General features: G+C 35.8%; 45 protein-coding genes and 6 pseudogenes (1 of these 51 running past the window's edge). 9 read left to right on the forward strand and 42 right to left on the reverse strand.

What is annotated here, in order from left to right; genetic code table 11:
- Positions 1-98 precede the first annotated feature (98 nt).
- From V179_RS0108445 to V179_RS27520, 7 genes and pseudogenes are all read right to left on the reverse strand, one after another.
- Complete coding sequence (locus V179_RS0108445) at positions 99-1109, reverse strand: LacI family DNA-binding transcriptional regulator (protein WP_051404894.1); 1011 nt, start codon at positions 1107-1109, stop codon at positions 99-101.
- Positions 1110-1381: 272 nt separating this feature from the next.
- Positions 1382-1549, reverse strand: a complete 168-nt coding sequence (locus V179_RS31005; protein WP_154663998.1) for a hypothetical protein — start codon at positions 1547-1549, stop codon at positions 1382-1384.
- Positions 1550-1916: 367 nt separating this feature from the next.
- Positions 1917-2891 (reverse strand): DNA polymerase III subunit delta, encoded by a 975-nt coding sequence (gene holA, locus V179_RS0108455; RefSeq protein ID WP_051404895.1) that lies wholly within the window; start codon positions 2889-2891, stop codon positions 1917-1919.
- A gap of 456 nt (positions 2892-3347) precedes the next feature.
- Positions 3348-3845: a hypothetical protein gene (locus tag V179_RS0108465; protein ID WP_028391069.1), complete on the reverse strand. Its 498-nt coding sequence runs from the start codon at positions 3843-3845 to the stop codon at positions 3348-3350.
- Positions 3838-4119 carry a hypothetical protein gene (locus V179_RS0108470; protein WP_028391070.1) on the reverse strand — a complete coding sequence of 94 codons (282 nt, stop codon included), beginning with the start codon at positions 4117-4119 and terminating at the stop codon, positions 3838-3840. The genes V179_RS0108465 and V179_RS0108470 overlap by 8 nt, the downstream gene beginning before the upstream one ends.
- A gap of 255 nt (positions 4120-4374) precedes the next feature.
- Positions 4375-6330 carry a fructose-bisphosphatase class III gene (locus V179_RS0108475; RefSeq protein WP_028391071.1) on the reverse strand — a complete coding sequence of 652 codons (1956 nt, stop codon included), beginning with the start codon at positions 6328-6330 and terminating at the stop codon, positions 4375-4377.
- A gap of 276 nt (positions 6331-6606) precedes the next feature.
- A pseudogene (locus V179_RS27520) lies at positions 6607-6870 on the reverse strand (DUF402 domain-containing protein); the annotation flags it as partial.
- Between the two features lie 712 nt (positions 6871-7582).
- On the opposite strand from V179_RS27520, the gene V179_RS0108485 reads away from it, so the two are divergent.
- Positions 7583-8449 carry a PfkB family carbohydrate kinase gene (locus tag V179_RS0108485; protein ID WP_028391072.1) on the forward strand — a complete coding sequence of 289 codons (867 nt, stop codon included), beginning with the start codon at positions 7583-7585 and terminating at the stop codon, positions 8447-8449.
- A 376-nt stretch (positions 8450-8825) separates the two neighbouring features.
- On the opposite strand, the gene V179_RS0108490 is transcribed toward V179_RS0108485, so the two are convergent.
- The 8 genes and pseudogenes from V179_RS0108490 to V179_RS0108535 form a co-directional block, all read right to left on the reverse strand.
- On the reverse strand, positions 8826-10448 hold the full coding sequence (locus V179_RS0108490; protein WP_028391073.1) for an ABC1 kinase family protein: 1623 nt from the start codon (positions 10446-10448) through the stop codon (positions 8826-8828).
- Between the two features lie 372 nt (positions 10449-10820).
- Positions 10821-10886: pseudogene (locus V179_RS32175) on the reverse strand (GNAT family N-acetyltransferase); the annotation flags it as partial.
- Positions 10887-11044: 158 nt separating this feature from the next.
- The gene (locus V179_RS32180) at positions 11045-11188 is read right to left on the reverse strand and encodes a hypothetical protein (RefSeq protein ID WP_326929539.1); all 144 of its coding nucleotides are present in this window, start codon (positions 11186-11188) and stop codon (positions 11045-11047) included.
- Positions 11189-11514: 326 nt separating this feature from the next.
- A complete protein-coding gene (locus V179_RS0108510) occupies positions 11515-11907 on the reverse strand; it encodes a DoxX family membrane protein (protein ID WP_028391074.1) in 393 nt (130 codons plus the stop codon).
- A gap of 375 nt (positions 11908-12282) precedes the next feature.
- Complete coding sequence (locus V179_RS0108515; RefSeq protein ID WP_028391075.1) at positions 12283-12894, reverse strand: DUF7010 family protein; 612 nt, start codon at positions 12892-12894, stop codon at positions 12283-12285.
- A 117-nt stretch (positions 12895-13011) separates the two neighbouring features.
- Positions 13012-13555: pseudogene (locus tag V179_RS31625) on the reverse strand (tyrosine-type recombinase/integrase); the annotation flags it as partial.
- 216 nt (positions 13556-13771) lie between these two features.
- Positions 13772-14143, reverse strand: a complete 372-nt coding sequence (locus V179_RS0108530) for a hypothetical protein (RefSeq protein ID WP_028391077.1) — start codon at positions 14141-14143, stop codon at positions 13772-13774.
- Positions 14144-14744: 601 nt separating this feature from the next.
- Complete coding sequence (locus tag V179_RS0108535) at positions 14745-16169, reverse strand: MFS transporter (RefSeq protein ID WP_028391078.1); 1425 nt, start codon at positions 16167-16169, stop codon at positions 14745-14747.
- Positions 16170-16400: 231 nt separating this feature from the next.
- Between V179_RS0108535 and V179_RS29075 the strand changes: the two genes are divergently transcribed.
- The gene (locus tag V179_RS29075) at positions 16401-17624 is read left to right on the forward strand and encodes an AraC family transcriptional regulator (RefSeq protein WP_051404896.1); all 1224 of its coding nucleotides are present in this window, start codon (positions 16401-16403) and stop codon (positions 17622-17624) included.
- Between the two features lie 208 nt (positions 17625-17832).
- On the opposite strand, the gene V179_RS0108545 is transcribed toward V179_RS29075, so the two are convergent.
- The 3 genes from V179_RS0108545 to V179_RS0108555 form a co-directional block, all read right to left on the reverse strand.
- Complete coding sequence (locus tag V179_RS0108545) at positions 17833-18393, reverse strand: TetR/AcrR family transcriptional regulator (RefSeq protein WP_028391079.1); 561 nt, start codon at positions 18391-18393, stop codon at positions 17833-17835.
- Between the two features lie 46 nt (positions 18394-18439).
- Positions 18440-19645 (reverse strand): MFS transporter, encoded by a 1206-nt coding sequence (locus V179_RS0108550; RefSeq protein ID WP_028391080.1) that lies wholly within the window; start codon positions 19643-19645, stop codon positions 18440-18442.
- A gap of 1148 nt (positions 19646-20793) precedes the next feature.
- Positions 20794-22329 (reverse strand): DUF2975 domain-containing protein, encoded by a 1536-nt coding sequence (locus V179_RS0108555; protein WP_235178993.1) that lies wholly within the window; start codon positions 22327-22329, stop codon positions 20794-20796.
- A 597-nt stretch (positions 22330-22926) separates the two neighbouring features.
- On the opposite strand from V179_RS0108555, the gene V179_RS0108560 reads away from it, so the two are divergent.
- Positions 22927-23232, forward strand: coding sequence for a hypothetical protein (locus V179_RS0108560; protein ID WP_028391082.1), 306 nt, complete (start codon positions 22927-22929; stop codon positions 23230-23232).
- Between the two features lie 553 nt (positions 23233-23785).
- Here V179_RS0108560 and V179_RS0108565 read toward each other — a convergent pair.
- The 6 genes from V179_RS0108565 to V179_RS0108590 all read right to left on the reverse strand — a co-directional run bounded on the left by V179_RS0108565 (position 23786) and on the right by V179_RS0108590 (position 30251).
- A complete protein-coding gene (locus tag V179_RS0108565) occupies positions 23786-24790 on the reverse strand; it encodes an ABC transporter ATP-binding protein (protein WP_028391083.1) in 1005 nt (334 codons plus the stop codon).
- Positions 24783-25751, reverse strand: coding sequence for an ABC transporter ATP-binding protein (locus tag V179_RS0108570; protein WP_028391084.1), 969 nt, complete (start codon positions 25749-25751; stop codon positions 24783-24785). Before V179_RS0108570 ends, V179_RS0108565 begins: the two co-directional genes overlap by 8 nt.
- A 3-nt stretch (positions 25752-25754) precedes the next feature.
- On the reverse strand, positions 25755-26612 hold the full coding sequence (locus V179_RS0108575; protein ID WP_034300927.1) for an ABC transporter permease: 858 nt from the start codon (positions 26610-26612) through the stop codon (positions 25755-25757).
- Positions 26605-27582: an ABC transporter permease gene (locus V179_RS0108580; RefSeq protein WP_028391086.1), complete on the reverse strand. Its 978-nt coding sequence runs from the start codon at positions 27580-27582 to the stop codon at positions 26605-26607. The genes V179_RS0108575 and V179_RS0108580 overlap by 8 nt, the downstream gene beginning before the upstream one ends.
- A gap of 70 nt (positions 27583-27652) precedes the next feature.
- A complete protein-coding gene (locus V179_RS0108585; protein ID WP_028391087.1) occupies positions 27653-29437 on the reverse strand; it encodes an ABC transporter substrate-binding protein in 1785 nt (594 codons plus the stop codon).
- Between the two features lie 154 nt (positions 29438-29591).
- Positions 29592-30251 (reverse strand): YcnI family copper-binding membrane protein, encoded by a 660-nt coding sequence (locus V179_RS0108590; protein WP_028391088.1) that lies wholly within the window; start codon positions 30249-30251, stop codon positions 29592-29594.
- Positions 30252-31134: 883 nt separating this feature from the next.
- Here V179_RS0108590 and V179_RS29895 point away from each other — a divergent pair.
- Positions 31135-31540, forward strand: a pseudogene (locus tag V179_RS29895) (IS110 family transposase); the annotation flags it as partial.
- Here the strand turns inward: V179_RS29895 and V179_RS32185 are convergent.
- The 3 genes from V179_RS32185 to V179_RS0108610 are packed head-to-tail and all read right to left on the reverse strand — an operon-like array spanning position 31523 to position 33624.
- Positions 31523-32095: a right-handed parallel beta-helix repeat-containing protein gene (locus V179_RS32185; RefSeq protein ID WP_084552277.1), complete on the reverse strand. Its 573-nt coding sequence runs from the start codon at positions 32093-32095 to the stop codon at positions 31523-31525. The pseudogene V179_RS29895 and the gene V179_RS32185 overlap by 18 nt on opposite strands.
- A 58-nt stretch (positions 32096-32153) precedes the next feature.
- Positions 32154-32795 carry a response regulator gene (locus tag V179_RS0108605; RefSeq protein ID WP_028391090.1) on the reverse strand — a complete coding sequence of 214 codons (642 nt, stop codon included), beginning with the start codon at positions 32793-32795 and terminating at the stop codon, positions 32154-32156.
- On the reverse strand, positions 32785-33624 hold the full coding sequence (locus tag V179_RS0108610) for a sensor histidine kinase (RefSeq protein ID WP_028391091.1): 840 nt from the start codon (positions 33622-33624) through the stop codon (positions 32785-32787). The genes V179_RS0108605 and V179_RS0108610 overlap by 11 nt, the downstream gene beginning before the upstream one ends.
- Before the next feature lie 322 nt (positions 33625-33946).
- On the opposite strand from V179_RS0108610, the gene V179_RS0108615 reads away from it, so the two are divergent.
- The gene (locus tag V179_RS0108615) at positions 33947-35305 is read left to right on the forward strand and encodes a PepSY-associated TM helix domain-containing protein (protein WP_028391092.1); all 1359 of its coding nucleotides are present in this window, start codon (positions 33947-33949) and stop codon (positions 35303-35305) included.
- A gap of 660 nt (positions 35306-35965) precedes the next feature.
- Here the strand turns inward: V179_RS0108615 and V179_RS0108620 are convergent.
- On the reverse strand, positions 35966-37495 hold the full coding sequence (locus tag V179_RS0108620; protein ID WP_034300931.1) for an FAD-dependent oxidoreductase: 1530 nt from the start codon (positions 37493-37495) through the stop codon (positions 35966-35968).
- A gap of 226 nt (positions 37496-37721) precedes the next feature.
- Here V179_RS0108620 and V179_RS0108625 point away from each other — a divergent pair, with 226 nt between their 5' ends.
- Together V179_RS0108625 and V179_RS31010 are read left to right on the forward strand one after the other, a co-directional pair.
- Positions 37722-38564 (forward strand): SDR family oxidoreductase, encoded by an 843-nt coding sequence (locus tag V179_RS0108625; protein ID WP_028391094.1) that lies wholly within the window; start codon positions 37722-37724, stop codon positions 38562-38564.
- Between the two features lie 306 nt (positions 38565-38870).
- Positions 38871-39026, forward strand: coding sequence for a hypothetical protein (locus tag V179_RS31010; protein ID WP_154663999.1), 156 nt, complete (start codon positions 38871-38873; stop codon positions 39024-39026).
- Between the two features lie 796 nt (positions 39027-39822).
- Here the strand turns inward: V179_RS31010 and V179_RS0108640 are convergent.
- From V179_RS0108640 to V179_RS0108690, 9 genes are all read right to left on the reverse strand, one after another.
- Complete coding sequence (locus V179_RS0108640) at positions 39823-42138, reverse strand: xanthine dehydrogenase family protein molybdopterin-binding subunit (RefSeq protein ID WP_028391096.1); 2316 nt, start codon at positions 42136-42138, stop codon at positions 39823-39825.
- A 981-nt stretch (positions 42139-43119) separates the two neighbouring features.
- Positions 43120-43776 (reverse strand): NAD(P)H-binding protein, encoded by a 657-nt coding sequence (locus tag V179_RS27540; protein ID WP_034300935.1) that lies wholly within the window; start codon positions 43774-43776, stop codon positions 43120-43122.
- Positions 43777-43960: 184 nt separating this feature from the next.
- Positions 43961-44104, reverse strand: a complete 144-nt coding sequence (locus V179_RS29905) for an SDR family NAD(P)-dependent oxidoreductase (protein ID WP_326929540.1) — start codon at positions 44102-44104, stop codon at positions 43961-43963.
- Positions 44105-44882: 778 nt separating this feature from the next.
- Complete coding sequence (locus V179_RS0108660) at positions 44883-45779, reverse strand: carbohydrate kinase family protein (RefSeq protein ID WP_028391097.1); 897 nt, start codon at positions 45777-45779, stop codon at positions 44883-44885.
- Between the two features lie 248 nt (positions 45780-46027).
- Positions 46028-46450, reverse strand: coding sequence for a (deoxy)nucleoside triphosphate pyrophosphohydrolase (locus V179_RS0108665; protein ID WP_028391098.1), 423 nt, complete (start codon positions 46448-46450; stop codon positions 46028-46030).
- A 669-nt stretch (positions 46451-47119) separates the two neighbouring features.
- Positions 47120-48703: a SagB family peptide dehydrogenase gene (locus V179_RS0108670; protein ID WP_028391099.1), complete on the reverse strand. Its 1584-nt coding sequence runs from the start codon at positions 48701-48703 to the stop codon at positions 47120-47122.
- A gap of 24 nt (positions 48704-48727) precedes the next feature.
- Positions 48728-50668, reverse strand: a complete 1941-nt coding sequence (locus tag V179_RS0108675) for a TOMM precursor leader peptide-binding protein (protein ID WP_028391100.1) — start codon at positions 50666-50668, stop codon at positions 48728-48730.
- Positions 50668-52608, reverse strand: coding sequence for a putative thiazole-containing bacteriocin maturation protein (locus tag V179_RS0108680; protein ID WP_028391101.1), 1941 nt, complete (start codon positions 52606-52608; stop codon positions 50668-50670). Before V179_RS0108680 ends, V179_RS0108675 begins: the two co-directional genes overlap by 1 nt.
- Positions 52609-52781: 173 nt before the next feature.
- Entirely contained in the window at positions 52782-53018 is a 237-nt protein-coding gene (locus tag V179_RS0108690) for a heterocycloanthracin/sonorensin family bacteriocin (protein ID WP_028391102.1), read from the reverse strand.
- 317 nt (positions 53019-53335) lie between these two features.
- On the opposite strand from V179_RS0108690, the gene V179_RS0108695 reads away from it, so the two are divergent.
- A complete protein-coding gene (locus tag V179_RS0108695) occupies positions 53336-54055 on the forward strand; it encodes a class I SAM-dependent methyltransferase (protein WP_084552280.1) in 720 nt (239 codons plus the stop codon).
- A 353-nt stretch (positions 54056-54408) separates the two neighbouring features.
- Here V179_RS0108695 and V179_RS29910 read toward each other — a convergent pair.
- The 3 genes and pseudogenes from V179_RS29910 to V179_RS0108705 form a co-directional block, all read right to left on the reverse strand.
- Positions 54409-54709 (reverse strand): annotated as a pseudogene (locus V179_RS29910) (FMN-binding negative transcriptional regulator); the annotation flags it as partial.
- A gap of 29 nt (positions 54710-54738) precedes the next feature.
- Positions 54739-55257 (reverse strand): GNAT family N-acetyltransferase, encoded by a 519-nt coding sequence (locus tag V179_RS0108700; protein ID WP_028391104.1) that lies wholly within the window; start codon positions 55255-55257, stop codon positions 54739-54741.
- Positions 55258-55283: 26 nt separating this feature from the next.
- Complete coding sequence (locus tag V179_RS0108705; protein WP_028391105.1) at positions 55284-55736, reverse strand: MarR family winged helix-turn-helix transcriptional regulator; 453 nt, start codon at positions 55734-55736, stop codon at positions 55284-55286.
- 112 nt (positions 55737-55848) lie between these two features.
- Here V179_RS0108705 and V179_RS0108710 point away from each other — a divergent pair, with 112 nt between their 5' ends.
- Complete coding sequence (locus V179_RS0108710) at positions 55849-56493, forward strand: YczE/YyaS/YitT family protein (RefSeq protein WP_028391106.1); 645 nt, start codon at positions 55849-55851, stop codon at positions 56491-56493.
- A gap of 119 nt (positions 56494-56612) precedes the next feature.
- Here V179_RS0108710 and V179_RS0108715 read toward each other — a convergent pair whose 3' ends face one another.
- Together V179_RS0108715 and V179_RS27545 are read right to left on the reverse strand one after the other, a co-directional pair.
- Positions 56613-57464 (reverse strand): aldo/keto reductase, encoded by an 852-nt coding sequence (locus V179_RS0108715; protein WP_028391107.1) that lies wholly within the window; start codon positions 57462-57464, stop codon positions 56613-56615.
- A gap of 33 nt (positions 57465-57497) precedes the next feature.
- Positions 57498-57671: pseudogene (locus tag V179_RS27545) on the reverse strand (aldo/keto reductase) (it continues 759 nt past the right edge of the window).

The following is a 57671-nucleotide window of genomic DNA, read 5'->3' on the forward strand; positions in this document are numbered from 1 at the left end:
TCCTAAAATTAAAAATGTTATTTAAGCACTACGAGTTAATCGTTTAACTAGTGTTAAAAAAATAATATACCATTTTTAATCTCACCTCCTTGCCTAAATCAACGGCATCCACAAGATTTTCTTATCATGAGTGAAGGACTAAAATAGATTTCCTGCGGCTTGCCGTCGACCGTATTATTTAATTTCTTTATCATCAATTGAGCTGCTTCAAATCCTTGCTCATAAGCTGGCTGTCTAACAGCCGTTAAAGGTGGGTTTGCAATGGCAGCCCATTCTGGGTCATCAAAACCGATAATGGCCAAATCCTCAGGAATACAGATTCCTCTCTCCTGAATGTAATTATAAGCACCAAGTGTCATCTGATTATTCGAAATTAGTACAGCCTCGGGTCTGCAACTGTCACTCAATAATTCTTTCATTAAATCATATCCACTTTCTATCGTAAAATCTCCATGTTTAATAAAATGATCGTATAAAGTATGATCATGCAGCTTGATGGCTTGCTTGAATCCATTAAAGCGATCTCGGCCGGTACTTATATTTTGAGGACCAGTAATTATTCCGATTTTTCGGTAGTTATGTTTTATTAAATGCTCAGTTGCAAGCAGTGCACCTTCAAAATTGTTGGTCGAAACTGAATCAGAAATTAACGGCTCTGGGCAACGGTTCAAAAAAACAAGAGGGATATCAATTTGCCACATTTCTTTAAAATATTCCTCCGAATTACCGGAAGAAGAGACAAAAATCCCATCAATCCTTTTGCCTTGCAGTACTTTTAAATACTCGCGTTCTTTATTAATGTTAGAATCCGTATTGCATAGAAGAGCATTGTATCCTGCTTGTGCAAGACCGTCTTCAATACCTCTGACCACTAATGAGAAAAAAGGATTTGATATATCAGAAATCATCACGCCGATCAAACGAGATTCTCTAACCCGCAAACTCTTCGCCAGCGTATTAGGCACATAATTTAATTCACTCATCGCATCATAAACTTGTTTTTTTATTTCATCACTAACATATTTCGTGTTATTGATAACATTTGAAACAGTAGCCGTGGAAACTTGGGCCAGCTTTGCTACTTCTTTTATTGTCGCCTTAATTTTCACTCAGCTCCTCTCAGTAAAACGATTAACTGAATAATATAAAATATTTTCCATTTTGTCCACTGTTTTTTAGATGACATACTGTTTGTATCATAACCACTACCTCAGTAAAACGATTAACTAGATAATATAAAATATCTTCCATTTTGTCCACTGTTTTTTAGTATGACATACTGTTTGTATCATAACCACTACCTCAGTAAAACGATTAACTAGATAATATAAAATATCTTCCATTTTGTCCACTATTTTTTAGTGAATGCTGAATGGAGGTATTATATCACTAAAGCAGAATCCTTAACGAAGCTAATAGAATCCAATCTTTCTTTGTCTGATAAATAAACTTCTTTTAAGTGGTTAATAATTAAATTAAACGGCTTAATTTTTTCTTCTTTATTAAATAACCAATCTAAGAAAATTTCAGATTCTTGCTCTCTGTTCATGGCATTGTTCCTCCAAAAATGTATTCATTCATAAAAAAAGTCTTGATGAACGTAACATCAAGACTCTTCTCTATTCTTACCGAGTAAGAAATTCTAGGGCAAAAGAAAATAAGATTACCCAGGCCACTATAATTCCTAAAAATAGGGTAGAAGCTATAGGAAAAACAATCGATTCTATTTTTTGTTTTCTCTTATATTTTCGCTTTGCTTCCTGTAAAGCTTTGGTGCGCGTTACTTCTCGTTCTAAGCTTTCTTGCCTTAAAAATGCTTCTCTTCTGATACGTTTTCCAAGCGATTTAGGTTGAACTGAAGTTTTCTCAATAATTAGAATTCTCCTTAAAAAGTATTTGATGTATAAAAAATTCAATTACGCAAGTTTGGCAATGAAGGTTTCTAATGATAAATGTTTATCCACTTTTCCCGTCTTCATTTCGTAATCTAATTTGCTTAGTTGCGATAGAATATAAGTCAACTGATTAGTGTCATATTCTTGACCTTGTTCCTTAGCAATGGTTACTACATAAGGGTGTAACTTTAATGTAGTAGCCAATTGAGAAGGTTTTTTATTGTTTTTTGACATTTGCATTACTTGAAAAATAATTCTGAATTGGCGGGATAATAGATTAAGAATCTTAATCGGATCCTCTCCTTGACGAAACATATCCCCCAAAATATCAAACGCTTGATGCATGTCTTTATGTACAATACGATCAATGAGATTGAATATGTCTTGCTCCAGAGTGCGTGAAATTAACTCTTCTACCACTGTTTTTGTTATTGTACTGTGACCTGCAGTATAGGCAGCCATTTTCCTAAGTTCTTGTTCCAGCTTTAATAGATTAGAGCCAATAAAAGAAATCAAATGATGAACAGCATCTTTTGAGATTTCACTATTCAAGTCTTTTGCTTTGTTGTGGATCCAATCAACTAACTTTGATTCAGGAAGCGGTTTTGCTTCGTGCAGGTCGGCTGATTTTTTTAAAGACTTTACAACCTTCTTACGAGAATCTAATTTCTCATTTGAGACAGTAAGGATAACAATAGAATCTTCATTAGGCCGTTCGATGTACCGAATTAATACATCTAAATCATGTTCAATTTTTTGTTTGGCTTTCTCTCCTGTTAAGAAGTAGCAATCCTTTATGATAACGACCCTTTTACCCCCTAAAAAACTAAGGGTTTGAGCATCTTCTATAGCCATTTGTACAGGTGTTTCACGCATAACATGACTAGATACTCCAAATTCCATTTCTTCCTCGGCAAGAACCGATTTAATGATGGTATTTTTCTTTTCCTCAATAAGATAAGGTTCATTTCCGAAAAGCACATGAACGGTTTTCATATGAATTCCCTCCTACTAAATAGTTTTTGTAAAATCCATGACCACAAGAGCATATAAAAGCCGTGTGTGACAAATAGTGATGGTTGTCCTTGAATAGCATAAACAGCTACCTGTAAACCTTCATAGAGCCATAAATACATGGAAATTAGAGATAATCCCCGCATAAGTTTTCCTCTTTAATCAAATTTGGGCGCAAAAAAAACACTTATCCAAATTGACTAATTCTACAGACGTAGTTAATCACTTTGGATAAGTGTTTTTTTGTACCAATTTCATCTCCCGCTTGGGTGATGCCAAAAAGTTAAAAAATTTATAAGTAGATTATACAATATATTAGAATAAAATAGTAGTACAATAAAAAGCTACCAAAAATATTGATAGCTTAGTGAAATTAATTTTCTTTAACAAAATCCTCTAGCTATAAAACAGGGCTTAGCTTCTTAATATTACTTAAATTTAGATATGACTAACCATTTCATTCTTTGTTCCACATTGAAAGTCATCCTCGGGGATGTATGCGTACTCTTCATCATAACTTGAAAGTATATATTGCTTATCTCCATCTTTATTAAAGCCAATTAGGTAGAAAGCACAGTCCTCATCGTCTGAGATCATTTCTCTTTCGTCTATCTTATTTACGCGGCAAGCGCTGTTCATTCCACCAGTTTGTTCCATTACAGCATCTATCCCATGCTCTTTTAATGTAAGAGCCATGTTATGCTCTTCAGCAACCTCATCATAGACTTGAATCGGTCTAGCACATCTATCACAAGTTGTTATTCGGTTGAGTTCAGTTAAATCTAGCGGGTTAGTGTGTATTTCCCATTGCCAGTCACTAAGCTGCCCTGAAGAAAAGTTTCTACCATGGCATTCATAGCAGAGCAGTTCAGCCCAAGGCGTCCAAATCCCCTTATGTACAAGTGAAGGTCTTTCAAGCTGTTTAGATTTAATCATTGTTTTTCACCTCATTGTATTGTTTCTCTATCAATTCGGTTAATTTGGGTTGGGCAGCATTAAGCTCTTTTGTCATTACTATCCACTGTTCATGTTCAAATCTTACATGACCTTCTGATGGTTCTTCATTGAGTGATTTTGTAGGATAGACTAAAAAGTCGCTAAAGGGTCTACCCACACAATCATTACAGATTAACAATAACTCCTGAACTTTGTCCGGTATATCCTCTGTATCCGGTACCACACATCCGCATCCTTCACATTGAAATTTCATAGTATTTCCTCCTTAAAAGTTTTGATGCACGCAAAAAAACACCCATTAGTGATAAAAACTGCACAAAAACAGAATTGGCAATTAATCACTAAAGAGTGTTTGATAATAACTTCTTCCTCCCGCTTGGGTTGAAGTAGAATGGTAAATATTGAATACCTTGAGTATAGTAGACTTTCCTTTTTAATTAAACCGGTTACGGTTTAAATTTTGGTGAAATACCAGATTCATACAGACTAGCTGTTCTCTTTTTTTAACTCAATTGAGGGGAAATTTCTGATGTCCTTTCATATAACGATATTCCCTCAGACTATTTAAAATATGGATTTCCTTTAATAATTCCTCACCAACGTTCGTTTCTCTAACCGTTTTTCTCTCTAATTCTTTATCCACCAATCTTTTTACTGATAATACATCCATTCCGTTACATAGAACATCATATTTTGAATTAAAGTGTTTATGGGCGATCAATTGCATGCCGAAGGAATTGTCTAGTAGAGTGTATCCAGCTATACCTGTTGTTGATTGATAAGCTTTTGAAAAACCTCCATCGATGACAATCATTTTCCCATTTGCCTTAATTGGATTTTCACCATTAATTTCTTTAACTGGTGTATGGCCGTTTATAATATGACCTTGATCAGGACTGAGATCAAATTCAGTTAGAATTTTACGGCAAATGTCCTCATTTTCACGTAAATAGTAGTATGGGTTCTTTCTCTCTCTATGGGTTTCCTTATCCTTAATAAAGTACCTCTCAAAGGTTGTCATTTCTCTTTTTCCAAAGAGTGATGAATATTCTCCTGTCCATAAATACCAGGTCATATCTGTCGCAAGGTCATCCGTTTCTTCAGGATGTGCAAATGCATATCGTAAATAATACTCAAAAATATCAAGCAAATCATTGCCTGCATAGGTCTTATTTTCAATCACCATTTTTTCCATATTTCCTTTTTCATCTAAAGGAATACAACCATGTATTAATAGGTTTCCATTATATTTCAAATAAAGACTGCCCTTTTTCATCAGAAAATTCATATGTCTAGCCAGTTTTTCTGAATGCTGAAAAGAAAATAACAGTCTTTGGATTACTTGCTCTTCTTCCTCCAATAATTGATTAGGGTGCTCTGGATTAATCGTTGTAAAACAGGTATTTTCTAGCGGGTACTTTTTCCCATAAACCGTTATTTCATTTTTGTCATAATCGATTTTCTCAAGCAAAAGCCTCTCAGACATATCAAAGCACGGTCGTCTCTTTATGATAGGACTTTCAAGTTTGAACTGAATCATGGAAATGGCTTGATGTATTTTGGTGATTTGTAAATGTTCATGATCAGATTGTTTTTCATCTGAATGTCTCTTTGGTCTAAAGGCTGGATTATCGTCATAGTACTTTTCCGCAAGGTTCAAAAGTGGTCTAAGATTTATTCCATAAGCATCTTCAATAATATCTAAGTTATTGTAGCGAGCACATATACGAATAATATTAGCAAGACAAACCTTTGAACCAGCAAAGGCGCCTATCCATAGGACATCATGATTCCCCCACTGAATATCAACGGAATGATAATTCACGAGAGTTTCCATAATTTTATCAGGGTCAGGGCCGCGGTCATAAATATCCCCAACGACATGAAGATGATCAACAACCAATCTCTGGGTGGTATATGCAAGACCAATAATAAGCTTATCAGCCTGACAAAGTGAAATAATTTGCTGGACGATTTTTGTATAATAATCTTTCTTGTTTGTGAATTGATCTGTTTTATATAATAACTCTTCTATAATAAAAACAAACTGTTTAGGCAATGCTTTACGTAATTTCGATCGTGTATATTTGGAGGAAGCATAAGAAACGAGCTTCATCATACGCTCAATGATATCTGTGTACCATTGGTTTAATTCTTTTTTATTGCCAAAATTATTCTTAATTAATTGTATTTTTTCTTCAGGATAATAAACTAATGTCGCAAATTCATTCAATTCTTTTTCAGATAATTCATCTTTAAAAAGGTCTTTTATTTTCACTTTTACATTTCCCGAACCATTTCTTAACACATGTTGAAAGGCTTGGTACTCCCCATGTAAATCACTAACAAAATGTTCAGTCCCTTTGGGTAGATTAAGGATAGCTTTAAGATTAATAATTTCAGTAACCACTTTTTCTTCACTATCATATTTTTGCGCTAATAAATCTAAGTAATTCGAATTCAAAATTATGTATCTCCCTCCAAAATTAATTACTCATTCTCCATCTAATATATTTAATACTTACATTCGTTTTATTAATAGATTTACTAACTTTCGATGCGGAGAGCTGTTCATTACGATTTATATAATCTTCTACGTCTTCAACATATTTATTATATAGGATTATATTTGTGATAACTGAATATATTGCAACCAATGGTTCTGGTGCAAATATATTATAGTATCATCTTGAAGATTCGTACAGATTCCTAACGGAATCGAGGTTTACGCAGTAATTCCAGAGCCTAAATACTTCCCTTTATTATCTCTCCAGATGTATAAATTATACGGACGATATTTCCAGTAATATGCGATTGTATAACTACCTTTAGGAGTAGTTAATGTTGTTTGGTTCGCTATCATCGTAAAGGATTCTTGTATGATATGGAAAAGCACTACATTTTGATTTTGTACTTTTAAAAGCTTACAGCTATATTCTAAAACAAAGGAGTCGTAACGTATTTTTCTTTCAATTATTTTATTGCCACTTTGAATAGTTGGAATACTTAAATTCACCACTGTTTTAGTTTCTCCTTCCTAGCTAATGTTCCTTCCCATAACAATTGTCTTTATTAATCGTAACATAGATTTGTCCTTCCCATTATTAATCGTACATCGCTGATAAACCAATATTGTATTCTATTAAATGGCCCGATTATGGAATAAGAAAAAAACCTGCAACACAGGTTTTTTAATCAAACTTTATTAAAAATTTATCCTAGGGTAACGACATTCAAACATATGTAAATAAAGAGTTCAAATATATTATATATATCAAATATGTTCGAACTCTTTTGTTGTTGCTTTTTAAAAAATATTGATTATTTCGGAAAGCGAATCTTCAACTAACGCACCCTTTACTTTAAGTGTAATTCTTCAAAATCTTATAGTTAAAGGACCAAAAAGCTGAGGAAGAACCTTTTTTTGAAACTCCCATTACCTCATAAGACTATGTATCTGTTAAAAACATAAACGAAGCTTTTTTAGCATTAGAAAATTTTATAAGCGAAAAAAGAGAGTGTCTTATAGCGGCCATGGTAAAATAGTGGTGTGGGGACTTGGAGAGAGAATTTTGGACGAATACAAAAAGTGTGACTACAACACTGATTTACAGGTTTCGGAAAAAATATAAGTTTTTAGTATGCAACAAAGGGTAAACATCTATGTAGACTATGAATTTTTGTTTCGTGTTGTTTGTAAAGGGAGTGAAAAGAAGATGATAAAAGGTTTATTTTGCGGTTTAACAGGTCTAGACATTACGTATTACCAAAACGAATTTCCATCTGAAAACTTCAAAAGTAAAACGAACGATTATCAAACATTTATCGGTGGTCCTGCTGCCAACGCAGCCATTACTTATTCGATTTTAGGAGGGGATGCCACTCTTATTACCTGTTTGGGAAACAGTACGATCGCTAAGGCAATCAAAACCGAGTTGACAGATGATTATCATATAAAGGTAATAGACCTGGCGGAAGATGAGAATCGATTACCCAGTTTATCCAGTGTATTGGTAAACATGCAAAAAGCCACTCGAACAATCTGGAGCGGTCAACAACAGTTTTCCATTAATAATGAAACTATCTATGAAAATCTAATAATGGAAAGTTCATTTTGTTTTTCTGATTGCAATATTCCTGAAATATCCATTAACTTTCTAAAAAAATCGAGAATGTCTGAAAAACCTATCATTTTGGATCCTGGTTCTTGGAAATCACACTTTCCTGAATGCTTATCGTTGGCTGATGAAATAATCGCCTCTATCAACTGCACTCCCCCAGAAAGAGATTTAGTCACTTTTTTAAAATCTACAAGTGTACAGAACATTGCACTAACAGATGGAGAAAACGATACATTGTGGTTTTCAAACTCCAAGCATGGAAGGATTCACATTCCAAAAGTAGAGGCCATAGACACTTTAGCAGCAGGGGATATATTACACGGTGCTTATTGTTATTATCGGTATCATGAAAACGAACCATTTGTTGAAGCATTAGAAAAAGCCACATTGGTGGCATCTAGAAGTGTTCATTATGCAGGACCTCGTGAGGGTGTTTTCAAGTTTATGAATAATCGTTTTTAATTCGTTCTTTTTAAAAATTAATTTATAGAAAAAGAGGGTATGTCCCTCTACCTTAAGAGGTTTTAAAAAATTGTCCATGCAGGCGATGCTTACTTTTGCTGCTATGAATTTAAAGAAGTTGGCAACATGGACTTGGACCAGTTCAAAAATGGTATAAAAATTGACCCCAGAGGGGGCTGCTTCAAGAAAAATTTAACATTAAAATACTTTAAAATGTAAAAGGGCACCTGAATAGGGACATTCAGAATGCCTTTTGTCTATAATCTGAGATCTTCAAACGAAGATCATTTTTTTATGCTGTTTATTGAAGTAAAGCCCCCGTTAGTTTAAGTACAACTCTTCACAATCCAACTATTACTTTAACATTACTATGCATTTATCCTCTCCGTTTTTCATGCATGTACTTCATCCATTTTTTTTGCTTATAACTACAAATAATATACCCGATACTTGAGAAGGCACTTACTCCAACAGACAGCTTCCAAATAAGGGGATGTGAGGTATAGATACCTGCTGTTATCCCTGTGAATCCTAGTAGCGTTAATTGAAATAACTGCTTTTTATGATTTTCATAAATAATAAATTGAAATTGTCTTCTTTGTTCGGTTTCCTTTATATGTTCTAACGTTTGTGGTGCATTTAAAAATTCTGTAACTGAATGAAAGATCTTAAATATAGGCTGTGACTGAATCCATTGCCAAATAAATGACCATTTATTATTCCCTTGTTTATTTAACCATTCCATAAAAACAGGTTTACCTAGATCAATGAGTTCCTCCTCTGGTGCCAAATTGCGGAGGATTCCTTCAATCGTTACGAAAGAACGACCTAAAAAGACAAATCTTGTTGGAACCTGAATGGGTAGTGCTTGAATCATATCGTTCATTTCTAATTTTAATGCGATAAGATCCATTTCCTTTAATTGAGCAGGTTGGAAGGACATAAATTCAGCTAATAGCCTTTCAATCGTTCTTGATTCAGCATCAGGGAGCAAAAATCCTAAATGAGACAAGCAAACAACAGCTTTAGCATAATTTTTCGAAAGAAAGCTTTCAATCAAACTTTGAAAATTAGCAGCATCCTTATTGGTGATTTCCCCCACCATTCCGAAATCAAGTAAGATGATTTGTCCTTCCTTTGATACCAGTACGTTACCTGGATGTGGGTCAGCATGGAACGTACCAGGCTCAATCCATTGAGGAAGGAACACTTCGATGAGCCGTTGAGCCAACTCATGACGGCTCACTTCTAACTGATCTAAAGCCTCCACATTTGTGAGTCTTATTCCTTCAACCCATTCCATTACCAGTACCTTTGACGTACTAAGCTCCGAATACACAGAAGGAATTTGTACAACATCGACATCCTTAAATCGTTCTCTAAAATACAGTATGGCTTTCAGCTCTTTTGTAAAATCAAGTTCTCGTTCAATCACTTGTTTTAGTTCCTTAAACAAGACTTTAAAGTTAATAAACCCTTTTGGAACGGGAACAAAGTGATCGGCAAACCAAATGATGATCCCTAAAGTACGGAAGTCAATTTGTACAATCGAATTAATATTAGGACGTTGCACTTTAATAGCGACCTTTGTTCCATCTTTCAAAACACCCTTATATACTTCTCCAATCGATGCTGAAGCAATTGCATCTTTTTCGATTGAAAGAAAGTGATGATTAAGGGGATCCCCCCATTCCATTTCAAGAATTTCCTGAACATCACTCCAGTTAGAAGGGGGAACTTTGTCTATAAGATCTTGGATTTGGTGTATAAATGCATTGGGCAACAAGTCGGCACGAATGCTGAGCATCTGTCCGATTTTGATCAGTAAACCTTCTAATTCAAAAAGTGTTTTTCGAAACCTTTCCCCTATTTTCCCCCAAAGTTTTTCCCATTCAGCTTCAGGCTTTTTCCGAATTTTATACCAATAAATTTGAATGAAGATGGAAAAGGACAAAGATAGCACTTTTGACATCCGAACCAACTTATTCTTTGTTTTCACCACAAAACCTCTCATTTCTTTATTAGCCTGTCCAATCATATTTCTTGAGATGTCTACACCTAAAACCTTCGAAGACGTTACCTTGCAAATTGACCAGTTCCACAACCCAAATCTAACATTATGTGTCCATATAATATGAAGATACACGAAATAAAACGATCCTTGTTATATCAAGGTTTAGCGTTTTTTCGATCCTTAATTGTTGAAAATCTTAATTACTAAGTCTTGTTAAACCAATTTATACATAAGAATGTCATCTACATATAAGTCCTCTTTAAACTTTACTTCTTTAATTTTACGTCCTTCCTCAACAAATCCCATACTTTTGTACAAGCCGATAGCCCGCTGATTTGTTGATAAAACACCTAAACTTATTTTCTCTATTAATGGGTTCTGTTCCGTCCAGTTTAAAAGTTCTTTAATCAGGAGTTTACCAATACCGCTTTATTGACCATTGCCGTAAAAGAACCAGTGTGAGAAAGCCTTTTGGTATTTTTTGAGCGAAAGACAATTAAACCAACAACTTTTCCTTCAGTTTCCGCTACAATTAACGTTTCTCTTTCATTCACTAAAATTCTCTGGATCCAGTTTCTTAGTTACTCAGTTGTCTCTTCAAACTCTTCTATAACAGAAATCATAAACTCGCTTTCTGAAAGAACTTCCCTTTGAAGTTCTTTCACGGATTCTGCATCATCTAAATTTCCTGTTCTAAGTGAAACGTGAATATTATTTTTTGTCATCATGTTTACCTCCTTTACCATTACTTATCTTAAATAACAATTCCACAAATAGTAGTAGATACCTTTTTTCATTAACCTGCAAAGTCACTTTAAGTACAAAGCTTCACAATCTCTTCTAAGCTCTAACATACATATCTATTTTCTTTAAAGGAGTTACTCCACAATCTGGCCCTATAACGGAAAAAAGCGATCTTCTTTATTGAAGAATCGCGCCCTTTTCTGGAACAACTAGAATATGGATTTATTCCTAAAACCGCTTAATTCTATTTAAATTAACGTATCTAGTTGAACAAGATATTTTGAAATTAGATATACGTAAGGGCGAGTTATTGAGAAGGTTTTGATTTCCTCTCCAATATACTCATAAAGTTTTTTCTGTAGTAAAACAACAAATAACCATGAGTGAGGACAAGTATTACTGCTAAAATAAGTAACGAATGGTCTAGGAACAAATGAAGTAAGAAAATATTGGCTACAATTGGTGATAATATTGCAATGGCTAATGGGGTAAATTGGTTGATTATGAGTAAAATTCCACATATAACTTCTAAAGATTTTTCTGCAATTAACAGATATTCAAACCCGAATAATGCCATTGCTTCGGGGCTAGTTGCAATAAATGGTTCAAATCCAAAGATGACAAAATAACCGTTAATACCTGCAATCAAAAAAATGATCCCTAAAAATAATCTGCTTATTTGCATAAATATTTTAGACAATTTGCACACCCCCTATTAAAAGTCTATTACAACTCGAAAATTTATAATATTAAAAGCCCAAAAAAAGTTGGTGTGCTTATTCAAGTAAACTCCGATGTAAGTTGAATTAATTCCCAGAATAGTAACCACATCGACATCCTTTAAAATAAGATTATTGACTTATCTTGTTCAAGAATTTGGCCCTTAAGTTGAACAAGATCCCCAAGTATTACAGGCATACACTAAACAAAGCCAGTTAACATAATCACGCTTATCGGAATTGAAAAAGGATCTCCTAGTGAAGATTCTTTTAGCTACTTGTTAAATTAAAGCGTCCGATTGTTGAATAGCATGACTACGTTTTTTAAACAACTTTATTATCATGAAACAGCAATATTATTCGTTCTGTGCCATCCCAAGTAACTTTCTACCCATGGACAAAATTACAACGCTCGTTGCCCATAATATCAACATGGAGCCAAAGCCAATCAGTAACCACCATGTGTTAACCTGATGTTTCCCCAGATTAACCTCTAACGGCACAAAGAGCAATGTCACTATTGCCAGTAAGCAAAGAAGTGAACCCGTAACATAGTAAGCCTTGACTTGAAAAAGGTAAGCCAGTGGAAAAAAGTGAACGCCAACAATAATAGCCATAATTGGGAAAAACCAATCAAAATGTCCAATAGAATTGCATACAACGGCAGCAATTATAATCAACACAAATTCTATAGCAAAGACAATATTAAACCACTTGCCGACATTCTTGGAACTATAGGCACTCGTATTATTAGATAAATTTCGTGAACCTTTTATCAATGCAATTCCAGAGATAAATAAAACAGCGCCGATCATTACCGCCAAAATCAACAAATAGACGGAGCCCCATCCCTTCAAACCTCCAATACCAATATCTGCCCAGACTGTTCCAAAAAAAGCCATGAAAATAACCCCGGAGGCTGTACCACGCACATCCGATTTGGAAACAACGGTTTGCGACACACGCATTCTCCTTTCCACCAGTTTCTGTAATTTTAAAATCAGTTTCCTATGTTCATATGCCCACTGAATAGTTGCTAATATTCATTTTATCTACAATACCTTATTCCATTAACTGGCCCTTTGATACCTTTTTAACCAAATCGAGCAACGGGTATTAAAGTACACTTCCCTTTCTTTATCACCTTTCCCATGTACAATGACTGAATTCATTGCGAAATTAATATCATCACGGTTTAATTTCACAACTTCCCCAATACGGCAGCCAGTAGATTACATAAATTCAAATAACGCATTCTCCATCGAAGTATGACAGGCTTCCCTAAGATGTTCAATCTCTAGTTCTGATAGGAATTTTGGAACTCTTTTGCTAATTTCGGCTCTTTTAATTTAGCAGCAGGTTTTTTAGGAATAAATCCTTCATCATGTGTCCATTTGAATAGGGATTTAATACAACGAACCCTGTGACCTAAACTAGAAGGCTTTAATTGTTCTCCTGCCTGAATTAGGTACTCTTTTAATTTCTCAGTAGTAAGTTCATTCATATTAATATCACCGAAAATCGTAATAAGAGATTATATTGAAAACAATATGTTTTTAATGTTAGGGGGGAATATCGCTCAATTTTTTTATCTAATTGATACTTTTTCCAAGCTTCTGATAATAACATTATTCTTTCACTCTCCTATGTTATAAATCAATTAATCTAGACACTATTATGTTCAAGGAGAGCCTTTTTTATACGCAAGTTATTCAACAATCGCAGACAATACCCAATTATCGAACCGTGAGAACCCTTAATAGACAAGAAAAAAGGGCCTTTCTTTACTCAAGAAAAGCGCCCGATTGTTGAAGAAGATGTTTTCAGTTTATTTTCGACTTACAATCAATGCGTAAAATAAAATGTACCAATAATCGTTTTACCATCTTGTAAATATAATGGTATCGATACTTTGAATGATTTATTATATTCATCTAACTCACTTGGCGAAGATATACCTTCAGGCTGATAAATATATCCTAATAACCCGTTCGCACCTTCTGCCAACATTAAATCAGGTTCAACAAGCATTAATTTTTCCATATTAGGACCATAAGTTTGCCAGTTTTCATTTGTTGGATAACCATCTCTTATAATACTATCCTTAGTAGGTATAACTAAATCTGAGGTATCCTTAATTGATTGTTCCTTAATTGATTGACAGGCAACCAAGATTGATAAAAGTATTGTGGATGCAAGGGTTAGAACTTTTTTCAAAAATTCCACTTCCGTTATAGTCCAAAGCTAGCGCTTTTTAATGTATTCGTTGTAAAACACTTTACGTGTAATTAATTCGGCCTCCCCAAAAAGTATTTACCAAAAACATGATTAATGAAGTCTTTGGACTAGAATGCTGTCTAATTGAAAATTCTGTTGATCAAACAACGCTTTGCATTTCTATTGGCCGATCATTAAGATAATGATAAGTACAAAAACCGTTGCCTTTAAGAGGCAACGGTCCCTTTTTTATTAGTTTTGTTAAACAATATGATTGATTTTTAACTCATCTAGCTTATCAACAAAGTTTACTAACAGTGCATTTTTATTAGAAGCACTCATATGTACAAATTAATTTTTCTATCTAACTATTGATGATCAGATTGTACAAAGATTGCTTCATCCCGATAGAGTTGTGCTTATCATTTACTGCTTTTCATTCGTTTACATGTTGCTAAAAAATGATATTACAAATCAATATCAACACCCATTAATTGTTCATACATCCTACTTTGCTATTCTAAAATGATATTCGTTTCTCTTCTATCCTTATAAAAGTCACTCCACATATACGTTTTTGTAAAAGCTTATTACATGACTACTACGCTCCCATTTCAACCTTTGCTTTTCTTTCATTATTCTCTCTTGTCATTTTTTCATAAAACTCCTTGTTAATTGGGTACTTCTTCATGGCGATCAATGCAATGATATGAGCAATTAGCGGTGCACCAAAGTACAGTCCTAATATAGACCAGTATAGTGTTAGGGTTACTTCCATCCCTGCTGTATAATGTGCAGCTCCAAGTACAGCTCCTAATAATAAACCACTTAGAGAACTAACCATTTTATCCACAAACGAGAACGCAGTGGCAATCATGCTAGGAATGAAACGTCCGTTTTTCCAAAGCTCATAATCGGCTACATCTGCAATCATTGGAATCTGATTCGTATCAGCCATTCTCTCGGCTAGACGGAAGAAAGAGATTAATACAACCGCTAGAATAACAGAGCCCGCATCAAATGGTCGAATGACTAAAATGATGGCCGCAGCCACAATGCTGAGAATTTGTCCAATCACAAATGATTTTTTTAATCCTAAATAGACAGCTAAGCCAACACCGATAAAGGCACCCGCTAAACTAACAAAGGTTGCAGGTCCGTTGACGATTGCCTGAAATTCCGCACCACCCATGACAATTATAAAGAAGTAAGCGGTTGCTGAACTTTGAATGGAAGTTGCAATTTTCGTTGAAGACCCCGCAACTATTAGCATTTGAAGCGCTTTATTACCTTTAATAATAGAAATGAAATCTTTTATTTTAATCTGATTTTCCTTTTTAGTAATATCCTTTACTTCGTAGTAATTTTCATTATCCTTTTTCCAGATACCAGCCATTGCAAAGATCGTGAATAAAGTGGTAAACCCTGCAATCATAAAAGCAAAGTTTCTAAATGAAGCAGGATCCTCTACTCCGCCAAAATAATTTAAAATGATCATACCAAAGGAGAAAATAAGAATATCGAGTCCAGTCATGATAACCTGGTCAATCCCGCTTACTAGTGGGCGTTGCTTCGGATTATTCGTTAAAACATTTTGAGCACTCTTTGTACAAATCGTAGAACAAGTATAGCCAATGTTCCAAATCACGTAACAAACTGCAATCCATGTATACATGGCAATATTACTATCTAATTGAAGCCCCCAATAGAGCCCAATCGTAGAGATATTCATAATAATCATGCCCACAAACATATAAGGTCTGAATTTACCAAAACGAGTATTCGTTTTATCGATCATTAATCCAATCATTGGATCGATAAATGCATCAAAAATACGAGAAAATGTCATCATTCCGCCGACAATAACAGCTGACAGCCCTAAGCTATCTGTACAATAATAGATAAAAAACATGAGGTACATAAAGTATTGAGCATTTGTTGCTGAATTGTTAAAAGCAAAAGCGACAAGCTGCCATGGTTTGGCGTTATTATATTGAATTTCACTAGCAATTGAACTATTCCCCATAGGATTTCCTCCTAAAAATGTATATTAAAATCTTTAATATGGGTACATCATAATACAATAAAAGCGTTTCCACACCTACTATTGTTGGTTAATATGCAAAATTAAAGCTATAATGTTCTCGCTTACAAAATAAAAAAACCACATTTGTCATACTTATCGATATATACAAAAAATAATTTGAACGTTAAGATGGTGTGATAATGAAATGAGATTATAGATAAAGGTGAAACAATGGAGAACTTACTAAATGAATTAACAGAAAAGTGTTGGATGATCAAAAATGCTTTTAAAATGGATGTTGAAGTCATAGATGAACAATTGAGAACCATTCTACACATCTCAGATGACACAGAACCCCTCATCATGACAGAAACTAAGAAGGGGATGTATGCTCTTTTTCAAAAAGCACTGATGAAGGCAAAGAAACATAGTTTTTGTTTTCAAACAGATTCCTTTGGCCTTTCCTATTTCGCCATAGCCATTATCACCCATGAAACGCATAAAGGGATGGTCATAGTAGGTCCTTTTTTAAAAGAACAGGTAACAAATTCTTTCATTTGGCATGTAATTAAGGAAAACCATTTGGAAAATAGCTGGTTCAAATCTTTGGAAAACTATTATAAATCCATTGCCTATATTGGAGAATCACACTTAGCATTAGGAGATCTTTTAGTGAATATTTATGGACATCCTCCTATAAAATCTCAAATCATCACAATGGTAAGCAATGAGGGGGACAATCCTAAAAAGCTTCAACCACAAGAATTTGATGAAGATGATTTTGATATTAAACTAAGATATGAGATTGAGAAAAAACTTTTACACTTTATTGAGGTAGGAAATACCGAAAAGGCTCTGGAAACATTAGTAGACTTTTCGGGAGATTTCTTATACAGGGTGCCTGGAAATCCTTTAAGAGCAAAAAAAAATATTGCTTTCAGCTACAGTACCATGCTTCGTTTGGCAGCCAATAAGGGTGGAGTAGCTCCACAATATTTGCATGGAATTTCAGAAAAGTTTGCCATAAAAATTGAGGAAACCATCACCTTATCTGAACTAGATCTGTTGGAAGTGGCCATGACAGAAGAATATTGTAATGCTGTGAGAAGCTTTACGATGAAAGGACATAGTTCAGTGGTCAAACAGGTACTTATGTATATCAATCTTCATTTTAGTGAACCGATAAATCTACAATCGGTAGCAGATGAACTTGGTTTTAATAGGACCTATATAGCAAAGAAATTTAAAGATGAGATGAATATGACGGTCATTGAATATATTCAGAAGAGAAGAATCGATGAAGCAGTCTTTCTCATTGAACAGGGACAATCATCGATCACGGATATTAGCTATATGGTTGGATTTAGCAGCTATAATTATTTTTGCAAAGTATTTAAGGAAATAAAAGGAATGACGGCAACGGAGTATAAGAATGGTAGAAGAGTCAACGCATGAAAAACTCATATGTCTACTCTTTTAAAAGTGGGAGATGCATTTTTGGGTTAGAGACAATGCCAAGCCATACCATTTGTATAGTGATTGGATCTTTTATCCCACTCTCAACGGGCAGTAAAGGTCCGATTGGTTCATCTAACCATCAGTGGGGGATTCACTTTATCACAGATTAACAAAAAGGGAAACTTCCACTCATGGAAGTTTCCCTTTACCCTTGAACGCCAGCCCAGAAAATATTCCAAGTAATCTGTTGTACTTTTTCATACGCCTGACTGTTTTCATATAATAACTGAACATCGAGGCCGTCTAATAGCGTGGCATACGCAATCGCACATTCTTCAGGACTTAAACGACAGGTATGCATGGAAAAGCAAGCGGCAACCTCTTCTTTAAGAATGGCCAAATATAAACGGAATTGGGAGATGACATAGTCATAAACCTCCAATGGCGTAAAAGATGACAATACTAGCATAAATGAAGCATTAGGATTCGTTAGAAAACGATTTTTATGTTCCGTTAAAAAGTTGTACAACTGATGTTCGATAGGTTCTTCTGCATGATCCTGAAAATAGTTCTGCACAAACAATCGTTCTTCTTGTACGACATCTTGATAGACTTCCAAAAATAGTTCCTTTTTGGTTGAATAGTGATATGAAAGAGATTGCTTCCGAATTCCTGTTTCTTCCGCAATTTGGGCCATCTTCGTTCCCTCATATCCAAATTGGTTAAAATGTTTAATCGCTATCTTTTTTATCTGTTCTTTGCTCATTTTTTACCTCCATAAGTCAAACATAACATAGGCTAGAGTCGTAATTCTATGCTAATTTTCTCTTCTTTTTCATTTGTAAAATGAAAGTAGCATGAATAAAATATAGGAGTAAATATAAGACATAGGTAATGATCGCTACATAGAATACAGCCTCATAGGAAAAGGCTTCTGCCACCATACCAAGTAAAATAGAGCCTCCGCCGATTCCTAAATCATAAAAATTAAAAAAGGATCCGATCGCATTTTCATGGTCATGTTCCTCCACTAGGTTCAAGCATACAGTCTGAAGAGCAGGAAAAATGGCTCCAAATCCCATTCCATATAGGAAACCAGCCAAGAGAAACATAATCTCATTTTGAGCCACGATAAAGATAATCAAACCAGCAATGCTAATCACTCCAGCAGGGATTAAAACATAACCAGGTCCGAGGTTGTCAAACATTTTACCAGAAACCAACCGCACGAGAAGACCTGCAATTGCTACAATGAAGAAAAACCATGCGACATTTTCAAATCCTTTATCGATTGCGTATAAAGTAGTGAATGACATGATTCCACCAGAGCTTATTCCCGTCATAAAAGTAAGAATAGATGGAAATAGCACACGTTTTTCGATCAACTTAACCGTAGTGGTTGGAGCTTCTACTGTACTTAATTCATTTGCCATGTTAGGTTTTCGAGAAATGAAAAGCGTTGTCAATAGGGCTAGTAAAATGAACGCTGTACACCCCATAAATAAGCCTCCGAAATGAGAGTTTTCTAGGATACTGACCCCCATTAACGGTCCAACAGACATGGCCATCGTCTCTCCCACTCCGAAATACCCCATACCTTCTCCTCGACGATCCTCAGGAATATTTTCAGCTGCGATGGTCGTAAAATAGGTAGTAGCTAAGCCAAAACCAAAACCATGAATCACTCGGATAAGAATCATTATCCCAATACCTGACGATAGGTAGTATAATCCACTAGAAAGAGCACATATTGCGATACCGATGATTAATAAATATTTTTTATCCATTTTGGTAGCGAGAACACCTGCAAAAGGCCGAATGAGAATCGCTGAAAACACAAATATTCCTGTCACTAATCCAATTTGTGTAGGATCTCCACCAATATGTGAAACAAATAGAGGCAAGGTCGGAAGCAACATCTCGAACGCCCCAAATAATAAGGCATTGGCCAACATGACAAAAATAAAAGAACGGCTCCATAGCTTTACCTTTGAAGTTTGTTTTGTAATAACAGTCATATGAATCCCTCACATTATAAATTTTATCTCGAAGATATGGAATTCATTGTATCTGACTTAAGACAGAATGTAAATTATATTTAGAAGATTCATAGGTATTTTTAATAAAATTTACAGATAGTTTGAATAACCAAAACCAAAATCAAAATCAAGCGTTTTTTAAAATCATGATGCTATACAAAACTCCTATGGCGTTAAAACACCACCTTGTACTATGAAGGATCCATTCTGTAGCATACTACACTCACCTAATCACAATGGTGACCTTTATTTGCAGTAAATATATTGATTAAATAAGGAAGTCACACCCTTAATAAGGCGAAAATTGCTTTCAGCTTCCACATCCTTTATCAAAATTTAAAAGCTACCAATAATTTATAAAAAACAGCCAATTTTTTAGCATTTTGTGAAGTATTACACTTACACTATCCTGCCCCTATAGATTAAGTACAATCTTTCACAAACACCACACTAGCATTACAATAAGTATTCAATTTTGCTTGAGATTCTTACTCCATTAAATGGCCCGTTTGTTGAATAAAGTTTCGTTCGTTGATAACCAGAGTTGTAGTACAAGAGTGTCTAGACTTTTAAATAGGAATTCTTAAAAATGACACAGAAATTTATACAATATCAAACCCCTTTTCAAATCAAGATTTTTTCTCCTAAGTATAGATAAAAGCGGATTTACAACGTTAGGTTATCCCAATGTTAAAAGCCCAATTTCTCAGTATTATTAACGAGAAATTAGGCTTTCTTTATTTCACAATCGCGCCCTTTAATTGAATAACTAAAGTCTGACCTCACTCATAATATTACTTAATTCTTCTTCAACTAACGCCCTCTTTTGTGTAAGTATATCTTTTCACATTTAATCTAAATCAAACTCAAACTAAAAACCTGCAAGTTTAGCTTATCAAATACGTTTCATGAAGTCCTTTTTCGTTGGGCACATGAAACTGGACATATTTTAAATAATCCAGTTGCAACAATATATTATGTCTTCTAGTTTGAATACCCTCTTTTTAACTTTAGTAATGAAAATAAGCCAAAACTATGCAACTCTGTATAAAAAGCTGCATAATATCGGCTCTAAGGATTTTATACGTTTTAGAAGATTAGCTTTTCGTTATATTAACAGAGCCTTTCTAATTAAAAATTATAGGAAAAGTAAATGTAACGAAAGCTGCCCAAAGTCCGTAGAACGGCAAATACTTTGTAACGGCATCTTGAATAGTTGAAGGTCCGGATTTGTTTTGTAGAAAACGCATATAGGAGAGCATAATCCAAATTAGATTTGCCCAGATAAGTATGTTTACTCCTAAAACAGCAAGTCTATTAGGCGTAATCCCATAAGAAGAAAGTCTGAACACGATGGCTGACAAAGCCACACTGTCTATGATAAGCGCAAGAACAATTAAGGCAAAATTTATATAATCTGAAATGTTCTTTTTCTCGTCTGTGTCGCTCTCGATAATGGAAAATATGGTAACGGCCAATACACCAAGGAGTATTCCGTTGAAGGCTATCAGGAAATTTCGGTCCAAGAATGGATTTTTTCCGACCCATATAACCGTTATAAGATAGACCAACAACGTGACCAGGACAAGAGGACTAAAAATTTTAGCTATATATGGTGTAATATTCTTTGCAAGTTTAAGATTCATTGATACCAGGTATGCAGCCACAATAGCGAGAGCTGCAGCACCAAATAAAACGACATTACTAAAATAGAAGTCTTCTATATCCAAGCCAACAAAGCTAAATAACTGCATGGTTAATGCTGCTAGTACCATTCCGCTAACTGCCATGCTGGCGTAGAGAATACAATATTCCAAATTAAATTTAATATAGGCTAATCTTGTACTGCCTTTTGAATATTCATTTCCTGTAAATGCAAGCCCTACCAATACCCATAAGAATATGGGAAGGTGTAAATAAGCAAGGATAATACTGTCTTTAAAATTTAATGGCAGCATATTAAGATAAAACCCGGAAATTAGGAACAGCGCTGCAATGGAATAAATAACACTTTTTTTCGGAGTATTATTGTAAACAAAATAGGCAGCAATAAAGGGAATTATACCAAAAGCCAGGTTAATTGGAGCAATTGCTTCCTGTTCGACAAAATGGAAAATGATCCTGGTGCTTATCCCGGCCAGAATGGCTAAAATGCCCATGAATAAGAAACCTTTTTGAATCAAAGAAGATTTTTCCGTATTTGCCGTCTCCTTGAAATGCAATCTTTCATACCAAACACCAAGAACCTGAGAATCAGGATTTTGTTCCCATGCTTGTGAGAATGACTTATTAAAAGCTTTCGGGTCTTTTCTATACATTCTCTCCAGCTCATGGGGGTTAGCAATATTTTCAATAATCAAATTGTTAATGTCCATAGTTGCACAGTATTTGATTTTCTTTAAAGCTTTTACAGATAAATCAGAGAAAGCTTTATTTTTGTCAATATAGCGTAAGAGTATGAAAGCCTGATACAAAGCAAAGTAAAAAGGTATCGCCGATGCATCAAAAGCGATGAAAACGATATATTTTATAAAAGCAAACTCTGGAAGCAATTTTGCTGCAAGGTTCGCCATCTCAGGCACCAAAAAGATGCACAGAGCAAGAACTGGGACTCCTAAAAGAATAACAGCTATTATTAAAAACAACGTTGTTACTTTTTCCATAAAAAGCACCTCACTTATTTATTACGATTTTGATTTTAATATACATTTTATCGTTTTACAATAATTTTTTATTAATTAGGATAACATTTTTATTGTATATTTTTGTTTTAAGCAAAAATAAAAAGCATTCCTCATTCAAAGAAAAAAATTTATAATATAAGCCCAAAAAATATTTAAGGTTGGTGTGCTTATTCAAGTAAACTCCGATGTAAGTTGAATTAATTCCCAGAATAGAAACCACATCGACCTCCTTTAAAATTAGATTATTGACTTATCTTGTTCAAGAATTTGGCCCTATAATGGAAATAGGGCTGTTCCTTATTACAGAAACGCGCCCTTTCATAAAATAACATGACTGACGTTTTTAAATAACTTTATTGTTCCTTAAAACCTACCACTTATTGAAGTAAAGCACCCTTTACTTTAAGTACAACACTTCACAAATTATTGATATTTTAAGAAAATGGCCCCCTTCTTTTTTCCTTTTTTTTGCATATAATGTTTACATAATGAGAACATACATCTGTATTTGTTCTTGTGATGATAATATAAATATTAATATTAGCAATGATGATAATGTTTTGGGGGTGATTTAGAATGAAGAAATTGAAAAAGTTTGCTGTTGCTTTTGGGATCGCTGGAATGCTGGTTTCAGGTGTGGGAGCTGCAAATCCTGTTGAGGCTGCATGGTCCAATGTTGAACAGTCTCATTATGAAAAAGGGATTTTGATTGGGTGGGCTGATGGCAATTCTTTTGAAGTGAAAACATCTTCCGGTAAGTATATGGTTTTTAGATCATCTAATGATTGGTATAAAAAGAATTTAATCTCAGGAGAATCGTACACCTATTATTATTACACAAATAAATATGGGCAGAATATCATTAACAAAATTCAAAAGTAAATATAGAAAAAGCTTTGGGCATAAGAACCCAGAGCTTATGCTCAAAAAGTTCTCAAAATGTGTATTTTCTGCTGACAAAAAATCAATAGCGCGTTTCATTGTCCCCTTAAGTATATAAAGTGCTGTTTTTTTGAGTAATTGCCCAGTTATCAAACGCAATACGCCGTTCTATGTTATTATAATGCAGACAAAGACTGCCTTTTAACATACCCAAACCTTTAAATTCTTCGTATACGTCTGTCAAAGTTGATATTTTCCCTTGCTATTCTTCAACAATCTGTCCCTTTCATGCAAAAAGCGCATATCAGATCCTCTGAAAATGCGCCCTTTAATTGAATAACTATAAACTTAGTTCTTAATCCTAAAATCACTTAATTCTTCTTAATCTACAAGTAGTGATTTACATGAGGTCATGGTAACTCCAACCGAATACACCCTCACTGACATTAATGTTGGTAACTATATAAGAAATCTTCGTTCATCTAGATTATTTCCTTGAAGGAATTATTTGTGATTCTTTCAGTTTCTTTAATTCCTGAATTTTTTTTAATCCCTAAGAAGTTCTTTCTAATAAGTCTGCATGACAATGGCAAGCTACTTCATGGCCATTTCCTAATGATTCAACTTTAGGTGATTTGCTGTGACAAACACTTACCTGGTGAGGACACCTCGTTACAAACGAACATCCAACTGCCTCTCTTGTAGCATCCACTTCACCATCAAGAATCAACCTCTCCCTATTCTTTATAAAATAGTTTAAATCTTTGACAACCGAAACTAGGGCCTTAGTATAAGGATGGGATGGAACATGAATAATTTTTTGAGTGGGACCAATTTCTACGATTCGCCCCTGATACATTACAGCAATCCGGTCACACATATAACTTGCCGTCGATAAATCATGGGTAATGAACATCATCGTTAACCCCATCTTCTTTCTCAATTCAAGGAGAATATTTAATATCTCTGCACGTACAGAAACATCTAACATCGAGGTTGGTTCATCAGCTGCTATAAATGAAGGTTTCAAAATTATGGCTCTCGCTATAGCTATTCTTTGCCGTTGCCCTCCGCTTAACTGGTGTGGATAACGATACATATAATCTTCAGCAGGTTTTAATTTGATGGATTCAATAGCTTCTTTAACTAGTTTGACTTTTTCTTCGTATTCCAGTTTTTTTTCATGAGCGTTAAGGGGCTCCATTAATATATCGACAACCCTCATACCAGGATTTAGCGTATCATAAGGATCTTGAAAGATCATTTGCATTTTTTTTCTGATTTTATTGGTTTCTGATTCCTTTAATTTACATAGGTCAACTCCATCAAACCAAACTTCACCACTCGTTTCTTTCATTAAACGCATGACCATTCTTGCTGTTGTTGTTTTTCCACATCCACTTTCGCCAATAATCCCCAGAATTTCGCCTTTTCTAATTTCAAAATTCACATTGTTTACTGCAAATACATCTGTTTTCTTTCTTTTCAGTAGGGTTCTTGTCTTTTTAACAAACGTTTTCTTTAAATGATTTACCTTGAGCAGAACTGATTTATCCATTTTGTTCCTCCTCTAAAAAACAGGCCACATAATGTCCCGGTTTGATTTCCATAAACTCGGGTGTTTCCTGTCTGCATCGGTCAAATGCATAAGGACATCTAGTATGGAAACGGCAACAAGTAGGAATATTAACTAGGCTAGGAACACTTCCCGGAATAGATATGACTTCACGCTCCGAATTAGTAAGATCAGGGGTTGCATTTAACAAAGCTTTTGAATAAGGATGTCTTGCATCATTTAGAATTTCTTTCGTTGAAGCCCACTCTACTAAATTACCTGCATACATGATCGCTATTCTATCACAAATAGAAGTTACCATTGGTAGATCGTGAGAAATAAGGATAACTGACAAATTCATCTTCTTTTGTAAATTTTTGATCAAGGCAATAACCTGAGCCTGTGTTAGCACATCGAGACCAGTTGTGGACTCATCAGAGATAACCAATTTTGGATTACAAGCTAGTGCCATCGCTATGGCTACGCGTTGCTTCATACCTCCGCTAAATTCATGAGGGTAGCTTTTCCACCGCTCTCCATCAATTCCTACCAGTTCGAGCAACCTCTTCGTACGTTCAACGGCTTCTTTTTTATTTACATTATCATGAAGCAAGATCGCCTCGATAATTTGGTCTCCGACAGTGTAAACTGGATTTAATGCATTCATCGCACTTTGAGGAATAACCGAAATTTCTCTCCATCTTAAACCAGTAAGTTCTGAATCCGTAGCTTTTAAAAGGTTTTTTCCATTTAAGTAAACACTGCCTGCCACCACTTTTCCTGGGTATTCTATTAACCTTAAAATAGATTGGGCCACAGTCGTTTTTCCGCAGCCAGACTCCCCAATTAACCCAAGCATCTCCCCTTTATCTACAGAAAAAGAAACGTTCTCAACAGCCTTTGCAATCCCTTTATCAGTTCTAAAAAATGTGGACAGTTTTTCTACTGATAGCACAGTACTCATACATTATTGCTCCTTTCTCAGCCGAGGATTCAATATTTCTTCTAAGGAATAACCTGTAAAGGCAAAACTAATAACAAGTGTTGTTATTAATAATCCTGGCGGCAAAACCCACCAAATCCAAGCATCCGTTATAAAGGCACCTCTGGCCTGTGCATAATACAAAATTGTTCCCCAGCTCTTTGTAAATGGGTCACCTAGTCCGAGGAAGCTTAGAGAAGCCTCAATTAATATCGAATGACTTGCAGCTAAAACAAATTGTGAAAGGGCAATCGGTATCACACCGGGCAAAATGTGTCGGGTTAAGATGGCCCCTACACCTGTACCAATCGATCTAGCAGCTTCAACATAACCTTTAGTTTTTAAAGTTAATACCTGGGACCGAATGACCCTTGCCGGAGATGCCCAAGAAATAAGACTGATAACTAAAACTATATTCCAGAAACTTGGACCGATAAAGGCCGCCAATAATATCATTAGTGGAAGAAATGGGATAACTAAAACTAAATCTACTAATCTCATTAGGAATGAATCAACTTTTCCCGAAAAATAACCTGCAATAACACCGATAAGACAGCCTAAAATAATTGAGATTAAAGCGGCAATAACGCCAATTAAAAGTGACACTCTAGTACCATACAGCAGTTCACTGAATATGTCCTGACCTATATCGTTTGTACCGAGCAGGAAAACACCATTTGGCTTCATAAATGGTGAGCCAACTCTTTCTGTAGGATCAAATGGGGCAATGAATGGAGCAAAAAGAGCAATACATAAAAATATTACAAGTAAGGACACTCCAAATAATCCCAATTTATTTGAGGATAACACCCTCCAATAATGCTTCCATTTTTGTTTATCCATTATGTCTTCCCACCTTTGGATCCAGAAACGGATATATTAAATCCGCCAAAAAATTAGCGATAACTACACTGAAAGTAATTATTAAAAAGGTTGCTTGAATAAGAGGATAATCACGGCTAAGGACGGATTCGAACATCAATCGCCCTACTCCCGGATAGGCAAATACTGTCTCTATTACTGTAGCACCACCCAGTGTGAATCCAAGACTTAGCATAAATACTGTTGCGACTGGTAACAACGCATTTCTCATTGCATGCTTATATCTTATTACCTTTTCTTTCACACCCTTTGCTTTAGCAATCATAATGTAATCTTCACCTAATACATTTAACATTGAGTATCGCATGATCATAAACGTACTTGTTACAGAGATTAGTACTAGCGTCGTCAAAGGGAGAATAAGATGTTTTACAATATCAATAAATCGATCCATTCCCTTTAAATTAGACCAGGCACTTTCTGCACCGAATACCGGCAGCCAGCCTAATTGTACTGAAAAAACGGAGACTAAAATCATTCCAACCCAAAAGGAAGGCATTGCACTTAGAAACATAAACATCGTTAGAAGATTCACATCGGTTTTTGTCCCTCGTTTCCAAGCTGATATCGTACCAAAAAGAACTCCGATAATAGTAGATAATACTAATCCTAGTCCAGACAAAAGCATGGTCCAAGGAAGTCTTTCCTTTAGCAATTCAATAATCGGGCGTTTTTGCTGATAAGAAAAACCAAAATCCCCAGTAAAAATATTTTTTAAATAAGTCCCATATTGCTGAACAATGGAATCATTTAATCCATGTTTTTCTAATATCGCCTCTTTTTCTGCACTGGACATAAACCCAACATCTTCTCCAGCCAAAAATACTAGAGGATTTCCTGGCATCACCCTCGGTAATAAAAAGTTCAGTGTCACCATTAGTATTATGACTATGACATATTGCAAAAACTTTCCTGCCACGAATTTACCCATACCCTTCACCTCTCTGATGGATGAAAAAGTTCCCGCAAAAAACAAACGTTTTTACGGGAATTTGTATTTATTAAATATCAAAATCGTCTTTATCTGTTTTCTTTTTCTTTCTTAAGAAGAAGGCCAGCACAGCGATCAGTAACACTCCTATGAAAATATATACACTTGTGTTGTTCTGGGCTACTTCACTACTATCAGTCTGATTATCTTCAGCTGACTTCTCGTCATTCTTTGGTTGTTCATTAGCTGGCTGCTCAGGCTTCTCCCCCAAGACAAATGATAATTTATTTATAATCCCTTTTCCTACTTGGAACACAAATCCGTCATATACTTTTGGATTATATGCATTGACAATTTCTTGGTAATAAAGCGTAATAATCGGTGAGTCTTCCGCTACAAACGCCTGCAATTGTTTTATCAAATTTGTTCTTTCTGTTTCATCAATTGTGTTCTTAAGTTTCTCAGCAAGTGCATCAAACTCAGGATTTTTATACGCACCAATATTAACTGAACCAAGAGTTGGGTCTGAATGGAATAGATCTACTAATCTGTCAGGGAATAACTGCATTGTATTAGACCAGCTCCAAACACCTAAATCATAATCTCTACCTTTGCTAACATCAAAATCCGGCCACATTAATGAATCTACTGTAGTAGAATCCATCGCTTTTACAGTATTTTTTATTCCAACATTATGTAATGCTTCCGAAATTAATTCTGCTGTCCGAATTCTGATAGGGTTATTTGAATATACAAGTGTTGTTAAATCTATTTTCTTCCCTTGCTGATCTTCCCTGAACCCATCACCATCTGTATCCTTAAAGCCCGCATCCTCTAATATTTGTTTTGCTTTTTCCTGATCAAAAACGGGCTTCAAGTTATTGTTGTAGAAAGGAGAGGAAGGATGAATAAATCCTGGGCTTCCAACTTCCGCAAGACCTAATAGCACCGTTTTCACTAAATTTTCTTTGTCGATTGCATAATCAATCGCCTGACGGAACGCTTTCTCTGTCATCGGGTATTTTTCCGCATTAATCTGGAAGAGTGATGTACTGTATCCAGGTCCTCTAGCCACTTTTAGGGAAGGGTTGGTTTCAAATTGGTTAACAAGTTCTGGAGAAATACTTGATGAAATAACATCAATCTCACCTGATTGAAGTGCGTTAAACATGGCTGTTGAATCCTCAATAATAGGAAAAATTATTTCCTCAATCGGCGGTGCTCCTTTAAAGTAATCCTTATTGGCCTTCATTTTGTAAAATTGTCCCGATTTATGTTCTTCTAAAATGTATGGACCGCTCCCTAATGCATTCATTTCATCATCAGGCTTATCGATCGTAGACCAAATATGTTTTGGTAAAATCGGTAGATCAGCTAGAGGCTGTATCATGAAGTTAGGATCTGCTTTTGATAAAACTAAAGATAATTTAATTTCGTCGGTAACATTTATTGCGGAAATCGATTTGAGTGGATTCGTGAAGCGAGATTTAGGATATTTGATGAAATATTCCATCGTGAATTTAACATCTTCAGCTGTAAGCGGCTTTCCATCATGCCATTTTACTTCGTCATGAAGAGTAAATTCATAGGTTAAGCCGTCATCACTAACCTTGTAGTCTTTAACCAGCCAGGGAACTGGTTTATTATCTACATCCAATTGGAAAAGATTATCATAGAGTAAGTTCATTAAGTCCAAGCCAGGATAACCGGTAACATAGGTATATGGATTAAGACCATTTTCGTCTTTAGTGATTCCTACTTTTAACGAAGCTACCGTTGTTTCTGCACTTGCCGTGGAAAAATTAGAAAGAATTATTGTAAAAATTAACAGTACACTTAGTAAATTTTTATTCATTTAAGACTCCCCTTATTATTCTTATACTATAAGTTCTGATAGGTGGAAATTGCCTTCTCTTTTATAGGCTTCAGCAAGAGCAAAATGCCCGTGTGAGTGGCAAGACGGTGATAAACATGGATGGCTTTGTCCAAGACCCTGCCTTACATATTATTTAGCCTCTTTTTTTGAAGGAAATAAATAATGCTAATAATCCTACAATTAGAGCTGCAATAGAAAGGTAAAGTGGAACATTGTTAGAGCTTGTTTTTGTTTCCTCTGCATTTACTTTCTCTTCAGTAGCTTTTTGGTCATTTGAGGATGTATCAGTTGATTTTTCTAAATGTCCATGTCCATCTGATGGATCAGCTGGGTTTACTACTGTCACAGAAGCTGGTTTTTCAGCATCTGGTGCTCCAACCCATTCAACAACACTTCCATCTTGATATGTTTGATACGCTTTCCAAACAATTTCATTTGCGTCATCTGCAACTTTTCCTTGCATATTAAACTGACCAAATTCTGTTGAAGATAAACCTTTGCCTTCTGTCGTCCAGATAACACTTGTAATTTTGCCTGAAGCATCTTTTTGAACTTCATATTTCCATCCTGATTTCGGTTCAAAGCGTGTAATGTTCACTTCCGTTGGAAATTTAACTTCTATCTTCATTGTAGGAATGGTTTCATTCTCAGATGGAACCCGAACAGTAAACACTTCATATTTACCTTGTAAAGTTTCCTGTGGTTGTACGGTTACATGGGCACTTGCCACACCAGTAAAAAGAGAGATTGCACCAATCATTACTATCATTAGTGTTAATAATTTTTTCTTCATAGATGAATTCTACAGTCGCTTTTTTTAGGTTCTTCGCTACTTACATTCTCCTAATTACACCCCGATAAGATGAACAAGGATACAACTGCTGATATAGTTGTAGTATATAGTTTTTTTCTTTTTTGTCTCATGATATCCCCCTGATCTCGCATACATAAATGCGCTTACATTTTATCTTGCAAATAAGAAATTCAAATGAGAAATTCTTGAAAGTTTATTGAACTTTTTCCTGAATTTTAAAATGTTAATATTTGTTTTTCTTTATCAATTGTAAGCATCATATTTTAATCCTCTCATTCATAATAATTACTAAAGTTTTAAATGTTTTTCAGTAATAACCTGTATCTCTTCATTTTTATAATAACAAGATTATATCTTTTCCCATTGTAAAAAACGGAATAAAATGATAAAAATTGTTGGTTTTTAACAACATTACTAATTACAATACTCAATTTCCATAATCTTAGATTTTTCGCATTATGCCTCTAAGCAATCACTGACCGAAATCAGCAGTTCCTCTTGTTAAATTAACCTGCAACATTAGTTTAAGTACATTTCTTCACAATCTCCATTTGTGTAAAATAAATATTCATTTAACTTACTAATCGTTACTAAACAATCTGGCCCTTTCGTATTATAAGGTCAATCAGAAAAGAAAATATTTCTGATTGACCTTTTTTTATATCGATATATGATTGCGGTAGCTGGGGTAGAACGTTCTGGCCCTTGGGACTCGATCCCGTCCATTAAACAGTTCGCCCCCTACTTGTAGAAACATGATTGAGGCTGGTTGGGACAATAATCTCGTATAACAAGCGAAGCTATGATATTACATGGAGGAATAGGGGTTACCGGTTAATAGATTTTCAGGAGGGGATAAATGATGAATCCAGTCATTGGTCTGGATGTGGCAAAAGGTGAAAGTCAGGTTCAAGCATTCTTGGATAAAGCAGCCGTACAAAAAGAGCTTCAAAATAGCGCATACTCTTGAAGGGTTAAGTAATCTTCTAGATTTTATTAGAGAAGTAGAATATGTATCAGTAGGACGGCCTCCCATTGTGTTAGAGTCCACTGGACATTATCACACACCAATTGTCCAGTATTTTGAGGACAGAGGGTATTCATTAATTATCGTGAACCCTCTCATATCGTATCGGGCTAAGAGTTCTAGTTTGCGCAAGGTAAAGACGGATATCATTGACGCTTATCACCTCTGCGAGCTGTACTATAAAGAGGACTTAGAGCCTTATAAACAAAGAGGAATCCAACTCTTAAACCTTCGTAATATTGGTGATTTTATTATTTTCAAACTTATTCTGATTGGATTTCCATAAATCAATCCCATTGCCTTGCCAATTGCCAACAATCTTGCTATTTTGGATTTTCACGCTATTCGCTTGGTCAAGTTTAATACCGATACGTTTCGTCGCAACGGAAATTCCTTCTAATTTATGATGCGAACCAGTAATATAAATGGCTGTGTCTTCCTTTTCTTTTCCGCAATGTTCTACTTTCATATTTTTTAAAGTAACGGACTCACCGCTGATCGTAACCGTCGGCTTTGATTGACAAGAACGAAGATGAACTTCCCCCTTTCCTACCAAGTTTATTGGCTTGTTGATGACCAATGTCTCCTCATACTCCCCGCTATCTATTTCAATCGTGGCTCCTGCACTAACCTCATCAATTTTAGATTGTATAGTACCTTCTGCTTTTGCAACAGTTGGTATGAAAACTGATAAAACGAGGCAAAACATGAGATATTTCAAAATGTTCATTGCTTTAGTATCCTCGCTCTCATATGGATTCCCTTTGAGGATATTGAAGTAGAGAAGATAAAACATGCAACCGGCTGTTAAAATCTGTTAAAAATAGGTAAACTTAGTAGTATGTTCGTCCTCTCTAATCGATTAACCCTTGCCGATATGCATAATGGGCAATTTGCACACGATTTTCTAAGTGAAGTTTGCTCAATATATTTTTCAGATGGCTTTTCACCGTATGTTCAGAAATAAACAGGGTTTTCGATATTTCTCTGTTTGACAGCCCCTCTGCAACATGCTGAAGTACTTCTAATTCCCTAGCTGACAATAGATCATGTTGTAAGGTTTTTTTTGGTTTGTTTGGAGAAAATTCCATTAAGATTCGAAAGGCGATTTCTTTTGACATAGGCACTTCATCCAGCGCAAATGCCCGTAAATATTCATACCAATGCTGAGAATGTATGTTTTTTAATAAGTAGCCTTGTGCACCATGCTTTAATGCGTCAAATAGATTTGTCACATCATCTGAAACAGTAATCATGACGATTTTGACAGAAGGAAACTTCATTTTAATAATTTTTGTAGCTTCTAATCCATCCATTACAGGCATTTGAATATCCATAAGGATAATATCCGGCATCAATTCTTCAGTAAGCATAATTGCTTCTTGGCCATTTTTTGCTTCACCGACAATTTTAAAATCATTGTAATTCTCTAAAATCATGCGGATTCCTTCTCTTGCATGCAAATGATCATCAACAATTAAAATATCAATCGGCATCTATTTTTTGCTCCTTTTTAAGCAGAATAACCGTTTCATTTTCAATCCTTTGTATTGAAAATTGCCAATTCATTGCCTCTGCTCTTTTTTCTATGATTTGAAGCCCTAACCCCGTTTCCATTTGATTCCTTTCAATTGAAAACCCGACCCCTTGATCCCGTATTTCACAAGTCCAGCCATGCATAGATTCCTTTGCTAAAATCCAGACTTTATTCGTCCTAGCATGTTTGATTACATTCATAACAGCTTCTCTTATACAAGCGAACAATTCGATTTTTTCTTTTGCTGACAGAGTTTGATCTTGAATTTCCCACTGAAAATCGATATCTACTGGGTAATTATTTTCGAGTTCTGTTAAGTATTGTTGAATGTTTTTTGTCCAGCTGAACAATTCCTGTGATGGTAGTTGTTTTAAATTTTGAATAGCTTGTCTTGTATCTTCATAAATGCGCTGCAATATTTGTTTTGTTTTTTGGAAGTCAAGATCCGTTTCGAGAGCTGCCTTTTCTCCAAATCGATTAAGATTTACAGAAAGCAGGAAAAGCGATTGAGCAATCCCATCATGCAACTCCCTTGCTAAATTTTCCCTCTCAATTAATGCAGCTTTTCTTGCTTTTTCTGTTTTTAGTTCCTCTTGAATTCCTTCTAAAATGGCAAACAGCTTTATTAAAATAATGACTGTAACAGCAAATACGATAATGGGGGACAGGATATTGCCCATTTCCATCGATAAATAAGGTAGTAAATATTCATGCCTTACATATTCCCAGATTCCAATTGTTATAGTCGGAAGAAGGAGAATAAGCCATTTTATTTGTCGATACTTCAACTTTTTCCCTCTTTTCTATAAAGGATGCTTATATTTTACCATGTTGCTAGTTCACTCGAAAATCACTCTTTAGTGTAATTGTTGCGCATGTACACATCTTTATAATTAAAAACAGATCGATAAATTCACCAAAAAACGACACGTAATTGAAATGAAAGGAGTTTTTTGATACAAAATTAATTGGCGAAAGGGGCACTTTTCTACAAATTCAGTTATTGATTTGAATCGTTGCCGACTACGAATATTCCTTTCTAGTCGATCAAACAGCATGACTGTTTCAGTAAGTAAAAAACAATACGATATTTACTATGGGGGTTTAGAAATGAAAAAAAGCAATTATAATCGTTTTTGGAGATGGCATTTCTATGCAGCATTATTTATTACACCTCTGCTCATCACATTAACATTAAGTGGGATTGGCTATTTATTTTATACGAATGTAGAGAATAATGCTTATGAGCATTTATTCTTTGGAAAAAGTGACAAAACAGAACAATTAACGATAGATGAAGGCATTGAGGAAGCAGTAGAGCAATATAATGGCTATTCAGTCTCAAAGGTGATTGGATTAGACGATCCGTATAATACGCGTTTAACGATGACGAATAAAGATGGCGATCAAAAATATGTATTTTTAGATGATCATTATCAAATAATTGGCGATCAAAATGCCAAGTATACCTTTTCAAATGTCATGAGAGCCATGCATAGTTCACTTTTTGTCGGCGGAACGGTTGTCAATTACTTAGTTGAATTAGCTGCATGCTGGGCAATCTTCTTACTATTTTCTGGTATTTACATGACGTTTAAGGGAAATGCATTAAAGAAGAAACAGAAGCAAACAAAACGACAAAAGAATAGAAAATGGCATGCATTAGTTGGAACCATTATTACAATTCCAATGATTGTTATTATTTTTACCGGCTTACCTTGGTCAGCATTCATGGGGAATTTTATTTATTCGGCAGCTCAAGAGCATCCTTCGATCGGTATTCCTTTATTAAAGCAAGAGCCGCCTACTTCAGATATGAGTGAAATTCCGTGGGCAACACGAAAAAATGAGGCACCTACATCAAGTCATTCACATGCCCATCATGAAGAAATGTCAGCAACATCAAACAGTAGCAATATGGTAAGTGTTCAACAATTAATGAACGAAATTGAGATAGAGCATATTTCTAAACCATATTCAATTATCTACCCAATGAATGAAGATGGAGTATTCAAAGTATCAAAGGGGAGCAATACTGGTGTAACAGGTTTAGATGTTAGTCCTTATGATGAAATAACAACCTATTTCGATCAGTATAGCGGAAAATTAATCTCTAAAGTTGGCTACAACGAATATGGTATTTTAGCAAAATGGTTTACATGGGGGATTCCATTACATGAAGGACATTTATTCGGCTGGGCCAATAAATTGTTAAATCTAACTGTTTGCCTATCATTCCTATTCGTCATTTTTTGGGGCTTTAAAACATGGCTATCACGTAAGAAAAATAATTCGCTATCAGCTCCACCAAAAATATCAAGTGGTATTTCGATTAGCTTCATTGTCTGCATGGTGATATCAGGGTTAATTATGCCATTATTTGGAATATCACTTATTCTAGTAATTTTGATTGAAAGTATTATTTATTTTATTAATAAAAGTAATAATAAGCTAAATATTGCTAGTTAATGAATACACTTATAGGATGATCTTGTTTTAGTAGGTAGATGAGCGTTTTGTTCTTTCCAAAAAAGTATCATCACCATAAAATTTGATTATAGAAGAAGACAGGTGAACCCCTGTCTTTTTCTTTGTTAATAGCATTATGACTTAAATCTTGAACATAATTCAGTTGATTTGGGTGATTTCACCCCACATTCTTTCAGCTATAAATCCATCATCTGTTGCTTTTAAATAAAGATTGATTAAATTAATATCAATACCCTTGATAAACGAACAAAAAGTAAAGGCTTGTTTTGAAAAAAGATTGATCAAAACAAACCTTTAATATATTCAATTAGATTATTTTTTATTAACATGTTTGATCATTTTCTACTGTGTTGCTCAACAATCGCGCCCTTTAACGGAATAACTAAGATATGTCTCAATCGTAAAATTACTGAATTGTTCTTCCACTAACGCACTTGTAACTTTAAGTATACTTCTTCACAACCCCATAGTACGAAGAATAAAATCACTTTAGTTCATTGTTAAAGTATTATATCTAACAATTAAATAACTCTCCATTTATATTTATTATTGTTCCTCGTTCGTAAAATACAGAAATAGGGTTAAATGCCGATTCCTAATGCCTTCATCGTAGAAACTCTTCGGTTTTTCAGATTAATTCTAGTGTTGCACCAATTTATTTAATCCATGAACACCAGGACCATCAATCACATCACCTTCATAAGAATAACGGGAACCATGGCATGGACAATCCCATGACTTTTCAGCTTCATTCCATTGACATTCACAACCACAGTGGGTACAAGTTGTATCTACAATATATAGGTTGCCAATCTCATCCTTGTATGCACCTGCTTTTTTCCCTTTATACTTAACGACTGAACCTTCACCATTTCGCAGGTCACCTGGACCCTTTGAAACAAACTTCACCTTGCTTGTTATATGATGAAGTGCAACATCTGCATTTGTTGTTAATGCGGCTAACAAATCAGGATTAGCATCAAAGCGTGATGGGGAATAAACTTCTTTATATGGGTTATCACGATTTAGAACATAATCTGCCAACAAATGAGCAGAAGAGATCCCATTTGCCATTCCCCAATCATTAAAACCTGTTGCGACTAAAATATGCTGCTTGTCTTGTGTTATAGGCCCAATGTAGGGAACCCTATCAAGTGTAATATAGTCCTGTGCAGACCAGCGATAAGTATAATCCCTAACGCCAAACAACTTCTCGGCATAATCCTGAAGTTCATTATAATATTTAAGGGTATCAATGTCTTGCCCAGTTTTATGGCTACCTCCGGCAATGATAAGTAAATTCCCTTCGTTTAAAGGGGTGTAACGAAGGGAACGTGTTGGGGTATCAGCACTAATATACATTCCACCTGGATATTCCTGATCGGTTTTGATACCAATTATATAAGAGCGCTGCGCATACATTCTGGCAAAATAGAACCCCGGTTTATCATAAAATGGATAGTTGGTAGCAATAATCACATGATTGCAATTTATTTTGAACCCGTCTTTTGTAATAACTTTGGGACCGATTCCTTCCTCTTCCAAATCCACTGCAGTTGTATTTTGAAAAACCTTGCAACCCTGCTTTATCGCTTCATTTAAAAGCCCTCTTAAAAACTTAAGCGGGTGATATTGAGCCTGATCTGCCATCTTAATAGTATTTTTTATTTGGAGATTAAACGGGATCGTATCCTTTAAATCACCCTTGATACCTAACTTTTGATAGGCAGTCCACTCTTTCTCAATATTTTTAGCATACTTATCTGTTACAGCATAAACGTGCGCATCCTGCCTTCTGAAATCACAGTCGATTCCCTTTTCCCTTGAAGTATTCTCAACAAACGGGATAGCATTTGAACTAAACTCATAATAAAGCTTTGCCTTTTCCTCGCCAAAATATTTTATTAAGTGATCGTAAATTAAGATATGCTGTGCTGTCAGCTTAGCTGTTGTATGTGCTGTTGTGCCGTTAAGGACACTCCGAGCTTCGATGATTGCAACCTTCAACCCTTCTTTAGAGAGTAAGTAAGCCGAGGTAATTCCTGCAATTCCTGCCCCGATTATGGCCACATCCACCGTTAAATCTTCATTTAGGGTATTAAAAGTGGGTAGCTCTATATCACTCCAATAAGTTGTTGGAAATTTATAGTCAATTCCCGATGAATCCATATGCAACCCTCCCAAATTAAAATAGTACATGTGTGTTAATTTTTCCTAAGGGAAAAAATTAATTCCTTTTTACAAATAACGGAAAATGGTATTACACCTTGATGGAGTAAATCCCCCTTCACTTCCTCTATTTAATTCTTTGGGAAGGATATATTCTCCTGATGATAATCATAACCTATATCAGAATTTCATTTATTATAGGAAAATTCCAAAAGGAGTGAATATGATGGGGTTCCCACCTCAACAACAAAGTAAGCCTGGCATTGAATCAATAATGACACCCAGACCTATATTTGAAAATCCCAATTACAAACCAGCCGGTAAACTTATGAATAAAGTAGCTCTCATTACTGGTGGAGATAGTGGAATTGGGAGAGCTGTGGCTGTCACCTTTGCGAAAGAGGGTGCAGACATTGCAATCTCATACCTAAATGAACACAGCGATGCAAAAGAAACGGAGTTCTATGTTAAAAAATACGGTCGTCGTTGCATTACCATTCCAGGCGATATAGGGTATGAGCAACCTTGCCAACAAGCTGTAATGCAAACGATTCACCAATTTGGTCGTATTGACATTTTGGTGAATAATGCCGGTGTACTTTACATAAAGAACAGTCTACTAGATATAGATTCGGATCAACGAGCAAGTACTTTTCACACAAATATTTTTTCGCAGTTTATTTTGACGAAAGCTGCTCTTCCATACATGAATTCAGGGAGCTCTATAATAAATACAACATCCATTAGTGCCTATCTAGGAGATCAAGATTCAATTGACTACTCGGCATCAAAAGGAGCCATTGTTTCCTTTACACGTTCGCTATCATTGTCACTGGCATCACAAGGGATTCGAGTCAATGGTGTTTCCCCAGGGCCAATTTGGACTCCATTAATTCCATCTTCCTTACCTCCAGAGCAGATTGCCACATTTGGAGACAATGTTCCTATGAAGCGAGCCGGTCAACCGTTTGAAGTGGCACCTGCTTATGTATTCTTGGCCTCCGAAGATGCATCTTACATATCAGGGCAAATTCTGCACGTGAATGGTGGGGAAATTGTAAACGGTTAAATATTTAACAAAGATAATCTTAGTTATTATTATTCAAACATGGTATTTACCCAACACCTTTGGATGAGTCACTTCTATCTTAATGTCATAAAGTCAACATACTCTCTTCAACTAAATACTTCCGTTAGTTCAACAAAAAAACAGGATCGCCAATAGCGACCCCTCCGGATGCGATTATCTCTCTACCTATTTTCATATTCCTTTGACTCCTTGTACTTAAAATTAAATTCAAATTTTGCATAAATTTTAATTGATCTACTCATCATAATCAGGAACCATCTTAATATCAAAGGAGGTAATAGACAAATGAATAAAGACACTCAGAGTAATATGATAAATTCTCAAGTAGTAAAAAAACAGCTTCATCAACTCGAGGAACAAAACGGTACTAATGAGAAAAATAAAAAGGGTAGTACGAATGAAATTCAACCAATTGCTACTGATGAAGGACTAACACAATAGTTTCTAGTGTATAAGTAAATTTCCACCTTTTGTGGAAATTTTTAAATTGAAATGGATATTGCCTAGTTGATTCTTCGGGATCGACTAGGCTATTTATGTTTTCTTATTATAAATATTTCTTTCCTACAATAATTTATTTAATAAAACTTGAGCTCTATGATTAATCCCTTTATTACTATGTTTTGTCTTCACTATCGTAACACCTCGTTCTTCAATACTTCTCATTGATTTGCTTGTCCAGGTACCACTATCATTTACTGTAGCTTTGGAATAAAAATTGATTAAGAAATATCCTAAATCCCTATCTAACAGCAATTTCAAAAACTCCATTTTGAAAAAAGTTTGATCAAAATAGAGTTACTCTTTTTAGATAAGTATGAGATTTTTATAAAAAAGTTTGATCATTTTAATAATCTTTATTCTTTAAACGCGCACAATTGTTGAAAATCGTTATTAGACTAAAGCCCCCTTTACTTTAAGTGTAATTGTTCACAAAGTTTTAAGAATAGTAATTCACTCTCTTAAATAGTGATGAAGAAATCCCTATTCCTTCATATGTATACGCATTGTTTCCAGAACACCTCCCGAATGTATTATGGAAACAAAAAAAGCCGCATGGATACGGCGTTTCTTGTTTTCATTCAATTTTTGTTGAAGCCCAGTTTCTAATTTCCTTTACCGTGATAAAGGAAATAATGTTTATCTGCTCATTTGTCAGTATAAGAAAAATAACGGCATCACAAATGACGCTCTTCGCCCTTCAGATGGTACTCTACTTCATTCCACCGGCTATACTTTATTGCCTCTCCTTTGCTTTCCAAATCAATTCTGGAATTAAGGGAAGATTATTAAGCGAAACACCAGCGGCCACAGACAATGCATTACCGAGGGCCCCAGGCATTCCCATTAATCCTAGTTCTCCTATTCCACGGGCTCCGTATGGTGCATCAATCTGTGGATTTTCAACAAAATCAACCAAGTAATTAGGATTCTCTCCGTAGCGGAGCGGGCTATACGTCCGAAGCTGCGGATTCAAAACCCTCCCTAAATCATCAAAATAAAATGTTTCTCTACCAGCGAATGCTAGCCCCATACTCATTGCCCCCATAACCTGACCTAATGCTGCTTTTTCATTCATCACTCTGCCAGCATCCACCACCGTCGCAGCATTAACAAGTCGATAAGTATAATCTCTACGATCGAATTCTACCTCTACTCCATATGCCGCAACAGACCACTCTGGACCAGGCTTCCCGGCTCCAGTTTCAGGATCCAAATACGTTATATGACGTAATATATAATTTCCTCTGCCAATGATTTGACCACCAATAGCGTTACCATTTGGATACTTATAACCATAACCAATATCTTTAAAATGGAGCCCAATGGATGGATCATCCCTCAAAAATACCCGACTATTTGCCACTTCAAGATCTTCCTTTGGTGCTCTTAACACACTTGAAGCCACTTCTTTTAATTGGTTAATCACATCGTCTGCGGCATTTAAGGTAGCCCTACCTGCCATAAATGTTCCCCTGCTGGCAACGGTTTTCCAATGCTCTGGCATTGTCTGGGTATCGACTTCCATTCGAACATGAATTTTATCGATATCCATTTTAAGTCTCTCGGCGAGAATTTGAGCTAGAACAGTCTTAGTCCCAGTTCCAATTTCGATAATCCCTGACATTAAATTGATACTCCCATCCCGATTAAATGTTAAAATAACTCCTGAGGGAGAGTTGGCATCAATCGTTGACGTTTTCCAGCTGCAGCTTACACCTTTTACTCTAACAAAGCGTTCATCTATCTCTTTAATCGCCCCTTCGTCCCACTTGATTAAATGTTTTACTTTCTCAATACACTGTGGTAAGTCTCCTAAATTGCTTTTATTTAAAAGAACCCTTGTCGGTGTTGTATTTCCTGGCCTAATGGCATTTATATAACGGAGTTCAAGCGGATCCATTTGCAGTTTTTGTGATAGTAAGTCCAATGTTCTTTCAATCACAAAAGAAAGCTCGGAATGAGAAAACCCTCTATATGGGGATGCATACGGATGATTGGTATACATACAGTATGAATCACACCAGACATTCTCAACAATGTAGGGACCTGTGCAGTCGACTGCCCCTGATCTCGTTACATCAATGGCTTTATCGGAATAGGCACCCCCATCCCACAAATAAAGGATTTCCATAGCCTTAATTTTCCCGTTACGGTCGGCCCCAATTTTAACTGTTGCATCCAAACCAATGTGACATGGAGATGTAATAATATCCTCTTCACGGGTATTGAGAACCTTTACGGGTCGGCCGTCAACAGCCTTCGATGCTAAGTAGGCAAGTATTTCAAGCTGAACGGGTGCCTTTCCACCGTAGCCTCCTCCAACAAACGGCGTGTGAACAACAATTTTCCCTAAATCCTCACCAAAGTAATCAGCTATAAGTGTTTTGACCATAAAAGGTGCCTGAGACGAGGTTGTTATTTTGATTGTTCCATCTGGTAAAATCTCACACGTTGAACATCTTGTTTCCATTGCTGCATGGTCCGAAGGTGCAAAGGAATAACTCGCTTCTACTGTTACCTCACTGTCAGACCATCCTTTTTCCATATTGCCCTTGCGAATTTTAATAAGGTTTGCAATGTTTGTTCCCGGAACCGGGTGTGAATCTTCCTCCTTTTTGTATTCGCCTAACTTTTCATGGACAAGGGGAGCATTCTTTTGGAACGCCTGTGTAGGTGAATTTACTACTGGCAATAATTCATAGTAGACCTTAACCAGATAAGCTGCTTTCTTAGCCTGTGCTGGAGTATCAGCGACAACTAATGCAACTGGTTCTCCGTGATAACGGACCTTATCAACAGCAATCGGCGGGCGGTCACGAATGGCCTCACCTGTGAATGGAAAATGTTCTCCTGCGATAATCGCCCTAACACCTGGTATTTTTAGCGCTTCTGTCGTGTCAATCGCAGTGATCCTAGCGTGCCCATATGGACTGATGACCTTTGTACAAGAAAGCATCCCGACTGATTGGTAATCAGCCGTGTATTTCGCACGGCCTGTCACTTTATTCCTCGAGTCTTTACGAATAACACTTTTTCCAATTACATCCAAGGTATTCCCTCCTAACCCAAGACTTTCATGAAACCTTTCCATTCCCAATACATTAATATTCGTGTACATAGAGATAAATACAGCTCAACCTAACCTTTTTACATTGTTTTTCAAAAAAATATAACTTGAATTTTAGGCAATGCAATAGATTGTTTCAATTTCTTTTGCATCAAATCAAACGTATCTCTTCCGAAAAAAGCAACATTGTAAGGCCTCCAATTAGATGTTTTGTCCATTTTAGCTGGCCAGCTCAGGACACATTCATCTTATCAAGAGGTCTTTTTTCGTTCAAATCTCATTTTCAGTTATTACAGGAATGCTGCTCCGTTAGTTTGAGTGCAGTTCTTCACAATCTCCATTTTCTTGTTCAACAATCTGGCCCTTTCGTATTATAAGGTCAATCAGAAAAGAAAATATTTCTGATTGACCTTTTTTTATATCGATATATGATTGCGGTAACCGGGGTAGAACGTTCTGGCCCTTGGGACTCGATCCCGTCCATTAAACAGTTCGCCCCCTACTTGTAGAAACATGATTGAGGCTGGTTGGGACAATGATCTCGTATAACAAGCGAAGCTATGATACTACATGGAGGAATAGGGGTTACCGGTTAATAGATTTTCAGGAGGGGATAAATGATGAATCCGGTCATTGGTCTGGATGTGGCAAAAGGTGAAAGTCAGGTTCAAGCATTCTTGGATAAAAAGCAGCCGTACAAAAAGAAACACCACAAATCATATACATAAATGAATATGAGGTAAAATCTGCTACCGGCCCCATGATAACACCGCCTAACGAAACACCTAAATCAGCCATAGCAATAAATAAACCAAACTTCTCCATTTCTACAGTTGATTTATTATAGGAACGACCCGTTTAACTTATAGAAAAATCAGCAGCCTATTTGCAGCTAGATATCTCTAAAGAAAATTCCCCAGTTGATGAAGGATTCCTTCATATACATTATTAATTCATCTATATTTATTCATATTTAGCTCCAGCACATTTCCAAATCGCTTTGCCTTTTATTGTAGTAATTCCGTATTCTTTTGATTTGGCGGAATTTATTATGGCTTGAGCCAATATTTCAGTAGGTAGAGGTTTTTGAGAACGAAAAATTCGTATTTTATTAAAAAACTGGATGGTTTTCAATCCGGCAACTTCCATTGTTCTATCACTATTTTTTCGTATCAATAAAGGCGGGTTAAAGATTGCTAACTTTGGAAATCCTAAAGCCTTTACAGCCTCTTCTAACTGACCTTTCATCCTTGTATAAAAGAAGAGAGAATTAGGCGAAGAAAAACCAGAGGATACCAATACATAATTATTGACATTATTCACCTTGGCAAATTTCGCAAACTGGTATTGATAATCGTAATCCACTTTCCATTGAGCTTCTTTACTTCCCGCAGCTTTAAGGGTAGTACCCAAACATGAAAATAAAACATCGCCCTTCACTAAATACTTCCATTGTTCTGGTTTATCAAAGTCAATAACATGAATCTTTAATTTTTCATTTTGGATATCCAGATCACTCCTAACAAAAATATCTACCCGATGAAAAGAATCGTCTTTTAACAATAAATCCAACAAGTCTTTACCTGTGGCTCCCGTTGCGCCTATTAATAATGCGTGCATTTTCTCCTCCTTATGTTTTATATAGTCTCTCTGAAATTAATTTCGACGTCAAAACTATATAGGTAGTAATGAGTAACGTTTTAATCAAAGTCCCTTATTAATAAGAAACAAGTTAAAGTTGAGTTTAAGTCAAGCTAAAGACTAAATATAAAAATCCCCTCCATTATTTTTAAGAATCTTAGCATCATAAATAGCCATCTTTTGCTAAATCACTCATTTTTCCTAATCGACGTGCTGCACCATATACTTTTTGACCTTGTTGCGCTAATAGTTGTGCAGTCTGATAACCAATTCCACTACTTGCTCCTGTAATCAAAATAACTTTCATGAGTTAATTCCTCCTTCTTCAATATGGATTTCATTTTAGAAGGAAAACATGGAATATACCACGCCAACCATGCCAATTATAATTCAATTTGTGCCAAATTAATTGCAAAGAGTGGACCCTATATTGGGAAGTGATTGTCTTCAAGACATAAAAGGTTCTGTTTCTTAATTTCTTATTTCACTAAACCTGTGCCCGATAGTTAAGTGTAATCCATCACAATCTCAATTGCATTATATATAAATATTTGATTACTTTCCTCACCAATATGGACCGTTTGTTGAATAAGATAAAAATCCTGCATCAACAGGATTTTCGGGTCAAAATTTATTCAAAATCTACAAAAAGTTTCATTCTCTGATAATCAGAGTTGTTCAAGAGTGTCTAGACTATTAAGAGATAAACCTTGTTATGTTCATGTCTTTATTGTGTCACTCATCAGATGACAAGTGACACAATAAAGACATCAACCAGCCTAAAAGAAATAAAAATTCAGTATTAAATCTTATTCAAAAGTTACATAATATTATACTTAAAGAATAATTTAGCTAGATATTCAATCAAAAGTCTATATTTCAAGACATTCTTAAATTTAAAATCCTTCTATCATATATGGGATGATTAATAATATGTAGGCACTTTTATGTCAATTACACATTATCATCCTTTTGGCAGCTAAATCTATAAGGAAAGCTGCCCTTTAGTTTGAGTGCAATACTTTACCATTAGATCGTGTAGAAGAAATTTCTTCAATTATTCGCCTTTTCCTTGATCAGTACCATTACAATGAACCAAGTTTTGTCGTCGCAATTGCACCTATTTTATTGGCAAATTGAACATATTCCTTTAATTGGCTATCGTCCACTGGCACTCCCTCTTTATGAAAACGAGATAAAATAGCTGCGAAAAAAGCGTCTCCCGCACCAGTTGTATCTACAGACTTAACTTTGATTCCTGGAACATCCATTATGTTTCCATCATGTAATACACATGCTCCCGCTTCCCCCATTGTAATGAACAGAAACGGAATGTTCAGGCTAGACATTTTAACTAGACCTTCCTCCATTGTGCTTGCTTCTGTCAGGAACAGCAATTCATCCTCCGTCACCTTCACAAGATCAGCTCGTATCATAAAAGAAGAGACCCGCTCCCTGCATTCTTCTTCACTTTCCCAACGCTTTAAGCGAATGTTCGCATCAAACGCCACCAGAGTGTGATATTCTTCTGCATATGCTAACGCCTGTTCTGTCGTTTTTCTTGCTTTATCATTGAAAAGTGTACCAGAGCTAAAATAAAAGATTCTCCCAGTATGAAAAAGTTCTTGCTCTAATTCATCAACGGTTAACCATTCATCCGGAGTCTCGTTCACATATTTATGAAAATATCTGTCACCATCCTCATTAAGATGAATGTACACACTACATACCTTTTTCTCAAAGGAAGCTACACAATAGTCAATATTGATGTTTTCCTTTTTCAGTGCCTTTGCGATAAACAAGCTGTTTGCATCTGTCCCTAATTTACATAAATAATAAGAAGGAATGCCAAATCTACTTGACCTCACTGCAACATTCACTGTTGCCCCTCCTAAAAACTGTTGATAGCTTGTATTTGTTTGATCAGCGGAAATAAGATCAACAAATGCCTCACCTAAAGAAATGATTCCATCTTTGCTCAAACTACTAGTCCCACCTTTTAAACATCTATAAAATCGATGATTATAATTCTACCAGCATTTTTTAAATTCTTCATTATAATTCTGTATCAATATCGACGCGCCTATTGCAAGTGAATTTTACTGACCTATAAACCGAGTGTCTATCAAAGGGTCATAGGCATTCTTCAGAGTTTTAAATGTAACCCAACTATAGTAGCGATCAAATAGCCTAAAATAAAAAAAGCTATTCACACGTTTCAGGTGAATAGCTAAATTCTTTTTCTAAAACATTCATTGATCATAGATGTTCTAGATAATTTTTCAATCGCAGGAATATCTGCCGGTGCCCAATCCAATGATTTCAACTCATCTGGTGACAACCATTTAATTGATGTATGCTCAGTTAAAACTGGTTTTCCTTCAGTAAGCCTGCAATAAAATGTTGTTAAATGAACTATACCAAAATCATATTCATACACGGTATGCTCAATTTGGTCACCAATCTCTATTTGGCACTGCATTTCTTCAACAATTTCCCGTCGCAACGCCTCTTGTGGCGACTCACCTTCTTCTATCTTCCCGCCTGGAAACTCCCATTTTAGCGGTAAAGATTTGGATGGCCCCCTTTGTGCGCATAGGATTTTACGATTTTCAATGATGACCGCTCCGACGACATAAATGTTTTTTTTCATATGATTCTCCTGGTGCTTGAAATATTGTAATACTCACATTTTTATTTTTGGTAAAAAACGATTTCTTCTAATTCTAAACATGATGATTAATTTTTTGTCATCCTCTCAAAATGATAATGCAATCTATATTCGCCAATTTCCTTTGTACAATTAATCAAAAAATATTTCAATTGCCAGAGCTACTTTGACTTAATTTTATTTAAAGACAACTTATTTAACAACATTTTCACTTCTTCGATAATAAACTTGGCGTAACCTTTATATTTCCTCCTTCTTGTTGAATTCTTGTACAAGTTTTTCAATACCCTTGAGGCTATCTGTATTTAATTGTTCAATACCTTCCACAAAATCAAGATCAATTAAAAGTACGAGCATATGCTACAACTAGTATGTATACTTATATCGATTTTGAACAAAAGAAAAAAGCGATTGATCCGTTTAACATATTTTAAACCTTATTAAAAGTTTAAATGAATCCACACAGCCATTAAAAAACGACTCTAGGATTCATTCCTTTTCTAAATATTAAAATATGGAATCAATAAAGAAAAGCGAATCAAAGTAACTTGCTCTAGTTCTGCTCAGTTGTATTTGACATTGTGCTCTAAACAATAAAAAGACCCCCAACCAAAATGGTTGAGAGCAAAATAGAGCGTACTCTTGTCTCTCCTAGCTAAGCAAAATTCCTTTTAACCAGGAACGGGGGCGGTATGGACCCACCGGGATTTGAATCAAGCTGCTTTTTTCTTTCGATTCGATTCCATAAAGTTCATCACATTGGTTCGCATCGAATCCTAGTAATGGATGGCCCCCCATCCCTAAGGCACATGACATCAAGAGTAGACGTTGTACGAGAATACCCGCTTCCATCTGTTGAATACGATATCCTCTATATCCCAATTTCTCTTTGAGGTGATTCTTGTCTCCAACGACATGCATACAGAGCGGAACTTGATACAGATTGACATTGGGCATTGTTAATCCTAATTGTAAAAACTCCCGGTAATCTCCTTGGTTTATTTCTCGAAGTGCATGAGTGTTATTGTCATAAGAGTATGCACCATTTGGAACTCCCTCCACATTATATAAACTGCCATACAAAGAAACACGAGCACAAACATTCCCTTGTGTGTCGTCTAGATCATTCTGATATGTGAAGGAACATGTCTCTTTTAACAAAGTAGCTAGTTGTGTTTGACTCACTTTTCCCATCATAAAATCGCTATCAGGAGAATATCGCTTTCTGCAAATCGTTGCGAAATCGTACGAAAAGTATTCCGTAACTGGTAGCAAAATCGTCTCCGTTACTAAGGAAGGTTTCACACTATTATTTTTCTTTATCTTTACAAATGACTTCGTTGTTTCAAACATGGATGCTATGTTAATTTTTCTCAGCATCGGATAATCAACGATCCGATTTGAACGGTTATAAGAAACATGCTTCAACAATGGCACTTCCCGGCACAATTCTGTAGCAGAAACAATTTCTTCTCTATTAAGATTGTTGTCAACACCATCGATAGATGGATTAATAGATAATGGGATAACCGCATATACACTTTCATCCTGTTCGGATAGCCCAAGCAAATGATTAATAGACCGGTCAAGAAATTGGTAGCAGACCTTTGAAGAGAAACCCATCTGATTGGCTACTTCTAACGATTGCCCAATTAACACACCTGCATCTAACCCTTGCAGCCTGTAGGAAAAATTATTGTATTTATAGAAATTTTTCCAAAAAATTGTTGAGACAAAAACTGTGCAGAAACAGTCAGAAATAGGATAGCAATTTCCAAGACTTTTGGATAAGTAGACATCGTAATTTCCTTCTCGCACCAAAACGAGGCGATGATGTGCCACATCATAATGGTAAATTCCTGTTGGAGTGTCCGCAAGCTTTATATACACATATAATTCATTGGGATATAACGCCCCTCCAGAAGGAACAAATCTCCGTACTGACTGGGCAAAGCTCACAGCTTTTTCCTTGCTTCCCTCGTTTAAAGCGAATTGAGAGTATTGAGTAAGACCGTATACATACCATAAGAAATAACCAAGCTCTACCAAACTGGGTTTTAGATCAGCTTCTCTTCTTTGAAGTGCTAACGGTACATCTGCGTTAAGAGGAATCTCTGGTAAGCCACGGTACAGTTTATAGGGAAGTGGTGCGTCTTCCCAGTCCACCTGCCAATCCGGCGGATAGATTTTATCCGTGTCAAAATGTAAATGGTGTAGAAATGTATCTAGCTCCAATTCTTTTGTCCTCCTACTCTCCCATTATGGGAACGGATGGGGATATGGATTAAGTTGTTCAAAAGATAATGGCATCTTCTGAAATCCTAGTTGCATCGGTACATTGAGTACTCTCTTCAGCCCTTTCACACGGGTAAGGTGGTGTCCAAATGTCATTGGTAACATGCCGGGAATCAAGACCTTTACACAGAATAAGCCATTGCGTTTGATTATAGGTGTTGTTTGGTCAACCACAATAACTTCGAGGTTTAAACGGTGGAACCTATTAAGCATATCTAAAAGATCATCCTTTAAATCAGGATTTACTGGCGGCTGCTTGAATTCCTCAGCAAACGTACGTAATGGACGATGATCATCCAATAAAAAATTCAGTCGTTCTTCTGCCTCTTTAAGACCAAATAACATGCCATGGTCCTCCATGGTCTGTACTGCGAACGGATTTTTTAGCATTCTTTCATATTTCTGCCGGTTTTTCTCCAATTTTTCATCATCCCTAAACATCATTCCTGCCAGCTCATAAATTGCACTTTTTACAGCCCGCACTGGATCTGGGTTAGCACCAGCTGCACAAATGAGGTTTACACCTTTAGATTTTTTATTTTTTGCCACTGCCCAAACGCTTGGAATTTCATGTTCCATCGTAGAATTATAAAAATGAAGGTCATATCCCGCCACTTCCCGGATACGGTCGACCATTAGCTGTAATTCTTTATCGTTAGCAGAACTAAGATCAAGACGTGGAAGTGGGAGTCTGGCATACCAAGTTAATAAGAATGAATCTCGCTCAACAACCTCCATAATAGCATGGAAAATGGCTTCCTCTAAACTCCCACCTAATGCGCATCCATTGGAAGTTTCATAAACAAAGCCCTCTCCATAGCCTAAACTGTAATAGGCGAGTAACTCTGGAACCAGAATAGGACGTTCTTGTAAGAACGAATAGCCCCAGACCCAATTCATTGGGTCATCAGGATTAAATTGTTTAAACGGAAAATGAGGCTTTTCATATTGATCCTTTTCATGTAATCCGACTGTTGCAGGATTTAGTGCTTGATTTTCTAAATTATGATAACTATCCCGAACTACCTTTCTTTTGCCTCGAGGCACAATTCCGCAATATCGTTCCAAACCTTCCAAAATAGCCGTTAACTCACTCATTTCATAAGAGTTAGACCTTCCTGCTACTCCCTCATCCGCTTCAAACAATGGCATATTCATTAAAACATCAGCAAAGGGCAGCGTGAAATCTTGCATTTTTCCATTCAGGATTCCAGTACGATAATCAAGATAATCTTTGACAAGCACTGTTTTTAATTCATCCATTGAACGGCAGCGATAATCATCACCATTCAATTTAGGGCTAGATGCTAAGCTAATTTGAGCTAGTTCCGGTGAATCATCAGGTATTGAACTGCACACCGGGCACAATGGATCAGGCAAAAAAAGGTGACTTGAGTTCTTAAACGTTTTCAGGTTAGTAATGAACACTCTTTCTTCTAAGGTGCTGGGTTCTCCTTGAAGAAACTGCTGTACTTCTTTACATATCAAAGTTGCCATTTGCGATATTCCCATATGTGATGCCCATGCATCTCGCTCTATACCTTCTCCTGATCCTAAACTCATCTGAAACTGCAACATTTCTTGGCGATCAGGACTAGCTAAAATGCGCCGTATGTCAGCACAGCGAGAGCATCCCATCTTATCGGGATGTACGAATGGGCCAATGATTCCTTCGCCAAATGAAACAAAACCTCGAAGCCATGGGATACCTGTGCTCCTTAATTTTTCTTCCGCTTGTTGATGAACCGAAGGATGCCAGGCATCGTGCAGCACCAAAGCTACTTCTGTTTCTTTTGGAACCTCTTCTAAAATGCTTTGACGTGTTACGAGATAGTTGCCGGACAATTGATCTGAGACATAATCCGCCAATAAACCATGTCCGTCAATTAGAATATGGGCGGTCATCAGAATTCCTCCTCTCGTACCTGCACACCAAACACTCCTGCCAGTTCCTCTTTTAAAAATGGTTCAAATGCAAGTTCATAGACAAAAAGGCTTTTGCTGTTTCTGTTCAGAATTTGAACAGAGGATTGTAATAGTTCCAATTGTGATATTTCTTCACAAGAAGGGATTTCGAGTTTAGCTTCCTTTTCTGTCAGAAAAACAGCCAACTCCACTTCCCGATTTGTTGAATTCACCTCGTTTTGAGTATCCATAAGTGCTTGTTGCAATGCACTCCGTAAGGCCAACGTTGTATTTAAACCAGCGCTAGTGTACCATCGGCTCTTAGACCTTACCCATATCACTGGAAAACCTAGCCTTTCATTTTCCAAACCGATTGTTGGTGCACCATTTAAGGTAGTCAGGGCATTTAAATAAAACCTACAGCTAGGATCTTCTATCTTTTCCAGTTGTACATGAAAAATCGTATTCTGCTTATCAATCGTTCTGTTTTTCAATTTCTCCTCTAAATAGGCTTGTAGGCCACGACAAACTGCCTCCGCAATTGTTTCTCCTGCACCGATACCGATAAATCCTTTTACTATGTTCCCATCATCTTTATCTTCCTGATCACTGAATCCCTTGATCATTTGTGAAACATACATTTCAATACCGGTCAGTCCGGCTTCCCTTTTTGCCTCTTCGTGTGTAAACCCCGAACAGACTACTTCTGTCAAAAGGTCTGCCGGTCCGTCTGACACTGGATTAACTGCTTGAACATAGCATTGCGAAAGAGGAAGTTGTTTCAAGTTTCGTTCCTCCCAAGTATGGAAAATCCCTGTTTCTTCTGAAGTTAATTGACTGAAGTATTCCAAGAGATTTCCAGACGTTTCCTTTTTATCCCGTTCTTTCTTGAGCAATAGATCAAGATCTTCAACCAATCTAGGCGAAACACGTTTATTCTTATACATTGGATGTGTGATGAATGAAATCCAATCTCCTTTTTGCGTTTCAAGATCAAGCAGGTAAATTTGATTACTCTGCTCTGTTATTCCTGTAACATTCTTGAAAAATTCGAATACAATAATATTTGCCAAAATTGCTACCGATGTTGAAGAATAGGCTTGATTCTTTCGATCTTCTTGCAATGCAGATTGATGGATGCGGCGCCATGCAGACTCCCAGCATCCATCCGATTCCGGATGCACCAAAGGACCTGCAAGCCCCACTTGGTCTAAACAGATAGCGGGCAGAAATCTCTTACTCTGTTCTTTGCAAACCATATTTAGATTCATAAGTTCTTTTACATTTCCATCCTGAGAGACAGATAGAATCCAATCATATGGCTGCACAGCTTCCTGCAAAAAGCCTCTGCCTTCTCTTTGTTCAAATGGTACCTGTTCTACCTCTACCTCAAAGTCAGCCTTGTTGGCATTATCTACCAACTCATTAATCCTCACCAAATTTGTTGATTCTGAATCCGTCACCATGAAATGGAATTTGGGAAGTCCCGATTCAATTAATGCAGAGACCAATGAAACCAGAAAGGGACCAGATCCGACAGCAAGTATTTTAGCTTGTCGGTATTCTTGAAAACGATATCCACCTGAATCTACAAAATTCTCAATAAATTCAATTTGTGAAGCATATTTTTCGAGAACACTTGCTTTTAATCGATGTGGACGATCTTGACTTGCATCTCTGACAAAGCCATTCTTGTACAACGTTTCTCCAATCTCATACACTCTTTTTCTATATGGGACCGTTAATCCCTCTGTCATATCTCCCAATGTATGCTCCCCGTTGAACATTGGCATCAGCTTTTCAATCCACTGATAGATTGTACCGCCTTCCATTCGGAATGAGCTTACGTTATTTCTAAAATACACACCACCTTGTGGATCAGGTAGATAAAATGTATCCCTTTTTACTTTGAGACGTGAGTATGAGTTCAGTTTCTTCATTCAGCCCCTCCTTATTGCTAATCTCTCCTGTTTATGCACTACTATTTTATGTTCTGTAATTTGTCCATTATGATTAACTAAAAAAAGAAGTGTCCCTGCGGCTTGCAGGGGCACTTTCCCTTTCATAAAATAACCTGAATTTTTTTGAAGAACTACCACCAATCTCCAAACTGCTAAATAAAGAAGCCAAAACAGCTGAAACCAAAACAACCGCCACAACGAAAACCAAAACCGCCACAACCGCCACAACGAAAACCGCCACAACCACCGCAGCGACCACAACCGCCACAACCACAACGACGGATATCGTTAAACTGGAACGGATCTTGGCGGAAATCTACAGGCATTAACTCACCAACTTGATAATTACCCATATCCAACAGTTGTAGATCATTATGAAAATTATACATTTTATTCTCTCCTTAATATTTAATAATCAGGCTAAGTACCTGAAAAGAAAGCTGAACAAAGATAAATTGTGTTTTTTATATTTGAGAACATCAGATACTACATGTGCTCTCTTCAACAAATTATGATTTTTTTAGGTGATTGTTACTGAAATAAGAGCCTATTTAATTTTTACTAAAATCTACCACAACCTTAAGCTTACCAGACAACCTCCCACATCTTTTTGTAACCCATTTTAGTGTTTTAATATTTTTGTGCCAATTACGGATGAACATCTTATTTGTATTTTCATATTTTATAAAAATAAGAATTGAAGAAGGTGATTATAATTGGTAGGTCGAACTATTTAGATTTTTTGTCCAAATTTGGTGTTGGAGGGGCCCACCCTGGTGGCATTGGTCTAACCAAGGAAATACTTAAGACTGAAGAAATTAATGAAACTTCTCGTATTTTAGATGTAGGGTGTGGAACTGGCCAAACAGCTGCCTATCTAGCTGAACAATATGGTGCAAAAGTAACGGGGTTGGATATTAACCCGATTATGGTGGAAAAAGCAAAAAGCAGAATGAAGAAATACCAATTACCGGTGGAAATTATCCAAGGCTCCATTGAGAAATTCCCAGTAAAGGATGGAAAGTTTGATTTTATTATTTCCGAATCTGTCCTTTCTTTTGTAAATAAGCCAAAAGCACTTAAAGAAATATTTCGATTATTAAAAAGCGGTGGTCGTTTTATTGCAAATGAACTTACCACTAATAAACGGCTTTCCCCAACTATAGAGGAAGAAGTTAAACAATTTTATGGATTAGATTCAGTCCTTATGGAAAAGAATTGGCTCACTTTATTTGAACAGACTGATTTTAAAAATATAAAAATTCAAATGCAAAAACAATCTATGCTCCAATCCAATACAAATCCTGAATTCCAGTACTCAGAGTATATTGATCCTGAACTTTACGCGGTAATGTATGAACATTTTAATTTAATAGAAAAGTATGAGGATGTATTGGGCTATAGAATATTTTCATGTACTAAATAGTTGTTTTTTAAAGCTTTAAACAGAAACTGCTAAATCTGTTATTCATTTTATTACCTTCATAAGACCGGAATCGCTGCTGATTATCATATATAATATCTCAGCCAGGATGTTATTTCTTATTGTTCTATTCCGTCAGAATTCAAATCAAGACATAATAAATAAGTTGGTCTACTCTTACCTAAATAGGCAATCTTTTATTAATGTATATATGCGCTTTTCCTTGTTTCAGAAAAGCGCCCGTTTTGTTGAAGATTGAAAAGGAAAAAAGCTGCCAATATGACAGCTCCGTCCTGTTCTTTAATTCTTGCATCAAGAGTTGAATAAATGTGGACTTATATGTGATTTTTTATCTCTTTTCCATACATCTGGATAGCTTGATAATTCCAAGTCGGAACATTTTCGTGCGAAACTAGGAAGAAGAAATATAAGGATTCGGTCTATGAAACATAACAAGCACATATCTACAGTTTTCAAATGTTCTCCACTGAGGGTTCCCATATGCCATATGCCCAGTAACATAATAATCATCGCTTTTTTTATTTAAATCTAAAGGTAAATGAGTGGTAATTAGTGTTCCTTGTTTTATTGTCACAAGCGTACCAAAAGAGTTTATTTGAATAAATTAAAATCGGTGACTATATAGTATTTAGGAATAAACTTAGTAACCCTCTTTTACCCTAAAGTTATACCAGTGTTTTGGACATAATAACATCAATTTGTTCTTCATCACCCAAATAAAAAGAGTGAGCTTCAGTTTGGACAAAACCTATTTTTTTATAAAAGTCAATTGCGTTCTTATTCTTTTCCCACACTCCTAGCCAGATAATCTTTTTGTTTTGTCTTAAGGCTATTTCCATCGCTTTGTTTATTAGATATTTTCCAAACCCTTTTCTTTGAAATTTGTATCTTATATAAATCCTCTCAATTTCGAGTGACTCATCACCCATTTTTTCGGATTGGGCATCATTAATATTTACCTTTAAATATCCAGCAAGTTCTTTATTGAAACAGATGAAAAAGAATTCCGAAGAGATATTGGATAATTCCTTTTCTAACTGATTAGAGTTAAATGCTCTTTCCAAATAGGCTTTCATATTTTCAGGTGAATTCTGATTTTTAAATGTATCGTTAAATGTTTCAATACTTATTTCTTGGAGTATTTGTAAATCATCACTGTTGCACTTTTTTATTTTTACAGTCATTTTAATTTACAGCCCCTTTAAAAAAATTAATAATTTCTTTTGTTTCCCTTTTTTACAAATTCCCAGTCAATTTCTATATTTTTTCTAACTCTTTGAAGAAGATGAAAAATGGTTTCTGCTTCTCTTTCGGAAAATCCCGCTATTGCGATACTATTCGAATGATCATTTTCTCTTTTTATAATAGGAAAAACATTTTTCCCTTTTTCTGTTGGAAAGAGTTTTTTTATTTTTTTGTTATGTTCATCATCTTTCTTTTCGATAAAGCCATTAATTTCAAGTTTTTTTATAGCACGGGCTGCTGTTGTACGATCTACTTTTATCATCTCAGCTAACTTTTCTTGAATGATTCCTGGGTTTTCACATATCCGCACAAGGTACAAATACTGCCCTTTTTTAAGGTCATATTCTTTAAATTCTATATTACTTATAGAATCTAATGCTCTTGCTATCATTCCAATTTCACGAAGAATTCCCTTCATAGCTTAACTCCTTAGAACATATTTTTGTTGCAAATGCAACAAAAAGGCAATATATTAAATTTAATCTAACTTTGTTGCGTTTGCAACAAAAAATGAAAAGAGGTCGAGTAAAGTGAAATATGTTTTTTTTGTATTAGGAATTTTAATATTAACCCTTGGTATTTCTTTCACTATACAATCAGACCTTGGAACTTCACCTTTTGATGCACTTTTAGTAGGACTGTCCATAAATGTGGGGCTTACTGTGGGTAGTTGGGAAGTAATAATAGCTTTAATATTGATATGTTGTAATTCACTTTTAAAAAGACAAAGACCAGAGGTTTTGGGGTTGTTAACAGCATTTATAACGGGGATTGGTATTGATATGTGGCTTTTTCTATTGCACAATTTGATAACACCCGAACTATGGTATAGCAAAGTAGTTTGTTTTGGAATCGGCTTAGTTGTTATGGGATTAGGAACTGCAACATATTTACACACAAATTTTGCACCGATTCCAGTTGACCGATTAACATTAATTATACAAGAATTAACTAGAACAAATATTTTTTTTTCGAGAACATTCATTTACCTCGTATTCTTGATAGTGGCAATGATTTTTAATGGACCAATTGGTGTTGGAACTTTATTAACCGTTTGTTTAGGGGGGCTAATACTTAATTCCTTTATGCCATTTACCGGAAAAACATTAGACCGCATATTAACACACTCTAGCTCATCATCAAATTATGATAAAAATAAAAAGCATTCAATATAGAATGCTTTTTATTTTTCTTGTTCAACTAACCTCCCTTAATAAACTAATTGTATTACGAGAAAACAAGCCGATGTTCCTGGAAGGAAATCGACTTTTCTTGTTCAGATGGAATCAAAGCATTAAATATCAAGTTTACGTGTACCGATCCACTTCACCATTTCAGGATCCCTATGGGAAAAGAATAAGCTCTCTTTCGTATCTAACGTGGCGATTTGGTCCATATCCTCTTGGCTTAATTCAAAGTCAAAGATATTGAAATTTTCAATGATTCTTTCTTTACGGACAGACTTTGGAATCGCAACAACTCCTCTTTGTGTCAGCCAACGTAAAGCCACCTGAGCAACGGATTTATTATACTTTTCGGCTATGGACACCAGAATTTCGTTCTGGAACATGTTATTTTTTCCTTCAGCAAATGGTCCCCAAGACTCTATCTGAACATTGTTCTCTAACATGAATTGAGCACTTTCTATTTGTTGGTTGAAAACATGTGTTTCAACCTGGTTAACCGCAGGAACAACTTCATTATGAATGTTTAAATCAATCAGGCGATCTGGATGGAAGTTACTCACACCGATAGCCTTGATTTTTCCTTCACGATACAATTCCTCCATGGCACACCAAGAACCGTATACATCACCAAATGGCTGATGAATCAAATACAAGTCCAAATAATCCAATTGCAGCCTTTCCAGTGATTTTGCGAATGCCTTCTTTGTGCTCTCATAACCAGCATCCTGAACCCAAAGTTTTGTGGTAATAAACAATTCTTCTCTAGGTACACCACTCCGCTTGATTGCTCTGCCGACTGCTTCTTCATTTAGGTAAGAGGCAGCAGTATCGATCAGACGATATCCTGCCATAATAGCGTCATAAACAGCTTGTTCACATTCATTTTCATCTTGAATTTGAAAAACCCCAAAACCTAGAATAGGCATCTCAACACCATTATTTAAAGTGACTTTTTGCATATAATATCCTCCTGTTTTTATCTGGAATATCTGTTATTTACCTACCCTTTTTGCGTATTCCGCCGGATATCGATCTCCCGAAATCTCAATTTTCGATAAGGCATCATTCAAGTCATTGAGTTCCTTAGGGCTCAGTTCAATATCAGCTGCCCCAAGATTTTCTTCGAGGCGATCCAGTTTCCGCGTACCTGGAATCGGAACAATCCA

The organism is Bacillus cihuensis, from assembly GCF_000504145.1.
Classification (GTDB): domain Bacteria; phylum Bacillota; class Bacilli; order Bacillales; family DSM-1321; genus Peribacillus; species Peribacillus huizhouensis.

Bases quoted from the DNA above. Each gene is read 5' to 3' on its own strand.
- V179_RS31005 (WP_154663998.1), bottom strand. From the start codon at position 1,549: ATGAACAGAGAGCAAGAATCTGAAATTTTCTTAGATTGGTTATTTAAT.
- holA (WP_051404895.1), bottom strand. From the start codon at position 2,891: ATGAAAACCGTTCATGTGCTTTTCGGAAATGAACCTTATCTTATTGAG.
- V179_RS0108465 (WP_028391069.1), bottom strand. From the start codon at position 3,845: ATGATTAAATCTAAACAGCTTGAAAGACCTTCACTTGTACATAAGGGG.
- V179_RS0108470 (WP_028391070.1), bottom strand. From the start codon at position 4,119: ATGAAATTTCAATGTGAAGGATGCGGATGTGTGGTACCGGATACAGAG.
- V179_RS0108485 (WP_028391072.1), top strand. From the start codon at position 7,583: ATGATAAAAGGTTTATTTTGCGGTTTAACAGGTCTAGACATTACGTAT.
- V179_RS32180 (WP_326929539.1), bottom strand. From the start codon at position 11,188: ATGACAAAAAATAATATTCACGTTTCACTTAGAACAGGAAATTTAGAT.
- V179_RS0108515 (WP_028391075.1), bottom strand. From the start codon at position 12,894: ATGCGTGTGTCGCAAACCGTTGTTTCCAAATCGGATGTGCGTGGTACA.
- V179_RS0108535 (WP_028391078.1), bottom strand. From the start codon at position 16,169: ATGGGGAATAGTTCAATTGCTAGTGAAATTCAATATAATAACGCCAAA.
- V179_RS29075 (WP_051404896.1), top strand. From the start codon at position 16,401: ATGGAGAACTTACTAAATGAATTAACAGAAAAGTGTTGGATGATCAAA.
- V179_RS0108545 (WP_028391079.1), bottom strand. From the start codon at position 18,393: ATGAGCAAAGAACAGATAAAAAAGATAGCGATTAAACATTTTAACCAA.
- V179_RS0108550 (WP_028391080.1), bottom strand. From the start codon at position 19,645: ATGACTGTTATTACAAAACAAACTTCAAAGGTAAAGCTATGGAGCCGT.
- V179_RS0108555 (WP_235178993.1), bottom strand. From the start codon at position 22,329: ATGGAAAAAGTAACAACGTTGTTTTTAATAATAGCTGTTATTCTTTTA.
- V179_RS0108560 (WP_028391082.1), top strand. From the start codon at position 22,927: ATGAAGAAATTGAAAAAGTTTGCTGTTGCTTTTGGGATCGCTGGAATG.
- V179_RS0108565 (WP_028391083.1), bottom strand. From the start codon at position 24,790: ATGGATAAATCAGTTCTGCTCAAGGTAAATCATTTAAAGAAAACGTTT.
- V179_RS0108570 (WP_028391084.1), bottom strand. From the start codon at position 25,751: ATGAGTACTGTGCTATCAGTAGAAAAACTGTCCACATTTTTTAGAACT.
- V179_RS0108575 (WP_034300927.1), bottom strand. From the start codon at position 26,612: ATGGATAAACAAAAATGGAAGCATTATTGGAGGGTGTTATCCTCAAAT.
- V179_RS0108580 (WP_028391086.1), bottom strand. From the start codon at position 27,582: ATGGGTAAATTCGTGGCAGGAAAGTTTTTGCAATATGTCATAGTCATA.
- V179_RS0108585 (WP_028391087.1), bottom strand. From the start codon at position 29,437: ATGAATAAAAATTTACTAAGTGTACTGTTAATTTTTACAATAATTCTT.
- V179_RS0108590 (WP_028391088.1), bottom strand. From the start codon at position 30,251: ATGAAGAAAAAATTATTAACACTAATGATAGTAATGATTGGTGCAATC.
- V179_RS32185 (WP_084552277.1), bottom strand. From the start codon at position 32,095: ATGTTTTATCTTCTCTACTTCAATATCCTCAAAGGGAATCCATATGAG.
- V179_RS0108605 (WP_028391090.1), bottom strand. From the start codon at position 32,795: ATGCCGATTGATATTTTAATTGTTGATGATCATTTGCATGCAAGAGAA.
- V179_RS0108615 (WP_028391092.1), top strand. From the start codon at position 33,947: ATGAAAAAAAGCAATTATAATCGTTTTTGGAGATGGCATTTCTATGCA.
- V179_RS0108620 (WP_034300931.1), bottom strand. From the start codon at position 37,495: ATGGATTCATCGGGAATTGACTATAAATTTCCAACAACTTATTGGAGT.
- V179_RS0108625 (WP_028391094.1), top strand. From the start codon at position 37,722: ATGGGGTTCCCACCTCAACAACAAAGTAAGCCTGGCATTGAATCAATA.
- V179_RS31010 (WP_154663999.1), top strand. From the start codon at position 38,871: ATGAATAAAGACACTCAGAGTAATATGATAAATTCTCAAGTAGTAAAA.
- V179_RS27540 (WP_034300935.1), bottom strand. From the start codon at position 43,776: ATGCACGCATTATTAATAGGCGCAACGGGAGCCACAGGTAAAGACTTG.
- V179_RS29905 (WP_326929540.1), bottom strand. From the start codon at position 44,104: ATGAAAGTTATTTTGATTACAGGAGCAAGTAGTGGAATTGGTTATCAG.
- V179_RS0108665 (WP_028391098.1), bottom strand. From the start codon at position 46,450: ATGAAAAAAAACATTTATGTCGTCGGAGCGGTCATCATTGAAAATCGT.
- V179_RS0108675 (WP_028391100.1), bottom strand. From the start codon at position 50,668: ATGACCGCCCATATTCTAATTGACGGACATGGTTTATTGGCGGATTAT.
- V179_RS0108680 (WP_028391101.1), bottom strand. From the start codon at position 52,608: ATGAAGAAACTGAACTCATACTCACGTCTCAAAGTAAAAAGGGATACA.
- V179_RS0108690 (WP_028391102.1), bottom strand. From the start codon at position 53,018: ATGTATAATTTTCATAATGATCTACAACTGTTGGATATGGGTAATTAT.
- V179_RS0108700 (WP_028391104.1), bottom strand. From the start codon at position 55,257: ATGACTGTAAAAATAAAAAAGTGCAACAGTGATGATTTACAAATACTC.
- V179_RS0108705 (WP_028391105.1), bottom strand. From the start codon at position 55,736: ATGAAGGGAATTCTTCGTGAAATTGGAATGATAGCAAGAGCATTAGAT.
- V179_RS0108715 (WP_028391107.1), bottom strand. From the start codon at position 57,464: ATGCAAAAAGTCACTTTAAATAATGGTGTTGAGATGCCTATTCTAGGT.